55 protein-coding genes (2 of these 55 only partly in view) are annotated in these 57,548 nt (G+C 55.8%); 29 read left to right on the forward strand and 26 right to left on the reverse strand.

All coding sequences use genetic code 11. The features are described 5' to 3' along the window. Positions 1-315, forward strand: the 3' portion of a protein-coding gene (locus ROA7450_RS04765) for a protein-tyrosine phosphatase family protein (RefSeq protein ID WP_085804508.1). It extends 171 nt beyond the left edge of the window; the window shows 315 of its 486 coding nt (coding positions 172-486); the start codon falls outside the window, past its left edge; its stop codon occupies positions 313-315. 38 nt (positions 316-353) lie between these two features. Here ROA7450_RS04765 and ROA7450_RS04770 read toward each other — a convergent pair whose 3' ends face one another. After that, complete coding sequence (locus ROA7450_RS04770) at positions 354-812, reverse strand: hypothetical protein (protein ID WP_085804509.1); 459 nt, start codon at positions 810-812, stop codon at positions 354-356. Positions 813-923: 111 nt separating this feature from the next. Then, positions 924-1,820 (reverse strand): LysR family transcriptional regulator, encoded by an 897-nt coding sequence (locus ROA7450_RS04775; protein WP_085804510.1) that lies wholly within the window; start codon positions 1,818-1,820, stop codon positions 924-926. A gap of 85 nt (positions 1,821-1,905) precedes the next feature. Here ROA7450_RS04775 and ROA7450_RS04780 point away from each other — a divergent pair, with 85 nt between their 5' ends. Beyond that, positions 1,906-2,361: a PACE efflux transporter gene (locus ROA7450_RS04780; protein ID WP_159453999.1), complete on the forward strand. Its 456-nt coding sequence runs from the start codon at positions 1,906-1,908 to the stop codon at positions 2,359-2,361. A gap of 101 nt (positions 2,362-2,462) precedes the next feature. Here the strand turns inward: ROA7450_RS04780 and ROA7450_RS04785 are convergent, their stop codons facing one another. The 3 genes from ROA7450_RS04785 to ROA7450_RS04795 form a co-directional block, all read right to left on the reverse strand. Beyond that, on the reverse strand, positions 2,463-2,657 hold the full coding sequence (locus ROA7450_RS04785) for a putative hemolysin (RefSeq protein ID WP_143534359.1): 195 nt from the start codon (positions 2,655-2,657) through the stop codon (positions 2,463-2,465). A gap of 93 nt (positions 2,658-2,750) precedes the next feature. Further along, positions 2,751-5,522 (reverse strand): [protein-PII] uridylyltransferase, encoded by a 2,772-nt coding sequence (locus tag ROA7450_RS04790; RefSeq protein WP_234999442.1) that lies wholly within the window; start codon positions 5,520-5,522, stop codon positions 2,751-2,753. Positions 5,523-5,540: 18 nt separating this feature from the next. Further along, complete coding sequence (locus ROA7450_RS04795; RefSeq protein ID WP_085804514.1) at positions 5,541-6,719, reverse strand: penicillin-binding protein activator; 1,179 nt, start codon at positions 6,717-6,719, stop codon at positions 5,541-5,543. 90 nt (positions 6,720-6,809) lie between these two features. On the opposite strand from ROA7450_RS04795, the gene rsmI reads away from it, so the two are divergent. The 4 genes from rsmI (at position 6,810) to ROA7450_RS04815 (ending at position 9,993) form a co-directional block, all read left to right on the forward strand. After that, positions 6,810-7,670 (forward strand): 16S rRNA (cytidine(1402)-2'-O)-methyltransferase, encoded by an 861-nt coding sequence (gene rsmI / locus ROA7450_RS04800; protein ID WP_085804515.1) that lies wholly within the window; start codon positions 6,810-6,812, stop codon positions 7,668-7,670. Beyond that, complete coding sequence (locus ROA7450_RS04805) at positions 7,670-8,080, forward strand: YraN family protein (RefSeq protein ID WP_085804516.1); 411 nt, start codon at positions 7,670-7,672, stop codon at positions 8,078-8,080. Before rsmI ends, ROA7450_RS04805 begins: the two co-directional genes overlap by 1 nt. 63 nt (positions 8,081-8,143) lie before the next feature. Next, entirely contained in the window at positions 8,144-9,079 is a 936-nt protein-coding gene (gene gshB, locus ROA7450_RS04810; RefSeq protein WP_085804517.1) for a glutathione synthase, read from the forward strand. A 71-nt stretch (positions 9,080-9,150) separates the two neighbouring features. After that, the gene (locus ROA7450_RS04815) at positions 9,151-9,993 is read left to right on the forward strand and encodes an alpha/beta hydrolase (protein WP_159454000.1); all 843 of its coding nucleotides are present in this window, start codon (positions 9,151-9,153) and stop codon (positions 9,991-9,993) included. Here the strand turns inward: ROA7450_RS04815 and ROA7450_RS04820 are convergent. From ROA7450_RS04820 to panB, 3 genes are all read right to left on the reverse strand, one after another. Further along, positions 9,959-11,473: a YifB family Mg chelatase-like AAA ATPase gene (locus tag ROA7450_RS04820; protein ID WP_085804519.1), complete on the reverse strand. Its 1,515-nt coding sequence runs from the start codon at positions 11,471-11,473 to the stop codon at positions 9,959-9,961. The two genes, ROA7450_RS04815 and ROA7450_RS04820, sit on opposite strands and share 35 nt — an antisense overlap. 77 nt (positions 11,474-11,550) lie before the next feature. Beyond that, positions 11,551-12,393 (reverse strand): pantoate--beta-alanine ligase, encoded by an 843-nt coding sequence (gene panC, locus ROA7450_RS04825; protein WP_085804520.1) that lies wholly within the window; start codon positions 12,391-12,393, stop codon positions 11,551-11,553. After that, positions 12,390-13,217, reverse strand: coding sequence for a 3-methyl-2-oxobutanoate hydroxymethyltransferase (gene panB, locus ROA7450_RS04830; protein ID WP_085804521.1), 828 nt, complete (start codon positions 13,215-13,217; stop codon positions 12,390-12,392). Before panB ends, panC begins: the two co-directional genes overlap by 4 nt. Before the next feature lie 153 nt (positions 13,218-13,370). Here panB and ROA7450_RS04835 point away from each other — a divergent pair, with 153 nt between their 5' ends. From ROA7450_RS04835 to fcl, 5 genes are all read left to right on the forward strand, one after another. Next, complete coding sequence (locus ROA7450_RS04835) at positions 13,371-14,195, forward strand: hypothetical protein (protein WP_143534360.1); 825 nt, start codon at positions 13,371-13,373, stop codon at positions 14,193-14,195. 38 nt (positions 14,196-14,233) lie between these two features. Then, positions 14,234-15,382: a winged helix-turn-helix domain-containing protein gene (locus ROA7450_RS04840; protein WP_306372422.1), complete on the forward strand. Its 1,149-nt coding sequence runs from the start codon at positions 14,234-14,236 to the stop codon at positions 15,380-15,382. Continuing rightward, on the forward strand, positions 15,373-16,113 hold the full coding sequence (locus ROA7450_RS04845) for an SDR family oxidoreductase (protein ID WP_085804524.1): 741 nt from the start codon (positions 15,373-15,375) through the stop codon (positions 16,111-16,113). The genes ROA7450_RS04840 and ROA7450_RS04845 overlap by 10 nt, the downstream gene beginning before the upstream one ends. Before the next feature lie 79 nt (positions 16,114-16,192). After that, positions 16,193-17,233 (forward strand): GDP-mannose 4,6-dehydratase, encoded by a 1,041-nt coding sequence (gene gmd / locus ROA7450_RS04850; RefSeq protein WP_085804525.1) that lies wholly within the window; start codon positions 16,193-16,195, stop codon positions 17,231-17,233. After that, a complete protein-coding gene (gene fcl, locus ROA7450_RS04855) occupies positions 17,226-18,179 on the forward strand; it encodes a GDP-L-fucose synthase (protein ID WP_268808446.1) in 954 nt (317 codons plus the stop codon). The genes gmd and fcl overlap by 8 nt, the downstream gene beginning before the upstream one ends. Positions 18,180-18,237: 58 nt before the next feature. Here the strand turns inward: fcl and meaB are convergent, their stop codons facing one another. Further along, complete coding sequence (gene meaB / locus ROA7450_RS04860; protein WP_085804526.1) at positions 18,238-19,212, reverse strand: methylmalonyl Co-A mutase-associated GTPase MeaB; 975 nt, start codon at positions 19,210-19,212, stop codon at positions 18,238-18,240. A gap of 120 nt (positions 19,213-19,332) precedes the next feature. On the opposite strand from meaB, the gene hrpB reads away from it, so the two are divergent. Next, positions 19,333-21,783, forward strand: a complete 2,451-nt coding sequence (gene hrpB, locus ROA7450_RS04865) for an ATP-dependent helicase HrpB (RefSeq protein ID WP_085804527.1) — start codon at positions 19,333-19,335, stop codon at positions 21,781-21,783. A gap of 163 nt (positions 21,784-21,946) precedes the next feature. Here the strand turns inward: hrpB and ROA7450_RS04870 are convergent, their stop codons facing one another. From ROA7450_RS04870 to gnd, 3 genes are read right to left on the reverse strand one after another with little or no spacing between them, the layout of a single operon-like run. Continuing rightward, complete coding sequence (locus ROA7450_RS04870) at positions 21,947-22,360, reverse strand: hypothetical protein (protein ID WP_085804528.1); 414 nt, start codon at positions 22,358-22,360, stop codon at positions 21,947-21,949. A 2-nt stretch (positions 22,361-22,362) separates the two neighbouring features. After that, entirely contained in the window at positions 22,363-23,124 is a 762-nt protein-coding gene (locus ROA7450_RS04875) for a hypothetical protein (protein ID WP_085804529.1), read from the reverse strand. Between the two features lie 22 nt (positions 23,125-23,146). Further along, on the reverse strand, positions 23,147-24,547 hold the full coding sequence (gene gnd / locus ROA7450_RS04880; RefSeq protein WP_085804530.1) for an NADP-dependent phosphogluconate dehydrogenase: 1,401 nt from the start codon (positions 24,545-24,547) through the stop codon (positions 23,147-23,149). A gap of 239 nt (positions 24,548-24,786) precedes the next feature. Between gnd and dacB the strand changes: the two genes are divergently transcribed. Continuing rightward, positions 24,787-26,280, forward strand: a complete 1,494-nt coding sequence (gene dacB / locus ROA7450_RS04885) for a D-alanyl-D-alanine carboxypeptidase/D-alanyl-D-alanine endopeptidase (RefSeq protein WP_085804531.1) — start codon at positions 24,787-24,789, stop codon at positions 26,278-26,280. A gap of 55 nt (positions 26,281-26,335) precedes the next feature. Here dacB and ROA7450_RS04890 read toward each other — a convergent pair whose 3' ends face one another. The 3 genes from ROA7450_RS04890 to ROA7450_RS04900 all read right to left on the reverse strand — a co-directional run bounded on the left by ROA7450_RS04890 (position 26,336) and on the right by ROA7450_RS04900 (position 28,209). Beyond that, complete coding sequence (locus ROA7450_RS04890; protein ID WP_085804532.1) at positions 26,336-26,533, reverse strand: hypothetical protein; 198 nt, start codon at positions 26,531-26,533, stop codon at positions 26,336-26,338. 154 nt (positions 26,534-26,687) lie between these two features. Then, on the reverse strand, positions 26,688-27,755 hold the full coding sequence (locus tag ROA7450_RS04895; RefSeq protein WP_143534362.1) for a hypothetical protein: 1,068 nt from the start codon (positions 27,753-27,755) through the stop codon (positions 26,688-26,690). A 19-nt stretch (positions 27,756-27,774) separates the two neighbouring features. Further along, on the reverse strand, positions 27,775-28,209 hold the full coding sequence (locus ROA7450_RS04900; protein WP_085804534.1) for an Lrp/AsnC family transcriptional regulator: 435 nt from the start codon (positions 28,207-28,209) through the stop codon (positions 27,775-27,777). A 112-nt stretch (positions 28,210-28,321) separates the two neighbouring features. Between ROA7450_RS04900 and ROA7450_RS04905 the strand changes: the two genes are divergently transcribed. After that, positions 28,322-29,458 (forward strand): type III PLP-dependent enzyme, encoded by a 1,137-nt coding sequence (locus ROA7450_RS04905; protein WP_085804535.1) that lies wholly within the window; start codon positions 28,322-28,324, stop codon positions 29,456-29,458. Between the two features lie 181 nt (positions 29,459-29,639). After that, complete coding sequence (locus tag ROA7450_RS04910; protein WP_085804536.1) at positions 29,640-30,701, forward strand: T6SS phospholipase effector Tle1-like catalytic domain-containing protein; 1,062 nt, start codon at positions 29,640-29,642, stop codon at positions 30,699-30,701. Positions 30,702-30,773: 72 nt separating this feature from the next. On the opposite strand, the gene metF is transcribed toward ROA7450_RS04910, so the two are convergent. Beyond that, positions 30,774-31,640 (reverse strand): methylenetetrahydrofolate reductase [NAD(P)H], encoded by an 867-nt coding sequence (gene metF / locus ROA7450_RS04915; protein WP_085804537.1) that lies wholly within the window; start codon positions 31,638-31,640, stop codon positions 30,774-30,776. A 101-nt stretch (positions 31,641-31,741) separates the two neighbouring features. Here metF and ROA7450_RS04920 point away from each other — a divergent pair, with 101 nt between their 5' ends. From ROA7450_RS04920 to ROA7450_RS04965, 10 genes are all read left to right on the forward strand, one after another. Continuing rightward, positions 31,742-32,647: a LysR family transcriptional regulator gene (locus ROA7450_RS04920; RefSeq protein WP_085804538.1), complete on the forward strand. Its 906-nt coding sequence runs from the start codon at positions 31,742-31,744 to the stop codon at positions 32,645-32,647. A 20-nt stretch (positions 32,648-32,667) separates the two neighbouring features. Continuing rightward, positions 32,668-33,033, forward strand: a complete 366-nt coding sequence (locus ROA7450_RS04925) for a cupin domain-containing protein (protein ID WP_085804539.1) — start codon at positions 32,668-32,670, stop codon at positions 33,031-33,033. 130 nt (positions 33,034-33,163) lie between these two features. Further along, complete coding sequence (glpK, locus tag ROA7450_RS04930; RefSeq protein WP_085804540.1) at positions 33,164-34,648, forward strand: glycerol kinase GlpK; 1,485 nt, start codon at positions 33,164-33,166, stop codon at positions 34,646-34,648. Positions 34,649-34,651: 3 nt separating this feature from the next. Beyond that, a complete protein-coding gene (locus tag ROA7450_RS04935; RefSeq protein WP_085804541.1) occupies positions 34,652-35,773 on the forward strand; it encodes a glycosyltransferase in 1,122 nt (373 codons plus the stop codon). A 243-nt stretch (positions 35,774-36,016) separates the two neighbouring features. Beyond that, complete coding sequence (locus ROA7450_RS04940) at positions 36,017-36,976, forward strand: dihydrodipicolinate synthase family protein (protein ID WP_085804542.1); 960 nt, start codon at positions 36,017-36,019, stop codon at positions 36,974-36,976. Next, a complete protein-coding gene (locus ROA7450_RS04945) occupies positions 36,967-37,899 on the forward strand; it encodes a 4-hydroxyproline epimerase (RefSeq protein ID WP_085804543.1) in 933 nt (310 codons plus the stop codon). The genes ROA7450_RS04940 and ROA7450_RS04945 overlap by 10 nt, the downstream gene beginning before the upstream one ends. 66 nt (positions 37,900-37,965) lie before the next feature. Next, positions 37,966-39,204, forward strand: coding sequence for an NAD(P)/FAD-dependent oxidoreductase (locus ROA7450_RS04950; protein WP_085804544.1), 1,239 nt, complete (start codon positions 37,966-37,968; stop codon positions 39,202-39,204). A gap of 11 nt (positions 39,205-39,215) precedes the next feature. Beyond that, positions 39,216-40,241 carry a trans-3-hydroxy-L-proline dehydratase gene (locus tag ROA7450_RS04955; RefSeq protein ID WP_085804545.1) on the forward strand — a complete coding sequence of 342 codons (1,026 nt, stop codon included), beginning with the start codon at positions 39,216-39,218 and terminating at the stop codon, positions 40,239-40,241. An 84-nt stretch (positions 40,242-40,325) separates the two neighbouring features. Beyond that, a complete protein-coding gene (locus tag ROA7450_RS04960) occupies positions 40,326-41,006 on the forward strand; it encodes a GntR family transcriptional regulator (RefSeq protein WP_085804660.1) in 681 nt (226 codons plus the stop codon). A gap of 91 nt (positions 41,007-41,097) precedes the next feature. Next, a complete protein-coding gene (locus tag ROA7450_RS04965; RefSeq protein WP_085804546.1) occupies positions 41,098-42,612 on the forward strand; it encodes an aldehyde dehydrogenase (NADP(+)) in 1,515 nt (504 codons plus the stop codon). Between the two features lie 30 nt (positions 42,613-42,642). Here ROA7450_RS04965 and ROA7450_RS04970 read toward each other — a convergent pair whose 3' ends face one another. After that, positions 42,643-43,704 (reverse strand): DMT family transporter, encoded by a 1,062-nt coding sequence (locus ROA7450_RS04970; protein WP_085804547.1) that lies wholly within the window; start codon positions 43,702-43,704, stop codon positions 42,643-42,645. A gap of 232 nt (positions 43,705-43,936) precedes the next feature. Here ROA7450_RS04970 and ROA7450_RS04975 point away from each other — a divergent pair, with 232 nt between their 5' ends. Continuing rightward, positions 43,937-44,812 carry a hypothetical protein gene (locus ROA7450_RS04975; protein WP_085804548.1) on the forward strand — a complete coding sequence of 292 codons (876 nt, stop codon included), beginning with the start codon at positions 43,937-43,939 and terminating at the stop codon, positions 44,810-44,812. 6 nt (positions 44,813-44,818) lie between these two features. On the opposite strand, the gene ROA7450_RS04980 is transcribed toward ROA7450_RS04975, so the two are convergent. Beyond that, positions 44,819-45,553: an AraC family transcriptional regulator gene (locus ROA7450_RS04980; RefSeq protein ID WP_159454001.1), complete on the reverse strand. Its 735-nt coding sequence runs from the start codon at positions 45,551-45,553 to the stop codon at positions 44,819-44,821. 91 nt (positions 45,554-45,644) lie between these two features. Here ROA7450_RS04980 and ROA7450_RS04985 point away from each other — a divergent pair, with 91 nt between their 5' ends. After that, positions 45,645-46,832 (forward strand): MFS transporter, encoded by a 1,188-nt coding sequence (locus ROA7450_RS04985; RefSeq protein ID WP_085804550.1) that lies wholly within the window; start codon positions 45,645-45,647, stop codon positions 46,830-46,832. 165 nt (positions 46,833-46,997) lie between these two features. Further along, positions 46,998-47,786 carry a hypothetical protein gene (locus ROA7450_RS04990; protein ID WP_085804551.1) on the forward strand — a complete coding sequence of 263 codons (789 nt, stop codon included), beginning with the start codon at positions 46,998-47,000 and terminating at the stop codon, positions 47,784-47,786. A 61-nt stretch (positions 47,787-47,847) separates the two neighbouring features. Here the strand turns inward: ROA7450_RS04990 and ROA7450_RS04995 are convergent, their stop codons facing one another. The 8 genes from ROA7450_RS04995 to ROA7450_RS05030 form a co-directional block, all read right to left on the reverse strand. Then, the gene (locus tag ROA7450_RS04995) at positions 47,848-48,531 is read right to left on the reverse strand and encodes a dimethylsulfonioproprionate lyase family protein (RefSeq protein WP_085804552.1); all 684 of its coding nucleotides are present in this window, start codon (positions 48,529-48,531) and stop codon (positions 47,848-47,850) included. A gap of 54 nt (positions 48,532-48,585) precedes the next feature. Further along, entirely contained in the window at positions 48,586-50,502 is a 1,917-nt protein-coding gene (mdoH, locus tag ROA7450_RS05000; protein ID WP_234999443.1) for a glucans biosynthesis glucosyltransferase MdoH, read from the reverse strand. Beyond that, the gene (locus tag ROA7450_RS05005) at positions 50,499-52,028 is read right to left on the reverse strand and encodes an OpgD/OpgG family glucan biosynthesis protein (RefSeq protein ID WP_085804553.1); all 1,530 of its coding nucleotides are present in this window, start codon (positions 52,026-52,028) and stop codon (positions 50,499-50,501) included. Before ROA7450_RS05005 ends, mdoH begins: the two co-directional genes overlap by 4 nt. A gap of 3 nt (positions 52,029-52,031) precedes the next feature. Continuing rightward, positions 52,032-53,234, reverse strand: coding sequence for an OpgC family protein (locus tag ROA7450_RS05010; RefSeq protein WP_085804554.1), 1,203 nt, complete (start codon positions 53,232-53,234; stop codon positions 52,032-52,034). 54 nt (positions 53,235-53,288) lie between these two features. Beyond that, entirely contained in the window at positions 53,289-54,662 is a 1,374-nt protein-coding gene (locus ROA7450_RS05015) for a tetratricopeptide repeat protein (RefSeq protein ID WP_085804555.1), read from the reverse strand. Positions 54,663-55,107: 445 nt separating this feature from the next. Beyond that, positions 55,108-55,950 (reverse strand): CE1 family esterase, encoded by an 843-nt coding sequence (locus ROA7450_RS05020; protein WP_085804556.1) that lies wholly within the window; start codon positions 55,948-55,950, stop codon positions 55,108-55,110. Position 55,951: 1 nt separating this feature from the next. Further along, positions 55,952-56,293, reverse strand: a complete 342-nt coding sequence (locus ROA7450_RS05025; RefSeq protein WP_234999444.1) for a rhodanese-like domain-containing protein — start codon at positions 56,291-56,293, stop codon at positions 55,952-55,954. 214 nt (positions 56,294-56,507) lie between these two features. Beyond that, positions 56,508-57,026 (reverse strand): YHS domain-containing (seleno)protein, encoded by a 519-nt coding sequence (locus tag ROA7450_RS05030; protein WP_085804558.1) that lies wholly within the window; start codon positions 57,024-57,026, stop codon positions 56,508-56,510. Between the two features lie 225 nt (positions 57,027-57,251). Between ROA7450_RS05030 and ROA7450_RS05035 the strand changes: the two genes are divergently transcribed. Next, positions 57,252-57,548, forward strand: partial view of a thiamine pyrophosphate-binding protein gene (locus ROA7450_RS05035; RefSeq protein ID WP_085804559.1) — the beginning only. The gene runs 1,320 nt beyond the window's last position; the window shows 297 of its 1,617 coding nt (coding positions 1-297); its start codon is at positions 57,252-57,254; its stop codon lies off the right edge, out of view.

The following is a 57,548-nucleotide window of genomic DNA, read 5'->3' on the forward strand; positions in this document are numbered from 1 at the left end:
TCGAGCTTAGGGCAAGACGCGCAGACCTCGAACTGTCGGTGGGTCCACTTTCCGATCAAGGATTTCGGGACCTTCAGAGACGCGGACAAACGCACATGGGAAGAAGCGCAGCGTCTGGCTCTGGACACACTCGCCTCTGGTGGTCGTGTGCTCGCCCATTGCAGAGGGGGCTGTGGGCGCTCCGGTATGATCGTGCTGCGCTTGATGATCGCGGCGGGTGAAACCCCAAGCAAAGCACTTGCGCGATTGAGACAAGTGCGTCCCTGTGCGGTGGAAACTGAGGCGCAGTTGAATTGGGCTAATCCCGCTCAATAAAATCTGCGAGGCGATGCCGTAAGGCAAGATACTGAAACCTATTTGGTCCAGACACCACTATTACGGGATTCGTCGATTGTGATGGCGATCGAATCCCCAATACTCGGAGGCGTACCTTCCAAATTTTTGGTTCTCAGTTGAAGCGCTCCTTTGTTCCAATTCGCATCTACAATTTCGACTACAGATATTGACTCGGTGTTTTCATTGATCAGCGAGGCATTTGGTGGATCCGTTCGGAAATCTCCATTTTCGGCCCAGCCGTTGTCGACTGCCCGGGCTATGTCAACAATTTGCACTTCTCTGGCGGGCCGGTCTGTAAATGCAATGCCGGTTGGTCCGGTCTCTAGCGTAAAACCCTCCGTAGTTGCTGCGCTGACCGTACCATGGAGAATGATCAGCCAGCTTTCATCTTCTTCTGCAATAGCTGTCTCGGGTGCGGTCGCGATTGAGAGGAATCCTGTAACAATGATGAGTTTGAGAATCCGAATTATAGCCATGAGATGTCTCCAAAAATTTTCAAAATGTATTTGGCCTGCGTCAAACGTTTGCGGATAGGACTGTAACATAAAATATGGGAAACTCGGTATTTCCAGAGGAGGGCATTGGTCTTAGCCCCGCCATTCTTCTTGGGGCACTTTGAGCAGCGCGTCCAAGATCCATTGCCCGGCGCGGCCTAAGGCATGCTGTTCTGTCCACACCACGTCGATGCCTTCAATCTGGTCACTGTGTTGAAAGTCGTAACGCAGTTCGGTCAGTTCTCCAGATGCAATAAGGGAGTGGACAACAGGTAACGGGAGTTCGGCCCAGCCCAAGCCATGCAATAATAGGTCGATGATCATGCGCGGGCTTTCGGCATACCAAGGATCGGCATAGTGCAGCTCTCCTATCAGGCCGATGGTATCGCGAGAGCGGCTGCGCAGCACGATTTGGCGGTACTGGCGCAGGTCTTTGTGCGCAACTGTCGCAAGGCTGGCCAAAGGATGTGTGGCACGACAAACCGAGACCATGACTGAATGCCCAACACCGTGGAAATGAAACCCGGAGGGATAGCCTTCCTGCTCGGTCATCAACCCTAGATCGGCACGGCCCTCCTTCAAAAGAGTTGCCGTGTCATTCGGGCCGGTGGTCAGCATCTCAAGCGAGACATGAGGAAAGGTTTCAACAAACCGACCTAAGACATCGAGCACCGGGCTTTGGTTTAGGCCTTGTTCGATGGCTAATGTCAGGCTGTCTTCGATGTCTTCACTCATAGAGGTTGCCTTTGCCATGAACTCACGATTGCCCAGCAGGATTCCCTTCGCATGGGGGAGAAGGGTTTCCCCTTCTTTGGTGAGGGTGGGCGAACGGCTGCTGCGATCGAATAAGGTCAGGCCGGTGTCAATCTCAAGATTGGCGATGGCCGTGGAAATGGCGGATTGTGCCTTACCCAACTGCCGTGCTGCGGCCGAGAATGAGCCGAGCTCGGCGGAAAGGACAAAGGCTTGCAGGCTATCGTGCGATGGCATACCTTACCTATCTGAAATTTAGATACTTACCAACTATTATTATCCGCTATTCGAGATATAAAGCAATGCAACGATGGAGGAAACCATGTCAGAAACGGTTGCATTGAGAACGGGAAAAGACCGGATGGTCTATGCGGTATCATTCGAAGTGATCCTGATGATGCTTTTGATCCCGGCAGGTGCAATGTTCTTTAACAAGGGCTTTGCTGAAATTGGCCTGCTGGGAGTGATCCTGTCACTCAAGGCCATGCTGATGCATCTGATCTACAACTGGGTGTTTGACCGCATTGATGCCCGTTCGGGCCGCACAGCCAGCGAACGCTCACATCTGGGACGGATCGTGCATGCCATGGGATTCGAGGTGACGTTGATGTTGACCTCACTGCCGATCCTGATGTGGTTTTTGCAGGTTACCGTGTTGCAGGCCTTGGCGACGGATGCCGTGGTGACAACTTTTGTGGTGGGCTACACGTATGTCTTTACCTTAGTTTTTGATCGTCTGTTTCCAGTTATCCCTAAAACTGGGGTGTGCGAGGCTTAGTTCGATCCAGTCCTGATATCGAGAATGGCTCAAGTATAGATGTTGCGAACAAGTACCACGAATAAGCTTGGGCAAATTTACGGGCATTTGGGAAAGGGATTTCAAGTCGGGATATGTGCCCGGTAGAATTCCCGTTGGTCGATCGTACGTCCATCGGGCAGCTGGCCATCGCTGGTCTGCCCATCTGCTGTTTCGCGGCGCACCAACGTTCCACATTGATCGACACAATAGACGGCTGCCGGATTGGCCAATTGGGCACCCTCATTGGCCCCGTGGCATCCTGACAAGGTGAGCATCGGAAATATGCGGTTGTGATTGTTCAAATCGCGGCCCACAAAGATACTGGTGAGCTGTTCATTGAAGCTCGTTTTCTGTCAAGGCGAGAGGTGTCAAGCCTGAGCGCGCTCCGCACCCTGCATGATGGCATCACGTAGCTTCTTCTCAAGTGCTTTTTGCTTGGACTCTGAGTAGAATTTTAACCCAAACATATCCTTGACATAAAACGTATCGACTACCTGCTCGCCGTAGGTCGCGATGACGGCGGAGTTGATGTAGACGTTGTTATTCGCGAGCGTGCGAGTCAGATCATAGAGCAGGCCTGGGCGGTCGCGTGTGTCGACCTCGATCAGCGTGTAGATTTCCGAACCCTCGTTATCAAAAGTGATATGCGTCGGTACGCGGAAGGCGCGTTCGCGTTTTTTGATCTTGTCGCGGCTTTGCATCGCGTCACGAGCGACGACCTCACCTTTGAGGGTCTTGTTGATCATCTGGCTCAGGCGGGGCAGGCGCTCTGCCTCGTAGGGGTGGCCATCGGCGTCCTGTATCCAGAACACTGCCGTGGCATAGCCGTCCTTTGAGGTATAAGTGCGCGCATCAACCACATTAGCCCCAACCAAGGCCAGCGCCCCGGCCAGACGCGAGAAAATGCCGGGGTGATCCGCCAGCGCAAAACAGGCGCGGGTGGCGTCGCGGTCTTCGTCAATGGCGAGATCCATGCCAACCGAATTTGGCTTCAGATCACGCAGTAATCGGGCAAATATGATGTGAGCAGTGACATGCAAACCCTGCCAATAAGGCGGGTAATGACGGGCGGTTTCAACCTTCAGGTTCTTTGCGTCCCAATCCTTTAGCGCTTCGCGGAGGTTGCGCTTGGCATCTGACCCCCGCTGCTCGCGATTGAGCGCTTCCAGCCCACCTTCAAGTGCCCTGCGTGTCTGCGCATAAAGCGAGCGAAGAAGTGTGGCTTTCCAATTGTTCCAAGTGTTTGGGCCAACACCGCGAATGTCACACACGGTCAATACGCACAGCAGATCCAGCCGCTCTTTTGTTTGCACTGCCTTGGCAAAATCCCGCACCGTGCGGGGGTCTGCGATATCGCGTTTTTGCGCCATATCTGACATCAGTAGGTGGTAACGCACCAACCATTCAGCGGTGTCGACTTCGGCGGGTTTTAATCCCAAACGGGGGGCCACCTTGCGGGTGATTTTTGCGCCAAGAATCGAATGGTCTTCCTGTCGCCCTTTGCCGATGTCATGCAATAGTAGCGCGACATACAGAATGCGCCGGTTTACGCCGTCATCTAGAATCGAGGAGGCGATTGGCAATTCCTCGATCAACTCGTGGCGCTCGATCTGGGCCAGATTGCTGATGCACTGGATAGTGTGCTCATCAACGGTATAGTGGTGATACATATTGAATTGCATCATCGCCACGATCAGTTCAAACTCGGGGATAAAGGCCGAAAGCACCCCGAGTTCATTCATCCGGCGCAGGGCCCGTTCGGGGTTGCCATGTTTGAGCAGCAGGTCCAGGAACAGCTTTTGCGCCTGTGCATCATTTCGTAGTTCATCGTCGATCAGATGGAGATTGGCCGTGACCAAACGCATCGCATCTGGATGGATCAGCAGACCCGTGCGCAGCCCTTCCTCAAAAAGGCGCAACAGGTTTAAACGGTCTTGTAAAAACGTGTCCGGATCTGCAATGGCGATGCGGCCATGCACCTCGGCATAACCGGGTTTTAAGCGGCGTTTGCGGGTTAGTAACCGCTGTAGGATGGGTTGTGATTTGGCGTGCGTGGCTTCCAACTTGGTCAGGAAGATGCGTGTCAGATCGCCCACTGATGTGGCGTGGCGGAAATAATCCTGCATGAAATGCTCGACCGCCCGCCGCCCAGCAATATCCAGATACCCCATGCGGTCGGCGACCTCGACTTGGAGGTCAAAGTTGAGCTGTTCGCTTGGCCGGTTGGTGAGCAGATGTAGATGGCAACGTGCTGCCCAGAGGAAGTTCTCAGCGCGCGTAAAGGTATCAAACTCTTCTTCGGTGAAAAGGCCGAGCGCAACCAATTCGGCAATGTCGTCGACGCGATAAAGATACTTGGCGATCCAATAAAGCGACTGCAGATCACGCAACCCACCTTTGCTCTCTTTCACGTTGGGCTCAACCATGTAGCGCTGGCCGCCCTGCTTTTCGTGGCGGGCTTCGCGCTCTTCCAGCTTGGCCTCAATAAACTCGCGCTCAGTGCCGGTAAATAGCTCTTCACGCAAACGCGCACGCATGGTTTCGGCAAGGTCAACATCGCCGAACAGGAAACGTTTTTCTAACAAGGCGGTGCGAATGGTAAAATCACTTTCCGCGAGGCGCAGGCACTCTTTCGTGGAACGGCAGGAATGCCCGACCTTAAGCCGCAAGTCCCACAGGATATAGAGCGTGCTTTCAATCACGCTTTCTACCCAGGGGGTAACTTTGTAGGGCACCAAGAACAACAAATCGACATCCGACTGCGGCGCCATTTCCCCGCGACCATAACCGCCCACAGCGTAAACCGCGATGTGTTCGGCTTCGGTCGGGTTCGGATTTGGATGCAGATGTCTGGTGACGTAATCAAGCGTGGTCAGTAAAATACAATCGGTCAACCAGCAATAGGATCGCACTACCGGGCGTGCGGCAAGCGGGTGCATTTTGAGGGCCTCACTGATCGCCTTGCGCCCAGTTTTGAGCTGGGTCGCGAGTATGCCAGTCAGAGCATTGCGTTGCGCCCCGGCATCGTTCCCTGCAGCCTGCAAGGCTTCTTTGATTTGTGAATGTACGACATCGGCATCGAAAATATCTCCGGCCGGACAAATCAGATCATCCGGTCGGGGCAGGAGCGTTTGCAACAATTGTCAGACCTTCTGTCTTTAGAATCCAGCACCGCTGAAGCTGCGTGGCGCAGGTGAGACGACGACGACTTGGTTATTGCGGACGGTCGCCACTGCAAGGCCGCGCTCGTTGGTGCCATCTTTCAGCAGGCGAAACACGCCTGTGACCCCTTGGAAGCCAGCACCCTGTGTCAAGGCCGAGGTGGTCAACGCATCGCGCTTGCCAGATTTGACCAATGCACCAACTGCGGCAACCCCATCATAGGCAAGGCCACTGATGGCATGAGGTGTGTTGCCGTAGGCGGCTTCAAATCGGCTGCGATATTGTGCGGTGCGAGATGGATCAGGCATCGCAAACCAACCGTTTTGGACCCCGGACAGAGACAGAGTCTGTCGTGGCGTATCCCAGCGGGACAAGCCGATATATTGCATCGCGTCAGGGCCAAGACCGGCTTCGGGCAACATTTCTGAGAACAATGGCAACGCACCAGCGGCATTTGCAGTGGTAAAGATAGCATTCGTCTGGTTGCTCTGGACGGCTTGTTTAATCGCGGGGACTGCCGAAACCACGCCGGATTCAGAGAATTCATACTGAACAGCGCCTGCAGCTGTCGCTCCGTTGCTGGCAATTGCTTGTGCGATTGCATCGCGGCCCAGTTGCCCAGCTAAATTGTTCGCGTAGACTGTCATGATCCGGGATTTGCCTTGGCTTACGGAAAAATCCACCAAGCGATCAGCGGTGTTCTCGAATGTCTGACCCAGAACAAAAAGGTTGCCGCCAGCAATGGTTGGGTTGTTTGAGAACGCCAAAACATTAACGTCTTTATTTGCGACAGCCACCGCAACCGCGTTCGCGGAAGATGCGTGCAGTGGGCCAATGATGATTTTGGCGCCCTCATCAATGGCACGCAACGCGACCTGCTGTGCAAGTCCAGCCTGACCCGCGGTTCCGTAGACGCGCAAGTCTATTTTCACGCCGCTCAGATCTGAAACGGCCAATCGCGCGGCGTTCTCAAGGTCTTTGGCGAGAAAGGCCTCGTTCGACACGGCCGAGCCATGCGGCACCAAAAGGGCGACTGCAACAGGGGCATTCGGGTCAATCGAAGGGCCGTTGTTGCTTCCGACGCCAGCAGTTTGGCAGGCCGCCAATACAAAAGCAGGCAACAGCAGCGCGATTCGGCGCAACATCTTGCGCCCGGTTGTGAAAACAGCAAACATAAGACCCTTGAAACTCCCTCGTGGTGGCAGGCGTACATTTTCCTGCTTATCTGAGGCTAATAATAAACGTCATAGAAGGCGGGTCCAGTGATGAATCCCGAAAGTAGAAAACTGGCGTCAGGTTTGTACCTGATTGCCACGCCGATTGGTACGGCGCGCGACATCACGCTGCGTGCGCTCGATATTCTGACCTCTGCAGACTTGCTTGTGGCGGAGGATACGCGCAGCCTGCGCAAGCTCATGGAGATTCACGGAATACCACTTAGGGACCGCAGAGTTTTGGCCTATCATGACCACAATGGGGATAAGGTGCGGCCACGCCTCATCCAAGCATTGGGACAAGGAAAATCAGTAGTTTACGCCTCCGAGGCGGGGACGCCCATGGTCGCCGACCCGGGGTTTGATCTTGCGCGTTCTGTTGTGGCTGAAGGTCATTCTTTGATCTCTGCACCGGGTCCGTCTGCCGTGATCACGGCGCTGACACTTGCTGGCTTGCCGACGGACCGGTTTTTCTTTGGCGGGTTCCTGCCCACGGCTTCGGGCAAGCGCAAGACTGCGCTGGCAGAACTGGCGCCGGTCACCGCCACACTTGTGTTTTACGAATCACCCAAGCGTGTTGCCGCCATGCTGTCGGACGCGGCTCAGGCGCTGGGCCCAACACGGCGGGCGGTTGTGTGCCGCGAATTGACCAAGAAGTTCGAAGAGGTGATGCGCGGGACTTTGGGTGAGCTTGCCGAGCTTTGCTCTGAGCGACCATTGAAGGGTGAGATCGTGGTCTTGATTGATCGCGGGGATAAAGAAGTTGTTAGTGATTCTGATTTAGAAACAGCCCTGCGTATGGCATTGCAAACCCTGTCGGTTCGTGATGCTGCGAATCAGGTGTCTGCGCAGTACTCTTTGCCGCGCCGGAAGGTGTACCAGCAGGCGCTGGCCATGTCGAAGGAGGCGTAATGCCGAAAAGTCAGCCAAAGCCAAATTGCGCGACCATAGAAGCGCGCGCCCAACGCACCGGCGCGACGGCGTTTCTCGCGGGGTTCACGGCAGAGGATCAGGTTGCCGCAGTCTATCAACGGCGTGGCGCGACAATACAAAAGAGGCGTTGGCAAGGGCAGGGTGGCGAGATTGATCTTATTGTGCAAGAGGGTGACGTTTTTGTATTTGTCGAAGTGAAGAAGGCGCGAAGCTTTCAAGCTGCCGCAGCGCGTTTGCATCCCAGACAGATGCGACGCATTTACGGGGCCGCCTCCGAATATCTTGAGCTTTTACCCAAGGGCGAGCTGACATCCTCACGGTTCGATTGTGCCGTGGTCGATGTTCAGGGACACATCAAAGTGATCGAAAACGCGTTCGGACATTTCTGATTTGCACTCGGGCCGTGGATGCCTCATGTAAAGCGGGCAAGACTTCAAGCCCGGGGGCCGCCTATGAAAATCGCCTTTCAAATGGATCCGATTGAATCGGTCGATATCAATGCCGACAGCAGCTTTCGTCTGGCTGAAGAAGCGCAAGCGCGCGGGCATGAACTGTTTTACTACACGCCTGACAAGTTGTCCTATCAGGCAGGCCGGATCACTGCGCGGGGTTACCCAATGACGGTGCAGCGCGTTCAGGGAGATCACGTTCACTTGGACGGAGAGGCCGAGGTGGATCTGACTGACTTTGACGTGGTCTGGCTGCGTCAGGATCCGCCGTTTGACATGTTCTATATCACGACCACCCACCTGCTGGACCGTATTCACCCCGAAACACTGGTGGTGAATGATCCGTTTTGGGTGCGCAATTACCCTGAAAAACTGCTGGTATTGGATTTTCCGGACCTAACACCGCCGACGACAATCGCGCGTGATCTCGACACAATCAAGGCATTCAAAGAGGAGCATGGAGATGTCATCCTCAAGCCGCTATATGGCAATGGCGGTGCAGGCGTATTCCGTTTGACCCCAGAGGACCGAAATCTGAGTTCTCTGCATGAGCTGTTCACCGGATTCAGCCGAGAGCCATTGATCGTGCAGAAGTTCCTGCCCGATGTCTCGAACGGCGACAAGCGGGTTATTCTGATTGATGGCGAGCCGGTGGGGGCGATCAACCGCGTACCGGCCAAGGGTGAAACCCGCTCGAATATGCACGTTGGTGGCCGCCCGGAAAAGATCGAACTCAGCGCGCGTGACCGTGAAATCTGCGACCGTATTGGTCCGCTGCTGAAGGAGAAAGGTCAGGTCTTTGTCGGCATCGATGTGATCGGCGATTACCTGACCGAGATCAACGTAACTTCCCCCACCGGTATTCAGGAACTGGAGCGCTTTGACGGAATCAATGTCGCCGCACGTATTTGGGAGGCGATTGAGGCCAAGCGTACATGAGCCTGATGCGGCCTATCTTAAATGGTTTGCTCAAGACGTGCGCAAAGCCATACCTGAGATGGGAGCAAAACTTGCATCGCCTCGCGCGCTCATTCGAGTGGCAGGCAAGCTTTTTGTTTCCAACTCCTCGCGGCGTTCAATGCGAAAGCAAGTCACTTCAATACGATGGACGGCAATTGGAGGCGACGCATGTAGGTGTTGACAGAGAGCAATCAGGTCCGCTCATTTTGTATATCCATGGCGGGGCATTCGTTTGCGGATCGGCCATTACACATCAATCTATGGTTTCTCACATTTGCCTAAAAGCTGGTGCGCAGGCTTGTTTGCCCAATTATAGGCTCGCAACCGCCGCCCCATTTCCCGCCGCTGTGGATGATGTGATTTTGGCATATACGGCTGTAATGGCCCATCCCGGAGGTGTTGTTTTAGGTGGCGATAGCGCCGGTGGAAATTTGGCGCTTGTACTCTTAGGAGAGATCCTGAGACAAAAATTACCGAAACCTTTGGGGTGTTTTTGTTTTTCCCCAGTTACTGATTTAGCATTTTCTGGTGAAAGCTTCTCAAGCAATGCGTCTTCGGATTCATTGATTCCAATAACGCGTGCGGAGGATATGCTTAATCTTTACGTCGGGACATTTGATCCGAACTTGCCAACACTGTCGCCTCTTCAGGCCGATTTCAAAGGGGCACCGCCGGTTTGGTTAGCAGTCTCGGATCAAGAAGTTCTGCTAGACGACACGCTTCGAATGGCACAAAAATTGCGAGCTGAAGGTGTGAATGTGACCGAAATTGTCGAACGAGGTCTGCCGCATGTTTGGCCTATTTTCCAAGCTTTTTTACCAGAAGGGCGCGCGACTTTGCAGGTGGTTGCGGATTGGATCAATTCTCTTTCATCGCCGAAATCCGATAGCTAATCGCCTCGGCCACGTGCTGTTTCCGGACATCCACGGATTGATCTAGATCGGCGATGGTGCGCGCCACGCGCAATACACGATGATATCCCCGCGCGGACAGGCCAAATCGCTCTGCAGCCTTGGTTATCAGGTCTCGGCCTTCAGGATCAGGTGTTGCGATTTCATCCAATGCGTTGCCTTCGACGTCGGCATTGAGGCGCGTGCCCTGAAAGCCATCAAAGCGTTCCTCTTGGACCGCTCGCGCTGCGGCCACGCGCGCGGCAATGTCTGTGCTGTGATCGCCCGATGGAGGCAAATCCAGATCCGCAAAGGCCACGGGAGGTACTTCAATGCGTAGATCGAACCGGTCCATCAAGGGCCCGGAAATACGACCCATGTAGTCCTCGCCGCACATTGGAACCCGGGCGCAGGCGCGCGCGGGGTCAGACAGGTAGCCGCATTTGCAGGGATTTGCAGCCGCCACCAACAAGAAACGACAAGGGTATTTCACGTGGGCATTGGCCCGGGCAACGATCACCTCGCCGGTTTCAATCGGCTGTCGCAAGGTTTCGAGCACGGGGCGGGAAAACTCTGGAAATTCATCCATGAACAGCACACCATTGTGAGTTAGGCTGATTTCGCCCGGACCGGCCCGGCGCCCGCCACCGACAATGGCGGCCATCGAGGCCGTGTGGTGCGGCTCGCGAAACGGGCGCGTGCGGTTGATTCCGCCTTCATCAATGAGTCCTGCCAACGAGTGTATCATCGAGGTTTCCAAGGCCTCTGCGGCGTTAAGCGGTGGCAAGATGCCCGGCAGCCGGGCCGCCAGCATGGATTTGCCCGAGCCGGGAGCTCCAACCATCATCAGATGGTGCCGTCCTGCTGCGGCGATTTCGAGCACGCGCTTGGCACGCTCCTGACCTTTAACATCGCGCAGATCCCTGCCCGCATCGTCTTGGACAACTTCACCGGGCGTCGAGGGGGGGAGAGGGGATTGCCCGGTGTAATGCCGGATGACATCCGCCAAATTCATGGCTCCAATCACCTGTGCCGCGTCAACCCAGGCGGCCTCGGCGCCCGACGCTTTGGGGCAAAGCAAAGTCCGGTCTTCCTGTGCCGCGGCAAGGGCGGCGGGCAATGCGCCAATCACGGGGATCAAAGTGCCGTCGAGTGACAGCTCGCCCAGCGAGGTTGTGCTTTCAACCGCATCCATAGGGATGATTTCAAGCGCAGCCAGCAGCGACAGAGCGATGGGAAGGTCAAAGTGGCTGCCCACTTTGGGCAGGTCAGCAGGACTTAGATTGATGGTGATGCGTTTAGAAGGCAGGGCGATGGCCATGGAGTTCAACGCCGTGCGCACCCGATCACGCGCTTCGGATACGGCCTTGTCTGGAAGGCCAACCAATGAAAAGGCGGGCAGGCCGGGGGTGACGGCGCATTGCACCTCGACCTGTCGGGCCTCGACCCCCTCGAAGGCGACTGTATAAGCGCGTGCAACCATCACCCCACCTGCCTCGTTCAACGTGGTTAATGCTAGAACGGTAGGGTTTATGAATGGTTAATATTCGTGCTCAATAACTAGATGGCAATATTGTCTATCAGGCGCACACCTGCCAACCAAGCAGCGGCAAAAAGCCGTGCAGGGTGAGTTGGCGCGGACAGTAAACGCAGGTCATCATTGGCGCGGATTTCAAGGTATTCTACTTTGTTGAACCCGGCGTTCTGCAGTCGGTTGATCGCCCGCTCTTGCAGATCGACAAATTCCTGACCAGCCTGTACGCCCTCAACAATGTTTTCCATTTCTTCAAAAAGAAGCGGCGCTTTGACACGCGCACGGTCCGACAGCAAAAGGTTACGAGACGACATCGCCAACCCGTCAATTTCACGGATGGTCGGGCAGCCATGTACGGTGATCGGAATATCCAGGTCTCGCGCCATACGACGCACGATCTGAAGCTGCTGGAAGTCTTTTTCACCGAAGAAAGTGTCTGTCGCCGAAGTTTGTCGGAACAGCTTGCTGACCACCGTGGCAACACCGTCAAAATGCCCCGGACGCATGACGCCATCCATCACATCAGTCAGGCCAGAAACCGAGACCGTTGTTGAAAACCCTTCGGGATAAATCTGATCCACATCTGGGACATAAACAGCATCAATGTTGAAACGCGCCAGTTTGCGGGCGTCATCCTCTTCGGTCCGCGGATAATTCTTCAGATCATCTGGGTTGTTGAACTGTTTGGGGTTCACAAAAATTGTGGTGATCACCCTATCACAGGTTTCTTTCGCCGCTTTGACCAAAGACAAGTGCCCATCGTGCAATGCGCCCATTGTGGGAACCACACCGATGGTTTCCCCGGCGTTTTGCCATTCCGAAGTGACCGCGCGCAGCGCGGGCAAAGTGCGCAAAATTGGTGGTGTCATTTGCCGGGGGCCTTATCCGCAAAGGTATGTTCGGGAGCGGGGAAGCTGCGCGCGCGCACTTCCGTGGCGTAGGTTTTTATAGCCTCTTCGCCTGCAGTACCAAATTCGGCATAGCGTTTGACGAATTTGGGTTTGAAAGTTGTGAACAGGCCCAGCATGTCATCGACAACCAGAATTTGCCCGTCACAGCCCGCCGAGGCCCCTATGCCGATGGTTGGAATGGCAATCTCGGCGGTGATCTGATCAGCCAGTGCCGCCGGGACCTTCTCTAGAACCACGGAAAACGCGCCAGCCTCAGTTACCGCCCGCGCATCCGCCAACAAAGCCCCAGCTTGGCCATCGCGGCCCTGCACCTTGTAGCCGCCCAAGGTGTTGATCGACTGCGGAGTCAGTCCAATATGCGCCATCACCGGAATGCCGCGTGCCACCAGAAAAGCGATGGTCTCGGCCATGTGCTGACCACCTTCTAGTTTTATCGCGGCCGCCCCGGTTTCACGCATAATGCGCGCAGCGCTCCGAAACGCCTGAGTCGGGCTTTCCTCGTAGCTACCAAATGGCATGTCGATCACTAGCATGGATTTGTCCAATCCACGTGCCACTGCCTGTCCGTGCATAATCATCATTTCAAGGGTCACACCCAACGTAGAGGGCAGCCCATGCAACACCATACCGACACTGTCACCGACCAAGACAAAGTCGCAATGCCCATCCATCATCCGTGCCATGGGTGTGGTATAGGCGGTCAGGCTGACCAAAGGCGTGCCCCCTTTGGCGGCCCGGATGTCCTCGGGCAGGGGGGCAGTTTTGCGGGCCGTGGCGCTCATGTTAAATCACCGTCTGATGCTGCGTTGCAGCGTTAAATAGCAAGTCCTGAACAGGAAATCTATGACGGAGTTGATTTTCCAGCCAGACGTTAATCCAATTTTTAGTGCGTAATTTTTCAGAGGACGTTTTCACTTGCTTGAAGCCGGCTAATCTTGTTGCATCATGTTTTATCAAGGACTTTGTCTCGGGATCTGGAAGGACCTAATTTGAAGACATTAGTAATTGCGCTGCTTTGCTGTCTGGCTGTTCCGCTGTGGGCGCAAACCGTCGAAGTCAAGAAAACCGACGTGGAAAGGCTGCTTTTGGAATGGCAGGCCAACGTGCCGATTCGAGATGAGCTTATTGCGCTAGGATTTTCTGGGGAAAATCTTGATCTTGCCTCTGCTCACATTAAAAATATCAACAGCGACCCTTTGATCATCAGCCATATTGCTGACCTGGTGATCTCAGCTTATCAGAATCCTGAACAAATCGTCGTGCAACCTGATGGGTTTATTCTGCCTCTCGTTGATCAAGGCATGGGGCATCTAACCACGACTGAGTTGGTCTATTTTTATAAAGTTGAGCAGGCGATTCTGAATGCATTGCCTCGTCGCACTTGTGGGCGATTGGTCACCGGTAGACTATCTGCAGAACATTACAATAGATCAGTTGCAACGACTGCGGCGCGTTTGAACACAGCTGCGCTTAGGGAGTATTATCGCTTACAACACAAGGCAGCACGATTGGGCGTGTCGCACAGCCCCGTAATTTTGACGGATCAGCGTCGCGCGCAGATTGAGGGGAATATCAGGCAAGGTGTCGAAACCCGCCTTGTCGGGCGCAAAGACGAGAAAAAATTGAAGCGCGGGCTGAATGACCCGAAAAGTGCGAGCATTTCACAGGCCTGTGTATTGGCGCGCCTCTACATCCAAGAGGCCTTATCGCAGACCGGAAATGATTTGAGGGACGCTATGATGTTTCTGAGTTTGCCATGACTGCTAGGTTACGCATACCAAACAAACAGGCGAGGCACTTGTGGCTTTGGACTAACGGCCTTGCAGGCACACCGGTTGGGCCCTTGGATGTCATGGGCATCGTTCGCGATTTGGGTTTTGTTCAGATTGATACCATCCGGAATATAACGCGCGCGCACAATCATATCATCTGGTCGCGCAATCAGAATTACCGCGAAGGTATGCTATGGGATCTGCTGGCCAAGCGTGAATTGTTTGAACATTTCACCCATGATGCCTCACTCATTCCAATGGATTTCCTGCCGGTCTGGCAGCGGCAGTTTCGTAGGTTGGGCGCGAAGGTGGCGCAGAGCGATTGGTATCAATCAGGCCTAGGGCAGTCAGAAATACAATCCATACGGAAGCGTATCGAAAGGGAAGGTGCCTTATCAACCCACGCCTTTGAAACCAAGGTTGATCGGCGTGAAATGTGGGCCCGCCCGCCGCATAAAAAGGCATTGGATCAGATGTGGTACGCGGGTGAGCTCGCCACTTGCTATCGCGAAAATTTTGTGAAGTTCTATAATCTGGCAGAGCGGGTTTTCGCTCCACTCCCTGAAGACGTGGGATGTGATGCTGATCACATACTTTCCCTTTGTAATCATGCGATTGATAGGCTCAGCATAGCATCAACGGGCGAAGTACAACGCTTTTGGGAGGCGATGTCGGCGCAAGAGGCCAAGGCTTGGGCATTGCAGCAAAGTCTCGTACCTGCATTGGTGCAGGGGGCAGATGGACAGTACCGTGAAACATGGGCTGCACAAGATATCGAAACGCGCCTTGAAAACTTGCCAACCCCAACCATACGCTTGCGTATATTGAATCCATTTGACCCTGCCATACGTGACCGCAATCGTCTTGAACGCCTGTTTGGATTTGCCTATCGCAACGAAATGTTCGTGCCCAAATCTAAACGCCAGTGGGGTTACTACGTATATCCTCTGCTCGAAGGGGGGCGCTTTGTCGGACGGATCGAACTAAAGGCGGACCGTGCGCAAAACTGGATGAGGGTGATCGGCTTCTGGCCCGAGGCGGGGGTGAGTTGGGGTGCAGCCCGGTTGGATAAGCTTGATGCGGAACTGCGTCGTTTCGCGCGCCTCGCAAGTATTTCCGAAATCGATTGGGCGGTCCCCCGCCCCAAACAGAAAGGGCAGGTGTCATGCGCCTGAACGGAAAAACGGCCGTTGTGACTGGCGGTGCCAGTGGCTTTGGCGAGGGTATCGTACGCAAATTTCTGAACGAGGGAGCGGAGGTTGTCATCGCGGATATCAACGGCGATGACGCGAGAGCCAAAGCGGAGGAGCTCAACACCCAGCACTGTCAGGTGGATGTCTCAAACTCCGACAGCATGGCCGCCATGGCTGATTATCTGAGGGAACATTGTGGTGTGCCCGACATTGTGGTGAACAATGCTGGCGTTACCCATCTTCCGCAACCGATGGAAGAAGTCAGCGCAGAAGACTTTGACCGCGTTTTCGCGGTCAACTGCAAATCCGTCTTTTTGGCTGCACAGCTATTTGTTCCGGTAATGAAAGCCCGCAAGAGCGGCGTGTTCCTTAATATGGCTTCCACTGCAGGGGTCAGCCCGCGTCCCAATCTGAACTGGTACAATGCCTCAAAGGGATGGATGATCACCGCCACCCGCGCGATGGCCGTGGAACTGGCGCCCTTTGGCATCCGTGTAAACGCGCTCAATCCGGTTGCCGGGGAAACGCCGCTTTTGGCATCCTTCATGGGGAAAGACACCCCAGAAATGCGCGCGAAGTTCCTGTCGACAATCCCCATTGGGCGGTTTTCCACTCCGAACGACATGGGCAGCGCTGCTGCCTTTCTCTGCAGCGACGAGGCGGATATGATCACGGGCGTCTGTCTTGAGGTGGATGGGGGACGTTGCATTTGATGAAAACGGCCTGTTCATTCATGAGCGAAAGCATTAAGGCGGAATTAGGAACAAATTTGACCGTGTTGAGGGAAAACAAGTGAAAACAGCTCTGATTACTGGTGTTACAGGACAGGACGGGGCGTACCTGTCGGAATTTCTGTTGAATAAAGGCTATCAGGTACATGGCATCAAACGCCGAACCTCTTTGTTCAACACACAACGTATTGATCACCTGTTCGAAGGCGAGCCAGGTAAATCTGGCCAGTTTCAGCTGCATCATGGTGACATGACAGATAGTTCCTCGTTGACCAACGTGATCAACAAGGTTCAACCAGACGAGGTTTATAACCTCGCGGCGCAAAGCCATGTCGCCGTGTCATTTGAAGAGCCTGAATATACTGCTAACTCCGACGCGATCGGCGCATTGCGAATTCTTGAAGCAATCCGCTTCCTCGGCCTGGGTGAGAAGACCAAGTTTTATCAGGCTTCTACATCCGAGCTGTATGGTCTGGTGCAGGAAATTCCACAACGTGAAACCACGCCATTCTATCCGCGCTCTCCCTATGCTGTTGCGAAGCTCTACGCCTACTGGATCACCGTCAACTACCGCGAATCCTACGATCTTTATGCCTGCAACGGCATCTTGTTTAATCACGAAAGTCCGATTCGTGGCGAAACCTTCGTGACCCGTAAAATTACACGCGCTCTGGCCCGTATCAAACTGGGCCTGCAGGAAGAGCTGTTGTTGGGCAACATGGACGCCCTGCGCGACTGGGGACATGCCCGCGATTATGTACAGATGATGTGGCTGATGCTGCAACAAGACACACCAGAGGATTTCGTCATCGCCACCGGCCAACAATATTCCGTTCGCGAATTCGTGACCCGAGCCGCCGAAGCGCTGGACATGAAGTTGACGTTCGAGGGCGAAGGTGTCGATGAAGTTGCGCGCGACGAAAACGGCAAGGTCGTGGTCAAGGTCGATCCGCAATACTTCCGCCCTGCCGAGGTGGAAACCCTGCTGGGTGATGCCACCAAAGCACGGGAAAAGCTGGGTTGGACGCCTGAGACCCCTTTCGAAGAACTGGTGCGAGAAATGGTTGAATCCGATCTGGCAGAGGCAAAACGCTTTGGCTGATCGTCTGTATTCGCTCGAAGGTAAACGGGTTTATGTGGCCGGCCATCGCGGGATGGTCGGCTCTGCCATTGTACGTCGATTGGAGCAGATGAATTGCGAAATTCTGACCGCCACTCGTGCAGATGTTGACCTGATCCGCCAATCAGAGGTTGAAGCCTGGTTTGAAGTTCAAAAACCAGATGCCGTATTTCTGGCAGCGGCCAAAGTTGGCGGCATTCTGGCCAATAACAGTTTTCCTGCTGATTTCCTCTATGACAACCTGATGATTGAGAGCAATATCATCCGTTCCGCGTTCGACAGCGGCGTGGAAAAACTGATGTTCCTTGGGTCCTCCTGTATATATCCTAAGCTGGCTGAACAGCCGATGCGCGAAGATGCGCTTTTGACTGGCCCGCTCGAGCCGACCAATGAATGGTATGCGATTGCCAAAATTGCCGGTATTAAACTGTGTCAAGCGTATCGTAAGCAGCACGGCGTTGATTACATCTCGGCCATGCCAACGAACCTTTATGGCACCGGCGACAACTACAATCTGGAAACCAGCCACGTATTGCCCGCACTTGTGCGCAAGGTGATCGAAGCCCGCGAAGCTGGTGACAAAGAGATTGTCATGTGGGGCACGGGCAGCCCGTTGCGCGAATTCATGCACGCCGATGATCTGGCGGACGCACTGATCTTCCTGATGGAACGCTATTCGGATGCGCCGCACGTCAACGTCGGATCTGGTCAAGAGGTTTCAATCAAGGAACTTGCGGAACTGATTGTTGAGCAGGTTGGCTTCAAAGGCGAGATCGTGCACGACACGACCAAACCCGACGGCACCCCGCGCAAGTTGATGGATAGCGCGCAGCTGCTGGGCATGGGGTGGGAGCCGAAAATCCCGATGGCCGAAGGTCTTGCTAAAACCGTGCGCGAGTATGAAGAGATCGCGAGCCGATCTGAATAAGGCCACATCGGGAATGAAATTCCGGCGCAGGCTTTACAGTTGTCGCCGGAATTTTCGACTAGCCTTGCAACTCTCGAAGCACATCTTGGGCGGCGACCGTTGGCGTTTTTAAACCTTTGGTCACCTTATCCGAGGCGGTTAACAGTATGTCTTTAGCCTCAGGTGTTTGCAGCAACGCAAGTAGGCTGTGGCGAACCTCTTCCTCGAACCAATACCGAGCTTGCTGGGCGCGGCGGCCCCCAAAGTGACCGGTTTCGTGGCGCCAATCGGTGAGCGTGGTCATTTCGTCCCAGACGGTCTTTAGTCCCTGTTCTTCGAGTGCAGACACCATCATTGCTTTGGGGAAATCTTCGGGATCCTGCGGGCGTTTACGCAATAGACGCAAAGCGCCGGCATAGTCCGAACATGTGCGCGTGGCCGCAGGTTTTAGATCGCCATCGGCCTTGTTCACAAGGATAATATCGGCCATTTCCATAATGCCTCGCTTGACGCCCTGCAGTTCATCGCCGCCGGCTGGGGCGAGTAAGAGCACGAAGAGATCGGAGATTTCGGCGACTACAGTTTCAGATTGGCCGACGCCAACGGTTTCGATAAGGATGACATCAAATCCGGCGGCTTCACAGAGGGAAACGGCCTCGCGCGTGCGACGGGCTACACCACCTAGATGCGATTGACTGGGCGAAGGGCGTATATAGGCATTAGGTTCTCGGCTAAGGCGATCCATGCGGGTTTTGTCACCGAGAATCGAGCCTCCCGAGCGCGAGGAACTTGGATCAACGGCCAAAACGGCCACACGCAGATCCAAACTGGTGAGCATCATGCCGAAGCTCTCAATAAAGGTCGACTTGCCCACACCGGGCGTGCCGGATAGGCCAATTCGGATGGCCTGACGACCAGAGTCTTTTAAGGTTTCGATGAGTTCGCCAGCCTGAGCGCGATGATCCGGGCGGGCGCTTTCAACCAGCGTGATCGCACGAGCCAGTGCACGGCGGTCGCCGTTGAGGATTTTGCTGCTCAGCTCGGGAATGTTCATGCCTGCGACCCATCGTCAGAATTGTTCCGTCTTATTGCCTTGGGGCTTGGGTCTTTGTCCAGTGGGATAATTGTCCTGAACCTCTGGTATTGGGGGCATCTATCCCGGATAAGTCGGGGTATGATCGAAACCCTACCCATCCATGATGTCCTTGATCCGTTGATCGATTCGCTGCGCGCCAGTGGGCGTGCCGTTCTGCAAGCCCCACCGGGAGCAGGCAAAACTACTGTTGTGCCGCTTGCCATCTTGCAGGCCAAGGTGTCAGACGGGTTGATCGTTATGCTGGAGCCACGCCGTCTGGCTGCCCGTGCTGCCGCCGAGCGTATGGCACAGACCTTGGGTGAGCAGATCGGAGATACAGTTGGTTACCGGATTCGTGGAGAGGCGAAGGTTTCGAATAAAACACGTATCGTTGTGGTTACTGAGGGAATTCTGACCCGGATGATCCAATCTGATCCCGAACTAAGCAGGGTCGGGACAGTGATCTTTGACGAATTTCACGAACGCTCTTTGAATGCGGATCTGGGACTGGCTCTCTGTCTGGAAATCACTGATGCCCTGAGAGAGGATCTGAAACTGCTGGTCATGTCCGCAACCTTGGATGCTGAACCTGTAGCCCGATTGCTGGGTGATGCACCTGTAATTGCATCGGATGGGCGCAGTTTTCCTGTTCAAACGCAATGGCTTGAACGACCGTCTCGAAAAGAGACGCGGTTTGAAAACGCCGTCGCCGATCTGGTGCATCGGGCTGTGCACGAAACGGAGGGCGGCATTTTGGTATTTCTGCCCGGAGAAGGCGAAATCAGACGGGTTGAAGCGCTGTTGAAAGGCCGGTTGCCAAATGAGGTGGCTTTGCGCCCTCTTTTTGGGGCGATGGATTTCGCCGCTCAGCGCGCTGCGATCACGCCAGCGCAATCCGGTCGCAAGGTGGTCTTGGCGACCTCCATTGCTGAGACGTCGTTGACCATTCAGGATATTCGCGTGGTCGTTGATGGAGGGAAATCCCGAAGGGCGCGGTTCGATCCGGCCTCGGGTATGTCTCGACTGGTGACCGAGTCTGTAACACGCGCGGAAGCGACGCAACGCGCCGGCCGCGCCGGCCGCGTGGTGGAAGGAACGTGTTATCGGTTGTGGAGCAAGGGCGAAGAGGGGGCCTTGCAGGCATTTCCCCCGGCAGAGATCGAAACGGCCGACTTGGCAGGTTTGGCGTTGGAATTGGCGGCTTGGGGAGCAGGACCAGAGGAATTAGCCTTCCTTACCCCACCTAACCCGGGCAGCTATGCCGAAGCGCAGGATTTGTTACGCCATTTGAATGCATTGGATGTGGATGGGCGCATTACGGAGCATGGGAAAGTTCTTTCCGCTTTACCGTTGCACCCGCGTTTGGGGCATATGCTGGTGGTGGCCGGACCTGAGGCGGCGCCGTTGGCGGCGTTGTTGGCGGATCGCGATCCATTGGGTCGGGGGGCACCGGTGGATTTGGCGCTTCGCTTGTTGGCGGTGCGGGATTTCAGAGGGTTTTCAGACCGTCATTCGTATCTTGCCAATCGGGGTGGTGTCGAGCGAATCAAGCAGGAAGCGAAGCGTTTAGTTAAACAGTCTAAATCAGCTGTAAAACAAGAGCTTAGCGATGCGGAAATGGCAGCGCTGGCTTATCCGGATCGCATCGGATTACGCCGCAAGGGTGATGCTCCTCGTTATGTTATGTCAGGTGGAAAAGGCGCGATAATACCGGATGGAGACCCCTTGTGTGGGGCTCGGTTGATCGTGGTGACGGAGCTGGATGGCAATGTGCGTGAGGCGAGGATCAGGCAGGCGATCCAAATTTCTGAATCCGAAGTGCGCAGCCTGTTTGGAGAACAGATCGTCTGGAATGAGGTCTGCGAATGGTCCAAACGGGACCGGCAAGTTATTGCACGTAAACAGGAAGCTCTGGGGGCGGTGGTTCTGGCCGATCAACATTGGCGCGATGTACCCAGTGATGTGATGGCACAGTCGATGCTGGCGGGCGTTAAGGAATTAGGGCTGAGTTGGAGTGCAGCGGCGGAGCGATTTGCCAAGCGGGTCGAGCTTGTGCGTGAGGGCGGTGAAGACCTGCCAGAGATGACCGAGGCGGCCCTGTTGGAGACGCTGGAGGATTGGCTGCTTCCGTACCTTGAGGGCGTGAAAACCGCGCAAGATTGGAAGCGGTTTGATATGCTGGAGGCGCTGCGTGGACGGCTGTCGTGGGAGCAGATGCAACGATTAGATCAAGCGGCCCCGGCGCATTTTACTACACCGTTGGGGCGTAAAATACCGATTGAATACGGTGGGGTAGATCCGGAGATCAGTCTGCGCCTGCAAGAGATGTTTGGCCAGACCACACACCCGGTGGTGGGGAAAACACCCCTGCGGGTAACGCTGTTATCTCCCGCCGGACGGCCGGTGCAGACCACGATGGACATCCCCGGGTTCTGGGCCAGCAGCTATGCGGATGTGCGCAAGGACATGCGCGGGCGATATCCCAAACACCCCTGGCCCGAGGACCCGACACATGCCGATCCGACCCTGCGGGCGAAACGGCGGAGATGATGGGGAAAGTTCGTACGACTTGTACAAGTTGTACGGGGGGTTTGTACAAAACTCCCGTGGCTATGTTGGGAACTGTTAAACTGTGCGCCTGCGGCGCGCAGGTTTTCTCGTTGTCTGCTTTTGGCCTCCGCCTCGGGTTTGCCCCCGGCGGAGGTATTTATGGTCAGATGAAACGGGCGGGATGAGAGGTGTTTATCGGTCGGGGAAAAACCCACCACCTTTGTGCGGAGGGCAGGTGTTGGATGGTGGGTTGAAAACCCACCCTACGGCGTGATGAGTTCATGAACTTGCCAATTTGCACAGGGCGATTGATAATATCAGTCCTGCGGTAAGAGATGACCGTTTCGCCATCAAGCGTGTACCATGAGGCCGAGAACCTGGCGTGCGAGGCGATGGCCAGCTTGTCTTCGGTTTCTTCCATGCGATCCGAAGATTGCTGAAAAATCGCCGTGCCGATTTGGGAATCTATTTCATCAAATCTTTTATCAGAAATCTTGCGTTGATCATCAAATTCATGACGGTTGTATGAATCCAGTGAGAGAAGCGCGTGCAGAACGTCCTGTTTCGTTACACTCATATCTAATAACCTTTCATGTAAAATACACGTTCTGAGAACTTCTGCGGGAAGGCATATTCAAAATCCGGTATGAGACCGTTTTCATCTTTGTTGCTCGGGAAAGCTGTATAAAAACTCTTGTTCGGCGTCAGTGCGACGGGCAGGCGCACGGGTATATGCCGGGTGGGGTCATCTCCTGTAAACTCGAACCACATGCCGACATAGCGCACATCAGCGCCAAAAACCTCGGGGAACGCTTCAGGTTTGACCTGATACATTGTTTCAAGTTTGCTTTCATCTTCAAAGGCTACCATTACCGGCAAGGCTGTTGGCCCCCCCGGATGCGCTTTGACGGTGTAACGCCCTTCGAGCGTCCGCAGCATGGGAAAATCTTCCAACCTGCCATTTGCGTTCATTCCAAACGTTTCAAGAAGTTGGGCAGGCCAAACGCCACCATTTGGGCGCCCATTAGAGCCGATCCAAGCATTCAACACATACACCGTCCCGCGCCCGGGTAGATCTAGAATCACCGCCTCTGCGTTGCTTTTGATGTACATCTGGCCACTGTGTCCGGGTATCCACCGGATCCCCATCACCGCGGAACCTTCAACAATCTCACCGGCCACATCGGCCTGAATGGTCACCCGGATATTGCGGGTGACCGTTTTAGAGAACGGCCAACACCCGGCAAGAAGTGTCGCCATACCGGCGGCTGACCCACCCAGAACCATACGACGAGTCGGTCGCGTCCAGTCACGGCGCACGATGGGTGATTCAGAAGTCATGAAGTCCGAGCATTTGACAATATCAGTCCCACCATGGACCGTGGTGTTGGCCGTCTTCGCCCAAGCGTTCAAAGCCGTGGTAGCCGAAGAAATCGCGCTGGGCCTGGATGATATTGGCGGTGCCAAAGCCTTGGCGCATGGTGTCGAACCAGTTGAGGGCGGATGAGAGCGCCGGGATGGCGTGGCCGCCAGTGACAGCGGCGCTTACCACCGTGCGCAGGGCGGGGATGGTGCGGGCGAGGGTCTCGGTGAATTTGGGCGAGAGGATCAACTGGCTGTGTGGGGGCTGATCGGCAAAGGCCTCGGAAATATCATCGAGCAGGGCCGAGCGGATGATACAGCCTGCGCGCCAGATCTCGGCAATGCGGCCCATGTCGAGCGCCCAGTCGTATTCTTTTGAAGCGGCATCAAGAATGCGAAAGCCTTGCGCATAACACAGGATACGGGCAGCGAGGAAGGCATCTGCGAGCACTCCGGGATCAACGGTGAACCAGTCGCGTGCGCCGCCGAAATGGTTTTGCATCTCTTGTCGGGTCTCTTTTTCCGCAGACCACGCGCGGGCGCCGACGGCAGCCTCGATCATATTTGTGCTCTGACCCATGCGCACCGCCTCGACCACGGTCCAGCGACCAGTGCCTTTTTGCCCGGCGGCGTCTTTGATGACATCGACTACTGCGTGACCGCTGAACGGGTCAGTGTATTGCAGGACCTTGCCGGTGATTTCGACCAAATAGGATTTTAACGGGCCCTTATCCCATTCCTCAAACAACTTGCCGATGTCCGAGGGCGGCCAAGCCGACCCGTAGCGCAGAAGACCGTAGAGCTCGGCGATGACCTGCATGTCAGCGTATTCGACGCCGTTATGCACAGTCTTCACAAAATGACCCGCGCCATCGGGGCCGAGGTGATCGACGCAAGGGTTATCCTGATAGGTGGCGGCGATAGCGCGCAGGATGGGCCGGAGCTGGTGCCAGCTGTGCTCGGTTCCACCCACCATCATTGAAGGGCCGTGGCGCGCACCTTTTTCTCCACCGGAGACGCCCATGCCGACAAAGTGAATGTCTTTGTCTTTCAATGTCTTTGATCTGCGTCGGGTGTCGTGGAAATTGGCGTTGCCGCCGTCGATGATGGTGTCGCCGGATTCAAGCAGGGGCGTGATCTGATCGATCATCATGTCCATTGGTGCGCCTGACGGAATCATGAACAGGATCACGCGCGGGGTTTTGAGGTCAGCGACGAAGTCTGCGAGCTTGTTATGCGGATGCAGGCGCGCGGCAAGATCGCCTGCGTCAGCTATGAACGGCGCGATCCAGTCTATCTCTCGGTTGGTGACGGCCACTTCAAAGCCATGACCCGCCATGTTCAGTGCCAGTGCGCTGCCCATTGTTCCCAATCCGTACACACCGATCTGCGCTTGTGTCATGACCCCTCCGACACTTGATACCGAGATCGCAGGCTACGCGTTGAGGCGGGATTTGCAAGGGCTGTGCGTCAGGTTCACAAGCGGTGTCCATCGGACTATTGGAACAAGCGGATTTTTGAGTATCCGACGTAGAGCGACTTGGAATTCACACAAGCAGCAATAAATTGTGATCGCCTTATAGCGAGGTGTGAGGCGGAAACGGGATTGTCCCGGGCGGTTGACTGAGGTTTACTTAGGGCATGGCAAGAAATCTTTCACGGCGATTTGTTTTGGCCGGACTGCTTGGCAGTGCCGGATCCATGGCGATGGGCGAAGCCCCTGCAACATCCTTACGACCGCAATTGCGGCCAAAAATTCGAGCGCGGCGACCAAAGGCCAGTGCGATCGAAGAGATTATTTCGAGCGCCAAGCTGGGCGGGCAGGTGTCTTGTTCGGTTGTTGATGTGGAAACTGGTTTGGTCCTAGAGGGGCATGACGCCAAACTGGCGCAGCCTCCGGCGAGTGTGACTAAGGCCGTTACAGCGCTCTATGCCTTGGACGTGCTGGGTGCGGGGTATCGGTTTGAAACGCAACTGGTGGCATTAGGCCCGGTTGAGGCGGGCGTGATCAAAGGCGATCTGGTTCTGGCTGGCTCCGGGGATCCGGTGCTTGATACAGATGCATTGGCGCGGATGGCGACCAACCTGAAGGAAGCCGGAGTGCATGCGGTGGAAGGAGATCTGCGTATTTGGGATGCAGGCATCCCGTATAAGGCGATGATCGATCCTGAACAGCCAATAGAGGTGGGTTACAACCCGGCTGTTTCTGGCCTGAACCTTAATTTCAACCGCGTTCATTTTGAGTGGAAGCGTAGCGGCAATGGTTATGCGATCACGATGGATGCGCGATCAGGTAAGTACAGACCGGATGTTTTATCGGCGCGAATGAGTCTTTCGGACCGCAAAGGGCCGATTTATGCCTATTCGGACGGCGGCACCTACGACAGCTGGAGTGTGGCGCGCCGTGCACTGGGAAATGGTGGTGCACGGTGGATCCCGATGCGCAAGCCGAGAATTTACTCGGCTGAGGTGTTTTCACATTTTGCCCGGTCTCATGGGATTGTGCTGAAGATGGGTGCGCCGTTGGAACAGCCGCCTGACGGCACGGTTCTAGTGCGTGAGCGCAGTGAGCAGTTGCTGGAAATCCTACGTGACATGCTGAAGTACTCAACAAATCTGACGGCCGAGATGGTAGGCATGGTCGCTACAGCCAAGCGCGTAGGGCATCCGCTGGACCTGCAGTCCTCGGCACGAGAAATGAGCCTGTGGGCCGAGGAAGAATTAGGAATGGAGGGGACCGATCTGTTGGATCACTCTGGCCTCAATCCGAACTCGCATCTGACGGCGCAAGGGCTGGCGCGTGCGCTTGCACATGTGAAGGAAGAAACTCAACTGGTGCCAATTTTGAAGAAATACACGATGCGGGATGCCAATGGCGCAAAGGTCGCCTCACATCCCATCAAAGTGGTGGCTAAAACCGGGACGTTGTATTTTGTAAGCTCTTTGGCTGGCTACATGACGGCGCCGGATGGGCGGGAGATGAGTTTTGCGATTTTCACCGCGAACGAAGAGAAACGCAGCCAGTTCGACCTGTCGGTCGGCACACGCCCGCCGGGAGCGTCAAGCTGGAACGGGCGTTCAAAACGATTGCAGCAGAAGTTGATCAACCGCTGGGGTGCGGTTTATGGGAGTTAAAGGGCTGGCTTAAAGCGTCGAGAATGGAGGAGTTAAGCCAGAGGTTTTTGTCGGTTCAGTTGGGTTTGACAGCCACCAGAACGACATCGAGCTCGTCTTCCAGAGCTTGCAGTTTTTCGAGCTTGTCTTTGGAGAGAGACACGGAATCTGCGTCAACACTTGCCAGTGCCACGACCGGGCTGCCGATTTCCTTTTCAAGGCTTTGAATGGCATCGAGTTTATCGGCTTCGAGCGAGGCGATAGGGTAGAGCATGGCGTTCTCCTTTTTGCAGATGTCTTAGAGTATAAACAACTTTTCAGTCGTTTGTCACATTTGACCCTGCCATAGCTATGTGAATGGCAGATGTCATCTGAACGTAGGCTGAGTTCGTGTTTTTGAAATGCGTAAAATTAGTCGTTGTGTTGGGTTAATCAGCAGCGTGTAAATAGTTGGCAAAACACAAGCTCAACGGACGACTTTCTTCGGGAGATCGATTGGAGCGCAGGAGCCGGTGACGCATGTCTTTGGTATAGCGCGCACTGGCGCGATAGTCGGATGTGCTGATGAAGGCTTCAATCGGGCTGTGGGTTTCGTGCCAGAATTGGGTGTATCCGATGACATATGCTTTGAGGGCGATGGTGCAGGGTATCGGCTCTTCGGGGCACACTCTTTCGCAAAGGTCGCGGACCGGGGCCAATCTGACGTCAGTTTGCGCGAGGTGCATGAGCCTTTGGTGAAGAGGCGCATCTTGCAAGATAGAAGCCGGATAGGTTGGATGTTTGCCGTTTTTGTGGCCGCTGAGGAAATTCGACGGCCTTCCCCAATCGACAAATTCCTGTTCGGTTTCTGAGAAAATCGGGGCGTCGATCAAGGCATATTCTTGAGCAAGTGGCCCATTTGCCCCGCCGGGAATGATATCGTCTGTTGATTGGTGTTGTTGAAGTAACGCGCTGGAGCGCAAGTACATGGCGACCCACGGTTTCAGTGCTGCGTTGACCTGCCCCTTCTCCGCGAAATGGAAGATTGTGGCCCAGTCGCTCTTGTTCAACAGTTTGATATACCCGTGGCCCTGCATGTAAGTTTCGCCATGGTTCATAAAGTATGTCAGCGCTTCGCGGTAGTTTTCTTCGTGGTAGGTATTGGACAATGCCCAGGCTAGCGGGTGGCGATCTTGTGCGACGGAGAGCCAGCTTTTGCCAAGCTTTCTCCCTTTCTTTGGGGCCCGCAAAGCAAGGCGTTCCTCCCTGCTCAGATCGAAAAGCGTATGGGGCGCGTAACCTGACAATTGACCAAGAAAGATCTGCGCCGCGAGGTGACCATTTTGAGCAAGGTCTGCGAGGTCCCTGAGGGCTGGTTTTTCATCACCGTTAAGCCAGTCTTTGAGAAGTGATCGAAATGTTGGGTCATTCGCACCATCGATTTTGATCTCTTGAGCTTGGATCGAAGGGCTGAGTGTGAAGATCAGGACGCAGAAAATCACAAGTATTTGTTTCATAAAATTCATTGGGAGCGTCTTATCTGTGGCGATTAATTCGCGTTGACAGGTGGATCAGGCTCTCAGAACTTTTCACGCCTTTGGTTTCGCCGATCTGATCGAGGGTTTTATCCAGATCTTCAGTGGTTTGGGCCTCGAGCTCGACAATCATGTCGAAGCGGCCTGAGGTGGTGTAAACGGCCATCACGTTCGAGTGGGTATCGAGTTTGGCCAGAACGGCGGGGGCGCTGCGGGGCTCGATCGCCAGAAGGACGGTGGCGCGCAGAGGGGCGCGCATGTTCTGGTTCAAGCGCACGGCGTAGCCCTGAATGATGCCGCTTTGCTCTAGCCGGTCCAATCGCGCCTGCACCGTGGTACGGGCCAGATCCAGACGTTTGGCCAGTTTGGTCACGGGCATGCGTGCGTTTTCCTGCAGCAGCGCGATGAGGGTGCGATCAGTTTCGTCTATTTGCATGTTTGCGCCTTCATTATGCCGATGTTGCGCATCATATTATGCAGCCTGCCGGGAGAAATCGACCCCAAATTTCCCGACACTGGGAGTGAGGCAAGCAAAAAGGTTGTTAACGATGCGCGATATTCCCCATTGGCCGGACCCGATTTCCCATTTGAAACGGCAGCAGCCGGATGAGGTTGCATTGTATTTCAGCCCGGCGCAGTTGCAGGCGACAGCGCAGAGATTTTTACAAGGCTTTGACGGCTTGGTGACCTATGCGGTCAAGGCCAATCCGGGGGAAGAAGTGCTGGCCAATCTGGTGGCGGCCGGGGTGAAGGCCTTTGATGTGGCGAGCCCCGAAGAAATGCGTGCAGTGCGTCGGGTCAATCCGACTGCGATTTTGCATTATAACAACCCGGTCAGATCACCAAAAGAAGTGGCTTTGGCCGCTGAATTGGAGGTGGCGTCATATTCAGTGGATTGTGAACGCGAATTAGACAAGATTGCTGCGGTTGCGCCGGGTGTAGAAATTTCGGTTCGTTTGGCGTTGCCGATCAAGGGTGCTGTTTATGATTTCGGTGAGAAATTTGGTGTCGGGCCTGAGCGGGCTGCTGCCTTGCTAAGCCGTGTGGTGGAGTTAGGCTTTGTTCCCGCGGTGACTTTTCATCCGGGGACACAATGCGCCAACCCGGAGGCCTGGGGGCAATATATTTCGGTTGTGGCAAAAGTGGCTGCGCAGGCAGGGGTGAAATTGGCAAGGCTGAATGTCGGTGGTGGATTTGCGGCGCACCGTGTTGGCGATGCACCTGATCTGGAGGCCATCTTTGACCATGTTAGCGCTGAAGTGGACCGCTGTTTCGGTGCGGATGCGCCAATGCTGGTCTGCGAGCCGGGGCGGGCGATGGTGGCCGAGGCCTTTACGCTGGCAACGCGGGTGAAAGCCATTCGGGACGGCGGAGCCGTGTTCATCAACGACGGCATTTATGGCGGCTTGAGTGAAGGGCGTGACATGATGATGGTGGACCGCATTCGTGTGGTGAGACCTGACGGTGCTTTGCGCAAGGGTTCGCGTGAGGGCCGCGTCGTCTATGGGCCAACCTGTGACAGCATTGACCGATTGCCGGATCCGGTGCTGTTGCCCGAAGACATTGCCGAAGAGGATTACATCCTGTTTGACGGCATGGGGGCCTATTCCAAGGCGATTGGCACAAGCTTCAACGGCTATGGCCTAAGCGAGCCGGTGACGGTGGTAAATTTGCAAAGGCACTGACAAACGCGCGTACGCGGCGATCACATTCTGTAAAGTTCTGTCATATATCGTGCATCTATGAGGCCTTGAAACGATTGCTCACGGCAAGTTTCATAGTGCGTGTAGTGCATAGGCCCTCTTTCGTCCTTATTTCTATGGTAGGATGAATTTTGCGATTGAATGAACATGAAAGGTGCTGCGTATGACCTGGCGCCAGTGGTCAAAAACCATACTGGATGTATTCCGCCCCGGACGGCGGCGGGGGCAGAGCGCTTATGCGCGCTCACGCGGACAGGTCAGCCATGTCATTATTCTTGATGGGACGATGTCCAGTCTGAGCACAGGCTGCGAAAGCAATGCGGGGCTGGCGTATAAGCTGCTGAGTACAGTCGCTGGAGCAGAGTTGTCGCTATACTATGAAGCCGGCATTCAGTGGTGCGATTGGCGTCGCGCCCCGGATGTGATCACCGGCAAGGGCATCAACCGGCAGATCCGGCGTGCCTATGGCTATCTGGCCAGCCGCTACCGTCCGGGGGACAAGATTTATCTGATGGGGTATTCGCGCGGGGCCTTTGCCGTGCGGTCCTTGGCCGGGGTGATTGACCGGGTCGGGCTGCTGCGCGCAGAAGAGGCGACAGAGCGGAATATTCGAACCGCTTACCGCCATTACCAGGCGGGGGCGGGCAGCGCGGTGACGGCGGAGTTTGCCGAGGCGCATTGTCATGAGGCAATTGAGATCGAGATGATTGGTGTGTGGGACACGGTCAAGGCGCTGGGCTTTCGGATGCCAATAGCCTGGCGCTGGATGGCCGAGGCGCATGCCTTCCATGACCACCGGTTGGGGGCCTCGGTCCGGCATGGCTATCATGCGCTGGCGTTGGATGAGACACGACGGGCGTTCGAGCCAGTCTTGTGGGAAACCGCGCCGGGATTCGAAGGCAAGGTTGAGCAGGTCTGGTTTCGGGGCACGCATGGTGATGTCGGCGGCCAGCTCGGTGGGTTTGATCGGGCGCGACCTTTGTCGAATATCTCTTTCGTCTGGATGATGGAACGTGCTGAAAGTTGTGGGGTGGCTTTACCCGAGGGTTGGAAGGCGTATTACGAGATCGATGCGCAGGCCCCTTCGGTGGGCACATGGCGCGGCTGGGGCAAGATCTTCTGGTTTAGAAAAGCGCGTGATATTGGGGGGGATTCCTCGGAATCTGTGCACCCAAGTGCAAGCCAATATGACGAGAGATTGTTTAACGCCGAGATTGCCAGTTGACCGGGCTAAAACCCCAACCGCAGTGCGTGGATGCATCGCGGTTGAGGTCTTTGTTCCACTGGGAAGCTTAGCTTAAGCGACGTGGCGGAGAGCTTGCTGTGTTTTCAGGCCCAATGCGAGACAGATATTGCGCGTCAGTTCTGGGCGATTGAGGGTATAGAAGTGCAGTTGCTCCACACCGCCTTCGATCAGATCAGTGCATAGCTCGGTTGCGACCGAAGTGGCCAGAAGCTGTTCGCGATCATCACGCAACGCCTTGTCGAACGCTTGATCCAGCCAGTCCGGGATTGACGCGCCGCATCTTTGCGAAAAGGCACGGGCGTTTTTCCAGTTCTCAATCGGCAGAATGCCCGGAAGGATTGGCACAGTGATCCCGGCTTTGTCGCAAGCATCACGGAAGCGAAAGAACACGTCTGCTTCAAAGAAAAACTGGGTAATGATTTCCGATGCCCCGGCATCGATTTTGCGTTTGAGCCAGTCAATGTCGGCAGCCTGATTGGCGGCTTCAGGGTGCACCTCGGGGTAGGCGCCGACGCGGATCTTGAAGTTGCCGGTGCGGGCCAGCGCGTCAACCAACTCGCAACTGTTGGCAAAGCCATCTTTGCGCGCCTGGAACGGGCCAGTGCCCGCGGGTGGATCGCCACGCAGAGCTGTGATTTCTGTCACTCCTTCGCGGGCAAACTGCTTGGCAATCTCAAGTGTTTCTTCGCGGGAGGCATCGACACAAGTGAGATGTGCAGCAACGTTCAGGTCTGTGGTGTTGTGCAAAGCGCTGACGGTTTCCTGCGTCAATTTGCGGGTGGTTCCGCCGGCGCCATAGGTGACCGACACGAAGTCGGGTGAGAATGGAGCCAGAGCCATCGCCGTATCCCACAAGCGAAAAGAAGCCTCGAGCGAGCGAGGCGGGAAAAATTCGAACGAGATCTTAGGGGTCGTCATTTGTCTTATCCTGCTTGAGATTGGCGATGTGCCTCTTGTTGCAGGCGATGAAGTGTGAGACAACTTCATAATATTCACAATCTAAATGAAGATATCTAATAATGCATATCGAGTTTCGGCATCTCAAAACCATTCGTGCCATCCATCAGGCCGGTGGGTTGGCGCGTGCGGCTGATCAGATGCACATCACCCAGTCCGCCTTGAGCCACCAGATTAAAGGCCTGGAGGATCAGGCCGGGGTGGAATTATTTGTGCGCCGGTCCAAACCGCTTAAGTTATCAGCCGCAGGTCTGCGCCTGCTGCGTCTTGCTGAAAAGATCCTGCCCGAAGTGGAAGCGATGGAGGCGGAGTTTTCGGGCTTACGCGAGGGCAGCACCGGGCGGATGCACATTGCGATTGAATGTCATGCATGTTTCGAGTGGCTGTTTCCGGTGTTGGAAGAGTTCCGCAAGTCCTGGGGTGATGTGGATGTAGATATCCGCCCCGGTTTGGCGTTTGATGCGTTGCCTGCCTTGCAAAAGGAAGAGGTGGATCTGGTGGTCTCCTCTGATCCCGAAGATCTGCCGGGGGTAATTTTCAAGCCTTTGTTTGATTACGAGCCGGTGTTCGTGGCGGCGGGACAGCATCCGCTGGCGCAAAAGGAATTCGTGGTCGCTGAGGATTTTCGCAACGAGACGCTGATCACCTATCCGGTGGACCGGGCGCGGCTGGATGTGTTTACACAATTGTTGAGTCCGGCCAAAGTGGAGCCGCGCGCAGTGCGGCAGGTGGAACTGACGGCGGTCATTTTGCTACTGGTGGCGTCCAATCGCGGGGTGGCGGTTCTGCCGGATTGGGTGGTGCGAGAGCTGCGCAAGAGCGATGACTATGTCACCCGGCCGATTACGGAGAAGGGGGTGACGCGTCGATTGTATGCGGCCATCCGCGAAGAAGACGCGCACAAGCCATTTATGGCGCACCTGCTGAAACTGGCACGAGACATTCCGGTGAAGATGCAAAGAGGATGACGTAAAGTTCAGGGGGAGCTATGCAGTTTTACAAGTTGTATTCCGACGTCGATGGGGAAAGCCACTGGGAGGATGTTGCTGTTTATTTGGAAGAAAAAACCTTTGCGCCACCGGCCAATGCGATTGAGGTCTCAGAATCCGAGCCGGTCAAGCAGTTCTTGTTTCTCAGGTTAAAAGCTGGATGGGATGAGCCTATCCATCCAACGCCGGTTGCCCAGAAATTGATCTGCTTGGCGGGTGCCGTTCGCGTCACGGCCAGTGATGGCGAATACCGGGATATCAAAAAGGGCGATGTTTGGCATATGGAAGACAAGACCGGAAAAGGACATCACACCAAAGTCACGAGTGACGATGATTTTGAGGCTGTTATCATTCAATATGAGTGAGGGATGACTTTGGGCGCCGCGAACTTCTGCTCATTTTCAGAATATCGAGACATGCTTGGATGCTGACAGGCCTTGCGCTTGGGAGCTGTAGGTATTGTTATGACGAACCAAACCACAGGGGAAGTGCGCAATGACTTATGTGCTGGCAATCGATCAGGGAACAACCTCGAGCCGGGCGATTGTGTTTGATCAGGCGTTGAAGCCTGTTGCCAGTGCGCAGGAGGAGTTTGCGCAGCATTTCCCGCAATCGGGCTGGGTAGAACATGACCCGGCAGACATCTGGGCGACGGTTTGCCGGACCTGTCAGGCTGCAGTGGAAAAGGCCGGCATTGCGGGGTCCGAGATTGCCGGGGTCGGGATCACCAACCAACGTGAAACCACGGTGTTGTGGGATCGGGACACCGGCGAGCCGGTGCACAATGCGATTGTCTGGCAGGATCGGCGCACAGCGGACCTATGTCATGCTTTGCGTGAGGCTGGACACGAGGAGATGATCAGCCGTGCCACGGGCTTGTTGCTGGATCCGTATTTCTCGGGCACAAAGATCAAGTGGATTTTGGACAATCTCGAGGGCGCGCGGGCCAAGGCCGAGGCGGGACAGCTGCTGTTTGGCACCATCGATTGTTATCTGATCTGGAAGCTGACCGGTGGGGCGGTGCACGCCACCGACGCCACCAATGCAGCGCGCACGTTGGTTTATGACATTCGCAAAGGGGAGTGGAGCGCAGAGATCTGCGCTTTGCTGGATATCCCGATGACGATGTTGCCAGATGTGCGGGATTGCGCGGGTGATTTTGGCGCGGTTCAGGCCGATCTGCTGGGCGCGGAAGTACCAATTCTTGGTGTTGCAGGCGACCAACAGGCGGCAACGATCGGGCAGGCCTGTTTCCAGCCGGGCATGATGAAGTCGACCTATGGCACTGGGTGTTTCGCGTTGTTGAACACAGGTGATGTACCCGTGGCCTCCAAAAATCGGTTGCTCACCACAATCGCCTATCAATTGGACGGCAAGCCGACCTATGCGCTGGAAGGATCGATTTTCATTGCCGGTGCTGTGGTGCAATGGCTGCGCGATGGGCTGCAGATCATAGAAAGTGCCGGAGAAACACAAGCGTTGGCTGAGATAGCGGACCCGCATCAAAACGTGGTCATTGTGCCAGCATTTACCGGATTAGGCGCACCTTATTGGAATGCACACTGCCGGGGGGCGGTGTTTGGCCTGACGCGCAGTTCTGGCCCCGCCGAGGTGTCGCGCGCGGCGCTGGAAAGCGTTGGTTATCAGACACGCGACCTGCTGGAAGCGATGCGTGCGGATTGGGGCGGCGAAAGTGAATCCGTGCTTAGGGTTGATGGCGGTATGACTGCCTCTGATTGGGCAATGCAGTTTCTGGCTGACATCAACGGTGTGCCGGTGGACCGCCCGCCGGTTCTGGAAACCACGGCGCTGGGGGCGGCGTGGCTGGCAGGGATGCAGGCCGGGGTTTACCCCGAGCGGGAAGAGTTCGCTGCAAGCTGGGCCAAGGAACGGACGTTCACACCTGCGATGGACCAAGACACCCGCGATGCACGCTATGCGCAGTGGCAAAAGGCGGTGACAGCTGCGCAGGGGTTTTAAGGTATGAGCGATCTGATCTCGGTCATTGTTCCGGCGCGTAACGAAGCCGCGACCATCGTGCGTGTTGTGGAAACGCTGCATGACATGCTCTGGGTTGATGAGATTGTTGTCATCGACAACGGCTCCGACGATGGCACCGGGGATCTGGCCCTGCAAGCCGGGGCGACAGTGGTGTTTGAACCAACGCCGGGCATGGGCGAGGCGGTGCGTGCGGGGCTGAAAGCGGCGCGCAATGATTGGGTGATGAAACTGGACGCTGATCTGGACAAGTTCCAGACCGCGCTTTTTGCCCGCATGGCCAAGGCGCGGGCACCGGGCATTGGGCTGGTCAAAGGCGCGTGGAATGACCCGCGTGACAATATGCCGATGACGCGCCTGCTGGTGGGCCCGGCGATCCGGCAGTTGTTTCCGCAGATGCCGGATCTGCGTGCGCCCAACACGGGCATCTATCTGGCCAATCGCAGCCTGATCGCGCATCAGGAAATCGTCGGCAATTACGCCGCCGATCTGGATGTAATGGTGCGGGTGCATGCGGCAGGGGCCGGGATTGCTGAGGTCGATATCGGACGGCTTGAAAACAACCCGCGTGATGTCGGGCATTACAACACGATGGCCGAGACGATTTTGGCGTTTTTTCTGCAGCTGCAAGAGCGCAATATCGGGGAGGAGTTGGCAGTGTTTGCTGATACCGGGCTTCAGGTAGCAAATTATTGCCTCAGCTGGGTCGCGGCTCATGCCCGCGCCGGAGGGAGGGTGAACCTCTACCTTGGGGTCGAGGATCGGGCTGTAGGCGTTATGCGGAATCTGTTGAGGGAATATCCGACCGTACGGTTTCATTCGTTGAGCAAAGGTGCAAAGGCGCAAGATCCCGGGGTAGGGTCAATGCAGCGCATCATTGCACCCTATGGAGAAAGCCCTGCGTCTAAACTGGCTGTGGCCTATGCCCGTGATCAGCACGCTGATGTGTTGAGCATGCCCTGTCAGCAGCAAGGCTTTGCCGCGAATTTCGGGGTGGCCCGCGTAGAGGGGCAAAGAATCAAAGCCCGTGCGTTAGACGAATTGGGGTTGAAGGCGGCTGAACAACAAGCAGCAGAGCGCGAGGTCTTTCAGATCCTCGCGCAATGAGGTGCTGTGTTTGAGAAGGCGTAATTCGTATTAAAAACAGTATCTAAGTTAAATTTGGTGAAAGAAAACCTGCTTGCGAGGCAAATGCAGCGCGGGTCGCAGCTTTGTGAGTAAAAAATTAGTTGGATATTGGATACAAAATAACGTAACAACGTTTTAAGAGCATTTCGTCTGGTCATTTGCGACCTTTTTCTGGCGAAGGCTAGCATCATAAAGTTAAACTCTGGACCGAAGAGAGATACCATGACTGACAACGTTTTCACCGGTACGATGCCGGCCCTGATGACCCCCTGTAAAGCAGACCGGACACCGGATTTTGACGCGCTTGTGAAAAAGGGCAAAGAGATGATCGCCGCGGGCATGTCCGCCGTGGTTTATTGCGGCTCGATGGGTGACTGGCCGCTGCTAAGCGATGCCGAGCGTATGGAAGGTGTGGAGCGTTTGGTTGATGCGGGCCTGCCTGTGGTTGTTGGCACCGGTGCGATCAACTCCAAATCTGCCGTGGCACTGGCAGCGCATGCGCAAAAGGTGGGTGCAGTGGGCCTGATGGTGATCCCGCGCGTCCTGTCGCGTGGTACGTCGATGGCCGCGCAAAAGAATCACTTCAAGGCGATCTTGTCTGCCGCACCTGATGTGCCCGCGATTATCTACAACAGTCCGGTCTACGGTTTTGCGACAAAGGCTGACTTGTTCTTTGCCCTGCGCGCCGAGCATCCGAATCTAATTGGTTTTAAAGAGTTCGGCGGCAAGGATGACCTGCGCTATGCGGCTGAGCAGATCACTAGCCAGGATGACGATGTCACGCTGATGGTTGGTGTCGATACCGAGGTGTACCACGGCTTTGTTAACTGTGGTGCAACCGGCTCGATCACCGGTATTGGCACTGCCCTGCCAACAGAGGCGCTGCTGCTGGCGGCTCTTTCCAAGAAAGCTGCTGAAGGTAATGCTGAGGCCCGCAAACGCGCGCTGGAACTGGAAGAGGCGTTTGGCGTTCTGGCCAGCTTTGATGAGGGCACCGATCTGGTTCTCTACTACAAGCATCTGTTGGTTCTGAACGGCGAGGAAGAGTACCGCCTGCAATTTAATGAGACCGACGAGTTGAGCGCTGCGCAACGCAACTATTGCGAACAGCAATATGCGCTGTTTAATGCGTGGTTCGCTGATTGGTCCAAACAAGGCGGGATCATCGCTGAATGCATGTGATCAACAGCCATACCGGCGGGATGCCCACGCGGGTGATCCTTGACGGCAGCCCGGATCTTGGATCCGGGCCTTTGGCCGAACGGGCAAGGTGTTTGGCCGCGGACCACAAGGTGTTCTATAAATCGATCCTGCTGGAGCCACGCGGCCAACCCGGAATGGTCGGGGCCTTGCTGGTAGAGCCAGTTGACCCGGACTGTGTGACCGGGGTGATCTATTTTGACGCCGATGCGGTGTTGGGCATGTGCGGGCATGGCACCATCGGGTTGGCGGTGACGCTGGCCGAATTGGGGCTCATCGATGTGGGCACGCATAAGATCGAAACACCGGCAGGTGAGGTGACGATTGCCCTGCAGGATGCCAATACGGTTACAGTGACGAATATCGAAAGCCGCCGGGTGGCCCCCGCGGTCTCGGTTGAAGTTGAGGGCTATGGCACCGTGACCGGGGATGTGGCCTATGGTGGCAACTGGTTCTTTATCGTCGATCCCAGTCCGATCCCGGTGACCACGGGCAATATCGCCAAGATGACTGCCATGACCATTGCGATCCGCGAAGCCTGCATTGCGCAGGGTGTGGGCGGTGAGCAGGGTGAACCGATCGATCACGTGATTTTTCAGGGGGCGGCGGGAGCGGGCGGCGTGCATAGCCGCAACTTTGTTCTGTGCCCTGATGACACCTATGATCGTTCGCCCTGTGGGACCGGCAGTTCGGCACGACTGGCCTGTTTGGCGGCGGCGGGAACACTGGCCCCCGGTGTGGAAATTATCCAGAAAAGCGTGATCGGCAGCCCGTATCGCCTGTCCTATCAGCCGGGGCCAAATGGCGGGGTCATCCCCTCGCTGACCGGTCAGGCCCATATTATGGGCGAAAGCACATTGCGCTTCGCCGAGGGTGATCCGTTTAAGGGCGGGATTTACCTCTGATATTCTCGGACGGGCGCGGTGGTGCCCGCCTGAAACACGATTCAGTTCTATTTGAGCGAGGCCGAAATGGCGCAAGATGTCATTGTGATCGGAGCCGGGGTGGTTGGCGTCAGCGTCGCGCTGGAGCTGATCCGGCAAGGCCTTTCTGTCCGGGTGATTGACCGCGAGGGTGTGGCGGCGCAGGCCTCAATGGGTAATGCAGGGGCCTTTGCCTTTACCGATATCGTGCCGCTGGCCACGCCGGGCATCATGCGCAAGGCTCCCAGGTGGTTGCTGGACCCCTTGGGGCCGTTGTCGGTGCCTCCCCGCTATGCGCTCAAGATCGCACCGTGGATGCTGCAGTTCTGGCGGGCGAGCTGGCGGGATCGGTACGAGCATTCATTGAAGGCTCAAACCACGCTGAATGGACTGGCGCGGGAAGCGTTGGGACGGCAGATTGCGGCGACTGATGGCGAACGTCTCATCCGGCGCGAGGGGCAGATGCAGCTCTTTGAAGGCGAACGCGAGTTTCAGGCCAGTCAAGAGGCTTGGGATCTGCGCCGCGCGCATGGCATCGAGTTTGAGCTGCTCGAAAATGCAGGAGCCATTGCGGAGATCCAGCCGGGCATCGATCCGCGTTTTACCCATGCCGGATATACGCCGCAGTGGATGAATACAGTGGACCCGAAAACCTGGGTCGAACACTTAGCGCAGGCCTTTGTGACGCAGGGTGGGGTGATTGAGACAGGCGATGTGTACGCGCTGGAGAACACTGCCGATGGTGTGAGTCTGAAGATCACTGATGGAGAGATCAACGCTCGCAAGGTCGTCGTGGCTTGCGGGGCGTGGTCTCACCATCTGGCGCGCACTGTGGGCGATCGTATCCCGTTGGAGACCGAGCGTGGCTATAACACCACATTGCCAGCCGGGGCTTTTGATCTGCGCACGCATCTGACCTTTGGCGGCCATGGGTTTGTGGTCAGCAAAATCAATGACGGCGTCCGGGTTGGTGGCGCGGTGGAGTTGGGTGGGCTCAAGTTGGCGCCCAATTACAAGCGTGCGGATATCCTGTTGAACAAGGCGGCGCAGTTCCTACCCGGGCTCAAGACCGAAGGCGGCAAACAATGGATGGGTTTCCGCCCGTCGATGCCGGACAGCCTGCCGGTGATCGGGGCATCGGAACGCGCAGGCAATGTGATTTACGCCTTTGGTCATGGTCATTTGGGCTTGACCCAATCAGCGGCAACGGCAGAACTGGTGGCATCGATTGTGAAAGATAAAGTGGCGTCAATTTCGATGACGCCGTATGCTCCAACCCGTTTCTGAAGGGATAGCCCATGCGCAGTAGCAAGGTCGTTCATGTCATCTCGGCCCATGCCGAGGGTGAAGTGGGGGATGTCATCGTTGGTGGGGTCACACCGCCACCGGGAGAGACCCTGTGGGAGCAGCGTAGTTTCATTGCCAAGGATGAGACCTTGCGCAATTTTGTTCTGAATGAACCGCGTGGCGGGGTGTTTCGCCATGTGAACCTGCTGGTGCCGCCCAAGCATCCCGAGGCTGATGCCGCTTTTATCATCATGGAGCCGGAAGATACGCCGCCGATGTCGGGGTCTAACTCAATCTGCGTCTCAACCGTGGTGCTGGATGCCGGTCTGGTTGAAATGCAAGAGCCGGTGACCGAGATGCTGCTCGAGGCCCCCGGTGGGCTGGTCAAAGTGCGAGCCGAGTGCAAGGGCGGCAAGGCCGAGCGGATTTTTGTACAGAACCTGCCCAGCTTTGCCGACAAGATCGGCGTGCCACTGGAGGTACCGGGGCTTGGAACAATCACCGTTGATACCGCCTATGGCGGAGATAGTTTTGTGGTGGTGGATGCGGCATCTCTGGGCTTCGAGATCGTTGAATCCGAGGCCAAAGACATTGCCCGCCTGGGTGTGAACATCACCAATGCCGCGAATGAGCAGCTTGGCTTTACCCATCCGGAAAACCCGGATTGGGATCATATTTCATTCTGTGCTTTTTGTGGCCCGTTGAGCGAAACCGAGACCGGCCTGACCGGCAAATCGGCTGTGGCCATTCAACCGGGCAAGGTGGATCGCTCGCCGACTGGCACGGCGGTGTCAGCACGGATGGCGCTGATGGCGGCCAAGAGACAGATGCAGCAAGGCCAGACATTCGAGGCGGTGTCGATCATCGGGTCGCGTTTCACCGGACGGATCGTGGAAGAAGTACAGGTTGGAGGCTTTCCGGCCATCGTGCCTGAAATCAGCGGGCGTGGTTGGATCACTGGCACGCATCAACATATGCTGGACCCGTCTGACCCCTGGCCCGAGGGGTATCGCCTGAGCGACACTTGGGGCGCGTGAGGTGGAAATGCTGCCCCACTCAATGGCTTCCAATGTTTGGAGGCTTATTGTATCCCCAGCATCAACTTAGGCATGGGGTATGATATGGCAGGTAAACGTGCGGTGGCGAAGCAAAGCTTGCCAGAAATCATTGCGAATGACCTGCGCGAACGTATCTTGAGCGGAGAAATGGCTGAGGGGGAAACCATCCGTCAGGAGGCATTAGCGGAAGAATACGACGTATCGCGCATGCCTGTCCGTGAAGCGCTGAAACGCCTGAATGCCGAAGGGTTGGTGCAATGGGCCAACAATCGCGGTGGGTCGGTCACCAAGCATTCGCTACACGAAATCGGAGAAATCTTTGATCTGCGGACTTTGATCGAGGTCGATATGTTTCGACGTTCCATTCCGAATATGACGGATACTGACTTTAAGCAGTGCAGAGACATTTTGGAGCGGATGGAAACCTCTTATGATCAGGATGATGTGTCTGAGTGGGGTGCGTTGAATGACGATTATCATTCGGCGTTGTGTGCGGCGTCGGGGTTGAAGATGACCGCCGAGATTCTGAACCGCCTGAGTGTGCAATCTGACCGCTATGTTCGTATGCACCTGAGCGTGATGCAGCAGCGGGATCAGGCAAAGGAAGAGCATGGTGAACTGCTGCGGTTGGCCATGGCTGGCAAGGTCGAGGAGGCCTGCTCCTTGTTGACCCGCCATGTTCAACGGACAAAAGATGAGCTGCTTGAACTGATTGCCGCGAAGCGGGCCGCAGAAGAAAGCTGATTGCAAGGCAGTGAATTTCGAAAAGCTTGCATGTCGATTTAAATTGGATACAATATCCATAAATTGAAATTCGCATAGAATCGAGACTGCAATGACATTTGTCCCTCATGGAAAACACCTGATTGCTGGCGAATGGTTGGCAAGTGACAACACCTTTGTCTCAGCGCCAGCGCATGGACCAGAGCATCACTATTCAGTGGGGCGTGTCTCGGACGTTGATTCTGCCACATCAGATGCTGAAGAGGCATTTTGGAGTTATGGCTATTCGTCACGTGAAGAGCGCGCCGCTTTCCTGAATGCGGTTGCGGATGAGATCGAGGCGCGTGCAGTTGCAATCACGCTAATCGGGATGCAGGAAACCGGTTTGCCAGAGGCGCGCCTGCAGGGCGAGCGGGGCCGTACCACTGGACAGATCCGCCTGTTTGCAGATCACATACTGGCAGGAAAATATCTGGACATGCGCCACGATGTGGCCCTGCCTGATCGCCAGCCGCTGCCGCGCCCTGACCTGAAAATGGTCCAACGCCCCATCGGCCCTGTCGCTGTATTCGGAGCATCGAACTTTCCGTTGGCCTTTTCGACGGCAGGCGGTGACACCGCCGCGGCATTGGCCGCCGGTTGTCCGGTTGTCGTCAAAGGCCACAGCGCCCATCCCGGAACCAGCGAGATCGTGGCCGAAGCTATTTATGCTGCGATTAAGAAATGCGACATTCATCCCGGCGTGTTTAGCCTGATTCAAGGGGGTGATCGTCGGGTCGGGGCCGCTTTGGTGCAGCACCCGTTGATCAAGGCTGTTGGCTTTACTGGTTCTCTTGCGGGTGGTCGGGCGTTATTTGACCTGTGCGCGGCGCGCCCTGAACCTATCCCATTCTTTGGCGAGCTGGGTTCTGTTAACCCAATGTTCATTCTCGATGGGGCTTTGAACAGCAGGGGTGACGACATTGCCACAGGTTGGGCCGGATCACTGACCATGGGCGCGGGGCAGTTTTGCACCAATCCCGGTATCGCAATTGTTCAGGCGGGTGAGGCAGGAGATCAGTTCGCAAAAACCGCGCAGGACGCCCTTGCCAGTGTTCCGGCGCAAACCATGCTGACAGATGGCATTGCAGCGGCCTATCGCGATGGCAAACGTCGAATTGCGGAAACAGACGGCGTGCAGGAACTGTTAAACACGTCATGTGATCAGCGCAAGGCCACGCCCTATCTGTATCGCACCACGGCGCAGAACTGGCTGGCGAATGAATCCTTGGCCGAAGAGGTCTTTGGCCCACTTGGGGTGATCATCACTGCGGAAACCACAGATGAAATGCTCGAGATCGCTCTGGCATTGCAGGGTCAGCTGACCTGTACCCTGCATATGGATGATGGCGATATTGATGCAGCCCGTGCCCTGATGCCGATTATTGAGCGCAAGGCAGGCCGGGTCTTGGCCAACGGGTTCCCCACCGGGGTCGAAGTGTCAGACGCCATGGTTCATGGCGGGCCCTATCCGGCCTCAACCAACTTTGGCGCTACGTCGGTGGGCACTCTGTCGATCCGCCGCTTCCTGCGCCCGGTTTGCTATCAGAACTTGCCCGATGCGTTGTTACCAGCACAGTTCAGCTAATCTGAATTGAATACGGAAATTGCAGGGGCCTCAAGCCCCTTTGAAATTCATTCTGCCTTCTTGTTCCAGCGCGCGGTCCAATTTGGATTTGGCGCGCTGTTCTTCTTCTTCACGCTGCTTTTTCAGACGCGTGCCCCTGATCCGGCCAAACTGTCCCACACCAATGGCGGCCAGAATGATCAACCCACCGGGGATCAACCCGGGACCAGGGTCTTCGCCCAGCAGCACCATGGCAATGATCAAGGCTGCAACCGGTGAAAACGAGGTGGCCAGTGAAACATCTCCCGCACGCGCATTCTTGAGCCCGATATTCCATGCAAACTGCCCGATGATGATGACGATGATGGCGTAGACCCAAACCCATTTCCACAGAACAGCGGTGAAAAGATCCTGAAAATGGTTGGGCCCATAGAGGTAAAGCGCCAGAAAATAATAGATGATGGTGCCCAGCACCGTGCGGTAAATCGAAAAGATCCCTAGGGGCACGTTCTTCAACCCCACCCGAGTCACGATGGTCGAGGCGATGAACGATAGAGTCGCAAAGACTGTGGCTATCTCACCCTTGCCAAAGGTAAAGGCTGCGTCTGAGCCATTCATTGCGATCATGACCATTGCGCCTAGCAGCGCAATCACACCCGCGCCAAAGGCCCAAGGGTCCAGTGGCTCCTTTAGAACAAAGAAGGTGGCGAGCAGGAACAAGGGCGGCTCGATCCGACCGATCAAGACCACATTGGTGACGGTGGTGTAATCCAAGGCAATGAAAAACAGCGCAGGTGTGAGCGCCGAGGAGAGCACGGCAGATAGTGTCAGAACCGCCCAATCCTTACGGCTCAGCTTGCGCAGGTTTTCGCGGGTCCAGTCCTTGTGGAACATGAACACCATTGGCACCAATGAGATCAGGGACCCCAGAAACAACAAGTTGCACAGTGACACCGCATTACGCCCCATCACCGGATGTTGCCGGCCAATGTCAGCCAGCAGGGAGACGATGGAGTTTGACGAAGCGTAGATAAAGACCGCCAACCAAACCAGCCCGATACCCAAAAGGGCCTTGGAGGGCGCAGAAGCGATGTTTGTATCAGTCTTGGCCATGGGGTGAATCCTTGCCTGTGGCTAACTATGCGTTATTTCGCAGGTTTCTAGACGTTCTGGCAAGGGGGATGGCTGTAATCCCGGTCACGTTGCGGTCAGTCGGCGAAACATTGTTTCAGGAATTGCAGATATTTAGCATCTTCTTCACGTGATGGTTCCCAAGTGAAACATAAGGTTCCTAAATGACACATCCTATGCCAAGTAGGGAACAGTGAAGACAGCGGAGCATGCCATGATTGAAGAGCAGGATGGACAAGGTCGCAAACTGGTGACCATCTATGATGACATTTACAATCTTGCCGACAGCCGCGCTTACTTTCAGGCGATGCATCATGCCGGGTTTCGCACGGCGCATCATGCTGTGGCTGGCTTCAAGGCCGTTCTAGCGGAGTTGCGCCATTTGCGCGGGCTGCACCGGGCCAACATTGTTGACTTTGCCAGCGGGTATGGCATTGCTGCCGAATTGCTGCGCCATAATCTGACACTCGATGATGTGTTGGCGCGCTATCAGGAAGGTTGGTGCGACACCGCCACTGTAGCCGAGACCATTGCCAACGATCGCGACTGGCTGACGGGCAATCGCGCGCCAGACAATATTAATCGGTTCATTGGCATTGATGTGGCCGACAAGGCATTGGCCTATGGACGGGATGTTGGCGTTTTTGATGCGATCTATGCCGAGAATCTTGAGGACAATTTGCCCAGTGAGGCGCTGGCGCAGGATCTATCCACCTGTGACCTGATCGTGGAATGCGGTAGTATCGCCCATATGTTGCCTCGCGCGCTGGACCGTGTCTTGAGCGCCGCCAAGGCCCGCCGCCCGTGGATCGCCACTGCCCCCATTCGCGGAAATGATACCGCAGAAGCCATCGAGGTGATGCGTGATCATGGTTATGTGGTTGAATCAATTGCAGTACCGCCCTTCCGCCATCGCCGCTTTGCTGATCCCGAGGAACAGGAACGCGCCATCGCCAATGCCAAGGGCCGCGGGCATGACACCGACGGGGTGGAGACAACGGGATTCTTTCACGCTCAGATCTTTTTGGCGCGCCCGCCTGAGGAACTGACACCAGTTGCGGATTGGCCAATTTCACCTGAGGCCGCGTAGCGCGGCCTACACCCCGGCCATGAACTGTCGGGGTGTTTGTCCGATAATGGTGCGGAAGGCGTGAATAAAGGCGCTTGGGGTTTCAAATCCCACATCATACGCCACCTGCGTGACAGATTGCCCTGCGGAAAGCCTATCCAACGCCACCAGAACCCGGGTCAGGCGCCTGAGTTCTCGAAACGTCATGCCTGTCTCTGATCGGATGTGACGGATCAGGTTGCGCTCAGAATACCCCAGATGTTTTGCCCAAGCGGGAAGGGGCGTCTGATCTGCGGGATTGGCTTGCAGTTGATTGGATAGCTTCGCGATACGTGAATCCGCTGGGATGGGTAGGCTCAAGGGCTCCAACACGCCGTCTGAGATTTCCGCAAGCAAAACCTCTGCCAGTGCTAGATTCAAACCAGCTTCGTCGCATGTAGCGAGCCGGACCAGTATCTCGCGCATCAGTCCAGAGACAGCGATAACAAGCACACCAGAGTGCGGTGCTGCGTAGGCCTCGCTCAGATAGGCGGTACGCATTTCGACGAGACCAATACAGCGGATTGCATGCTCGGTTTGGGCTGGCACCCATAGGGCACGCCCAGGCGGTACAAACCATATCCGATCCAGCACCATCACCCGCATCGTGCCCGAAATGGCATGCACGATCTGATGCGCCTTATGGGCATGCGGTTCAATCAGCGTGCCCGCTTCATAGGAGGAGGCCAGTCCGGTGAGATCCGGCTTGGTGGGGTTTGGCATATTTGGCGTATTAATTGGCATTATGTCGACAGATGCTAATGCAGTTCTCTGCTAGAGATCAAGCCAAAGCCTGTTCATTTAGGAAAAGCATATGACACGCACTGAGGCCCTACATTTCATTAATGTCGCCCACTTCATGGATCATTTCTTTTTGTTGATTTTTCCAACTGCCGCGATTGCCATTGCGCCCACCTGGGGGATGAACTTTGCTGACGTGCTGCTGTTTGGCAGCCCGCTTTATATAATGTTTGCACTGGGGACCTTGCCGTCTGGATGGTTGGGGGATCGATATGACCGGCTGATGCTAATCACAGTGTTCTTTATCGGTTGCGGGGCTTCCAGCCTGTGGATTGCTCTGGCATCGGGGCCTGTCGCCTTGATGATTGGCCTTGGGGCACTTGGGGCGTTTGCGTCGATCTATCACCCTGTCGGGCTGGCGCATGTTACGCAGATTGGATTGCGGTCGGGCCGGGCGTTAGCCATCAACGGGGTGTTTGGCAACATGGGGCTTGCGGCGGCCACGATCACCACGGGTGTGCTGGCGCAGACGATGGGATGGCAAAGCGCCTTCGCCGTGCCGGGTGCTTTGTCGATTGCCATCGGTGCCGCCTTGTTTTTGCGGAGTCGCGATGCCCGTGCGCTATCTGCCCCAATGCAAACCAGAGATGTCAAACCTTCGCCCTCCTATGACCAACGCACGCAGTGGGTGGTCTTTGCTGTGATCTGCATCGCTGCTCTTTTTGGGGGGATGGTGTTCAACATGGTCACAATATCACTGCCGAAATTCCTTGAGGAACGCTTGATCAGCGGGAATGCCGATCTGTTGTGGATTGGGGCGTCAGCCGGGGTAATCTTTGCCATCGCCGCCTTTGCGCAACTACCGGTGGGGGAACTGCTCGACCGAATGGGTGCCCGTCCGATCCTGCTATCCCTAATGATGGGCGAGGCGGTCTTGTTCTTGATCCTGACACAGGCCGCTGGCTGGCTCGCCTTTGGTGCGACGCTGGCCGCTGTCACGTTGGTTTTTGCAGGCATCCCCATTACCACATGGCTGGTTGGGCATTACCTGAATGCGGGTATCCGATCACGCGCGGTGTCGGTGGAATACGTCCTGTCGCTAGGGGTGGGGTCAGCGGCGGTGCCGCTGATCGCAATGCTGCAAAGACTTGGGCTGGGATTTGAGGTCCAGTTTGCAGGGTTGGCGATGGCATCGGTCGCCATATTTACCGCGGCGTGGTTCTTGCCAAAAACGTCCACCAAGCAGGAAGTGACGATATGACATTGGGTTTCAAAACGGCTCAAAGAGATGTTGGCGTATTGGCCCTCTCAACATTTTTGCGCTGATCTGCTCGACTCGCCTTGAAGGCGACTTATTTTGCGGGTTTCATTCGAGTTGTTTCACAGTGCAGATTCTGCATGCCATATCAACAATACAGAGAGTAACATGGCCGTAAATTCCGTTTCATCGCTTGGCGAACCATTGGGTGTCGGCAGCATTATCGGTGAAAGCTTCACCATTTTTTTTCGAAAGTTCTTCACCGTTTTGATTTTGGCCTTCGTGCCGACCTTGATCGGTTTGGTGGTAACCGGTCAGTTGGTCGGCTGGGGCCTGGCTATGGGGGACGATACAAATATATCTCTGGAGGCTTTTTCTGGCATGGGGTTTGCCTTGTCGATGGTGATTCAGTTCGCCGTATATGGCCTGTCAACAGCGCTTCTGGTTCAGATGGCATATGATTCAAAGCTGGGCCGTCCCGCAAACGTTGCCGCGTATTTTTCGCGAGCAGTTCAATCCATCGTCCCAATTACCCTTCTGTCCATCGTGGCCGGGATCCTGATTGGTTTGGCTTCGCTTGCATTGGTCGTGCCAGGTTTGTGGCTTTATGCTGTGTTCTCAGTTCTGGTTCCAGCTGTCGTGATTGACCGCGCTGGATTTGGAGCGTTGGGGCGCAGCACCAGCCTGACCAAGGAATATCGGTGGCCGGTCTTGGGGTCACTTATCTTGATTGGAATTTGTTCGTGGGCGTTGAGTTTTGCCCTGACGTTCGTTCTGGGCTTGGTCGGCATCGGTTTCGGGGGCGCCGCAGTGGGTGCCGTTTCCATCGTCCTATTTGCGGCGATCACGGGGGTCTCCTATGGCCTTTCGGCAGTTGCTATCTCGTTGATCTATGCCCGCCTGCGCGAGATCAAAGAGGGGACCAGCATGAATGATCTCGCCTCGGTATTCGAGTAGTTCTTCTCAAAGACAGTCAGCTCAGGATGACCTGAGCTGACGATAAAAACAGTGCCGGATTTCACGGCTTATCCGGTAATTGCAACTCTGCCTCAACCGCATCCCAATCCTGCGCAAAGACAACGCTGCAAGGCTGGGCGATGTTCCGCGTCCAAGCAAAAAGTGACAAGAACGGAATATCGTAGACCCGCGTCGCATGCACGATATTGGGCGCGTTGTAAATAATCTCGCCCGCATCGTGATCACGCCAATCGCCCGCTCCAAATCGCCACCCGTTCGGCCCGGTCAGTGGCATGTATACCTCTGGCGCAAGATGCTTGTGATCCCGGTAAAGCGTCCTTGGAGCCAGCAGGAAGAAACCGAGCAAGAAATCATTGGCATGAAACAGACTGTTTTGTGGCCCGACCAAAAGTGCATGCATGTTGCCTGTTCGATACCCTTCGCCAACATCAGCCCCATTTGCGTAATATTCGCCGTCATCCACGCGCCAATGCAGGTGATGATGTGCATGCGTTAATGCGAGTTTCAGTTTGCTGAGTGGCCCGTCAGGAATTTGCGAAATGGTGTCGCACAGCAGATCCGCATGCGCGGGGATCGTGCCGGACAGACAATCATTGGCCGTCTCTGACCGGCCAATGGTGTTCAGGTCGTGTAGCATATCCTTGGTGTCAGGATTGCAGCCGCAAGCCCGTTCGAGACAGGCCCGTGCCTCTTCAAAAATACTGATCTGGTGCGCATAGGACATCCAAGAACCGCCGACATGTTGCCCACCTACATTCGATAGGAATAGGGTCTGTCGTCAAGCGGCTTGCGGTTTGGTAGCGATTTTTGTCTTGGGCCGCTCGGTCGTGGCAGTGACATGCGCAGTTCCCCCCATCAGCGTCCGCCAATGACGGCTGGCCTTCATGATCTGGGGTGGGGTGATGTCATCCGGCGTGCTCATGATCCAGCGCGGTAGCAGCCCGCCCCTCGGGCGCAATCCGCTAAGGGCGGAGAGTGGCACCGAGAGCAGCAGGCTCAAACCAATAGGCAACAGCCAGATTGAGACAATGCCCAAGCCCATCCCGGCGATGATCAACGTGCCAAACAGTGTTTCCAGCGCATGGAATTTGAACAGAGTCAGAACCGAATACTGCCCGCCCTGCCGCTGTTGCGGGGCCCATTTGGCGGGGATGCCGATGAAGGCGCGAATAACGGCGATGCTTTGCTGGATCATCAGGATCGGTGCATAGGCGATCGAACAGGCGACTTCTGTCAGGAAAGACAGGCCCAACCGCATTGGCCCACCGAAGCCACTTACGGCGCCCGGGGTCAGTGCGCAGGTGATGATTCCCAGCAACTTGGGCAGCAGCAGCATCGAATACATGAACAGCAGCAACCCGAAGGAGTTGACCATGCTATTTTCCGGCCACATTGGATAGAGCGGGTTTTGCGCGCTGAAATAAGTGATCGGGTTGGCCTCGGGCGTACGGCCCAACAGAACCCAGATGATCAGCAGCAGAAACCAGACGGGAGACATCAAATAACCCATAGCACCGTGTAACAGATGAAAGCGCGACACCCAGTGCAGGCCCTTGCTGCCAAGGATGCGCATGTGTTGCATGTTGCCATAGCACCAGCGGCGGTCGCGAATGGCGAAGTCCACCAGATTTGCAGGTGCTTCTTCATAACTGCCCTTAATCTCCGGCAGGAAGCGCACCGACCAGCCTCCGCGACGCAGCAGGGCGGCCTCAACAATATCATGGCTCAGGATCAGGGTTTCGCGGCTGCGCAGGCCCCGGATCTTGGGCAGACCTGCGGTTTCAGCAAAGGCGCGGGTGCGGATAATCGCGTTATGACCCCAGAAATTGCCCTCTTTCCCAGACCACAGCGATAGGCCCTTGGCGAGGATGAAACCGTAAGCTGCCCCGGCAAACTGCTGCGTGCGTGCAAACAGGCTTTGCCCGGCATAAAGCTGCGGTTGCGATTGCACCAGTCCGGCACGCGGATCCGACGCCATGGCATCCGTTAATCGGGTCACGGCGCTGGCCGACATCAGGCTGTCTGCATCCAGCACCAGCATGGCGTCATAGGCACCACCCCAATTGGTCAGCCAATCGGCGATATTACCACTTTTCTTATCTTTGTTGACCTCGCGGCGGCGGTAGTAGGCGTTGATGCCATGGGGCAGGAAGCTGCAGAACCGATCAAATACGACACGTTCCTGCTTGCCTGACTCGGCATCCTGCGTATCGCTGAGGAAAAAGATGTCATAGCTGTGAGATGTCTGGGCCGCAGCCAGATCTTGCGCCATAGCGGCAAGATTACCGAACACATCACCCGGCGCCTCGTGATACATCGGCACCAAAAGTGCGACACTCATCGCATCGCCATCCTGCTGTGGCAGGGCGGCGCGTTTCAAAAGGCTGAAGTGGGCCAGAAACCCAAGGCTGGCAGAACTCACATAAAGCGAGATCCACATAAAGGTCAGACCAACCAGGCAGATCAACAACATCTCAACCGCGTTCAGCCCGCCGTTTGACATCCAGTCCACAAAGGCCCCGATCAACAGGCCGGTGGTTATGAGAGCAGGTACAAAGACGGCCAAACGATACAGCAGCGTTTTCCAAGAGGTTGGCGCGGTCACCACAGGTGTGTGGCGGCGCAGGTCTTGCTTTGGCATCTCAAGAGGTGCGCGCGGCGGCATGCGCTGGTCTATGATGACCGGGCGGTTCACGACGCCGTCCACCGATAGAGCCAGACCTCGCTCACGTTGGCCTTGTTGTGGCGCAGCTGGGCGCGCAGCTCGACCGCCTGCGCCCCTTCTGGGTCAAAGGTAAAGGCCAGGCGTAGCCCACCGGTTTCGGGGTTGCGCTGGACGATGCCCTCGCTGTGGGTGCCGGTGTTGGAGCCGATGAACAGCGTCAGCTCCTCAAGGTCCTTGAGTAGAACCGGGATGCTTTCAAAATCGATGGTGACGATATAGCCACCTTCGAACCGCTTGCCCAAACGGGTGTTTAACACCTTGGCCACCGGCGCAGTGGATGGCGCACCATTGCCCCAGTACATGCGGTAATTCAGCGTGGTTTCCTGCCCTTTGGGCAGCCCATCGGCAGGACGCCAGTAGGCGACGATATTGTCGTAAATTTCGCGGTCTGCAGGGATTTCCACCAGTGTCACTGCGCCTTTGCCCCAGTCTTCGGCAGGCTCAATCCACAGGCTGGGTCGCTTGTGATAATGCGCCTCAAGATCGGCAAAATCCGAAAACTGATTGGCGCGCTGCATCAGGCCAAAGCCCTTGGGCGCAGTATCGACAAAGCTGCTCACCTGTAGCTCAATCGGGTTGGCCAGCGGGCGCCACAGCGTTTCACCCGCACCGTTCTGGATCATCAGCCCGTCGTTGTCATGAACAGCCGGGCGGAAATCATCAAACCGGTTGCGGTTGGTTTCATCGAACAGGAACATGCTGGTCAGCGGGGCAATGCCCGCGTGACTTATGTCGTCGCGCGGGAACAGGCGGGCGGTGACATCCACCTTGGTCGCATCCCCGGGCATGACCGTAAAGCTGTAGACACCTGTGACCGAAGGGCTGTCCATGAAAGCATGGATCAACACGTGGTCCTGTCCCGGCTCCGGACGTTCGATCCAAAATTCGGTGAAATCCGGGAATTCTTCGCCGCTGGCCTCGCCGGTATCAATCGCCAACCCTCGCGCCGACAGCCCGTAAGCATTGTCACGCCCGACGGCACGGAAGTAGCTGGCGCCTTGCATGACAAAGAACTCGTCATAGCGACCGGGTTTCTTGATCTCGGTGCGCAGGCGGAAGCCGGAAAAACCCAGATCCTCGGCTATTGGCAGATCCGGGGCCGGGTTGGATTTGTCAAACAGCTCAAAATCAAAGGCAACACGGTGGGATTGTGCATCCTCAACCACATTGATCTGAACCGTACGATGGAAATACAGACCCGGCGCAAAGAAATCGACCTGAAACGGGGTTTGCGTGTCCCGCCACAGCGCGCTGCCGCTGCGATAACGGATCGCGCGATATTCGTCATAGCTGAGGTCTTTCCACGCCTGTGGAACCTCGGCGCGCGGCTCATAAGGGGCCTCGGCCATTTGCTTGGCGCGTGCAATCAGGCCCGCCAGATCAAAGGGGGTGCTGTCCATGAAATGCGGCCGCACCGTACCATCTGCCGCATGGGCGGGCAGGGTGGCCATACCGGCAAACGCAGACACAAATCCGAGAAAGTCGCGACGATCCATCAATTATCCCCGTTTTTTGCGCCAAGGGTTGGATTTGAACCACCCCGCGATATAGGCAACAGCAATCAAAATTGCGAAGCCGATCAAGTTTCCAGTCCAGACGACCCAGATATCGCGCCCGAAGGTGTCAAAGCCAACGCCGATCAAACGCGCGATCACCATCGACACGACAAACACCGCCAATGACTGCTGGCCGACCTTCAGGATCAACGTCAGAATTTGCTGCCAGATACGGGCGGCCAGGCTGGTGCCACGCGCCACTAGATTTCGCCCCTGTTCGCCAGCCACGAACCAGCCCAGATAGGCAAGCGCGAGGAAATGGATATAGCGAAATAGGCCGAAATCACTTTTTTCTATGAAGAAGTTTATTTCTGCGCGCAAAGGCTTGAGCTCAGGAAATGCGTTCAAAACGCGGAAATAGGCCAAAGGGATGCTGAGCAGAACAATCGCGATGCATAGCCACATCAGGCGCTTGTCGCGAGGCGGAGCAGGGATCCAGCCACGCATGAGTGCAAAGCCGGTGAAGAACACCAATTGCCAGCCAAAGGGATTGAAAAACCAGTTGCGATCTGACCATGGCTCTGCAGGCAGATCCAGGTATTCAAATTGCGCGCCCAGCCAGATGGTGAGCGAGGCCCCGATCATCAGCCAGACATTGACCTGCGCCAGTGCCACCATGAAGGGCATCATTGCCAGAATGACCAGATACATCGGCAGAATATCAAAGTAATTCGGCACGTAAGTCAGCGTCATTAACCCGATCAACTGCTGCTCAGGGTTTTTGAAAAAATGCCCCAAGTTGAGCGAGTTGATGTAGTTTTTGTCAAAGAGCTCGGTTGCATTCAGTGCGGCCATCAGCATCGCGATGGTAAAGAACAACCCGATATGCGCCCAGTACACTTGCCAGACACGGAATGTGACCCGCGCGGAGCCCAGCCACCAGCTCCGCTCGGCAAACACCTTGCCAAAGGCAATGGCCGAAGCCATGCCGGAGCAGAACACAAAAATCTCTGTCGCATCAGAAAATCCGAAGCGCGCAGGAATCCACAGCGTCAGGAAATTACCGGGGACATGTGCAATCAGGATAATGAACATCGCCAGACCGCGATAGAAATCCAGCCGCGGGTCGCGCACGCCGGACACTGCGGCAGCAGGGGGCTGCACGGCGCTTGTCATAACAGGAACTGTGGTACTGATCGCTGACATAAGTGATGTCGCTCCAAAATCGTGATCGTTCTGTAAATCGCGGGTTTCCCTTACTTATTCGGCGGGCAGGCGCAAGCCTTGTTCTGCATTGTGCTGAAAATCGGCAATCATTTGATAACGCGCTGCAGCATATCCGTCTTCATGACCGTCCCGGCGCGTCTTGCGGTCGTCCAGAATATCCCTGGCGTCATCAAAGAGCCCGGCGCGAATGCCTGCATCAATGGTCATACGTTCAAACACGTCGCGCTGGGCATGGCTGCCGCCCGCGCCCTGCATGTGCCGTCGTGCCTGTGCCAGATTGAGGAAGGCTGATTTGTAATCCCCTTCACCAAAGGCCTCGAGCCCGTCAGCCGCCGCCATGCCCGGGTTGGCCATGCGCATCTGGGCCTCGGTTTGGCTGGCTTTGGCGTCTTCATGAATGCGCCCGACCAGACGACCCAGAGCCGCGTCGCGGTTCCCGCCCATAAGTGCCAGCAGATAGTGCAGGTCAGCAAAAATTAAGCAGCCGTCTTCGGTGCGCGCTTCGGAGATGCTGGCCATTTCTTCCCAGCGGTGGCCGACATCGACGCCGTCCAGCTCCAATCGCATCAATAGCGATGCCCCGTTTGAGATATCGCGATAGTCATCGGTGTGATCTTTACGGATTTCGGTGTCATACAGCGCCAGCACTTCGTCTACCTGACCCGCGTCCAGATGCATCAGCGCCTTGTGCCACCAGACGTGATAACGGAAGTTGTTGCAATGCGCCCAGGCTGCTTCGCGTCCGGTCAGCCAATTCAGGCCAGCCGCAGAATTAGCGGTCATGTCATAGACATGCGCCACCGCATGCAAACCCCAGGCATCATTCGGCGTGTGTTCTACCGCTTCGCGGCCGATTTTTTCAGCCAGCGCATAGTCGCCAGTTTCTTCCAGCGCAAAGGCATAACAGCCCTTGAGATAACCCAGCCCAGCGTGATCCGCGCCATAGCTTGGCAGCACCCGTTCGATTGATTGGCGCATGCCTGCCGCGTCGCCCAGAATAAACCGGATCGCGTGGCTGATTTTCATCGCGGCGCTGTCTTGCGGATTGTGCTTCAGGACTTCTTCCATTGCATTGATTGCCAGAACCGGCTGGCCTGCCAGCCAATGATCAAGGGCATCCACGAACAGCCGTTCGCGCGGTGTAGCGAGTCCTGTGGCCATCGCCTTATGCGCCGCCGCTTGTGCCTCTCGTGCGGTAGCGGTCATCTCGGTGCGTCCCAACATGACGCAAAACAAACCCTTGAGCGCATGCGCCATGGCAAAATCCGGCGCACCTTCCAGCACAGCCCCCAGATGAGTTGGTGCACTGGCCCCATGCGCCAGAAACGCCAGCTGCAACGCATCCCAAGAGGCCACGTGGGCATCCGAGGTCAGGCTGACATCATTTCCAAACAGGTCGCTTTTCATAGGGCTGTCCTTTACAAGGCAAATACATTTGGCGCTAACATACTGGTGTTATTGGCGTCGCTACAGCGTCCGAGGCCTCAGGTCACGCCGTTTTGACCAAAAGAGAGAGTGTTGGGCGAATTATTGCAAAGAATCCGTGCTGTTAAGGCAGAGCGCTTGTATCGAAATGGCAGTTTTTCGCCAGTTGAGAGGCCTTGTATGCAAAGATGTGAAACTGGTTTGATTAGAGATCAATCTTTGTAAGGTATAGATATTTAATAATAAAATTTGGATATTCGCTGATGGCCTTGTCGAGGCAGCAATCGCTTCCAGTTGACGCAAAACAACAAGAGCAAAAAGTCGCTCAAAGTTGTGCTGATCTGAGTTGCTTTCGCTCAAAGGGCGCAGCTCCTCATATTGAAACATTTCAATTCCGAGAAGGGCGGCCGGGCACAAGAATCAGATATTATTGACTAACTTCGCTTGTCGAAAGTCTTTCGAACCAATCCAATGCAAAATCCGACCACCCCTCCGGCAACGCATGACCTCCCTCGTGCAAAGCGAACTGCAATGCACTTCCGGGGGCGCAGTGCGTCCATGTTCTAAGCCAAAATGGTCCGTCGGTTGTACGCTCATCGGCGCGCATCTGATCGCAGGAATTGGCGTCGCGCCATATTTGAAGTGTCTGGAATATGTCCCCTTGCAGGAACTTTCCACCGGCAAGCGGTCGGCCTTCAATTGGCACGGTTCCATCAGACCAGCCATGGGTTTGCAATAGGCGCACTGGTCCAGCGCAATTGTCTGGATGTGGCCGCCAGAATCCACCGGCTAAAGGTGCGTATGCTGCGAACTCTTCTGGCGTTTCGCAAGCAATGTAGCTGGTTTGAAACGCCCCTTCGGAAAAGCCTGCCAACAGGACGCGCGACCGATCAAAAGGGGCCTTGGCCTGCACGTCTTCCAACACAGCATTGATAAATGCCAGTTCATTGCGACGATCATCTTCGGGTAAAAATGACCAGCGCGACCCCGGACCATTTTCTCGGGGCAGGCCGGTTGGGGCGATCACCACATAACCGCGTACCAGCATTGGCTCGATCAGAGCCACATTGTTGATGGTGTTGCCGCCGTGGTTGCCGTAGCCGTGCAGGAACACGACCGCAGGTCGGGTGTCATCGGCGGGTCCTTCCGGTGCCAGAACGTGATACTCACCCAATTCGATCTCGCAGGCCGCGTCACGATCCAGACATTTCGCCATCGCTGGGCTGGTGAACATCGCCGATGCGATCAATGCAGCAAAGAGATTGCGCATATTACTGTGCCTCTTCCACTGGCAGCCCACGCGCCAACCAACCGGGGCCAGAGGCAGAGCCGCCAATGCCCTCAGGGATATCCTGAATATTGGTCAGACCAGCCTCGGTCAGATTCGTGCGCATTCGTCCAGACCGGACCCCACCGGCGCAGATCAGAACGACGGGCTTATCGCGTGCATTGGCTGTAATCTTGGACAGCTCGGCGATGAAATCTTCGCGCCGCATGTCCAGCGGTTTAGCGCCAGCAGGGATGCCTGTTGCTGCCCACTCATCAGGGCGACGGATGTCGACCAGAGTGATCTCTCCGGCTTTCGCCAGTTCATATGCTTTGTCCGCGTCCATGCCTACCTCCGAAATCTCGCCAGATTGAGCGTGCCAAACACCCCAACCTGCCGCAATGCTCACTGCTGCGGATGACAATAAGAGGTTTCGTCGGGTGATCAATCTGTTCTGCATCAGGCCTGCTGTCGGCTGTAGAATTGGCGCATTCTGCCTACAATGGATTTATAAATCAAAACAGGGCCGCCCGAGCAGCCCTGCAACATTATCTAATTTCTTAGTCCGCCTGTGGTGCATCCGAAGTGTATTTCGGGATCGTGCTGGTTGAGGCATCGCTGCCCTCGATACCTGGCCAATTGCTGCCAGCCAGCGAAATGTTTCCCGGGATGTCTTCCTCCCAGAAGCCAACAACAACAGGGGTGATGTTCAGATACAGTTTGTCATCTACGATCCGCCACAGGTTCGGGTTCGCCGGAACCTTGCCGCCTTTCGATACACCGTAGGCGCAATGGCCATCAAACTGCGGGGCATAGTGCGCTGGATCGGCAGTGAATTTGTCGCGGTTTTCTTCGGACGAGAAGGCAAAGGTTGCGCCGTTATAGTCAGCTGTAATCGATTTTTTACCGGGCACTGGTGCTGTCTGTTTTTCGCCTACAGCGTTTTGCTCAAGATCGAAGTAGGCCACGACATCAAAACCGGACACGGCGAAGCCGGTTTCATCAACATATTGAGGGCCGGCAAACGCGGCCATCGGGGCAAGCAGTGCGGCGAAAGCGACAGAGGCGAAACGTTTCATCTTCAGATCCTTTTCTGAATGGCATGGTGTTCTTGTCCTGAAGATAGCCGGGAGGCGGCAAGTGCACATCCCCCCTCGCAAAACTGTGAAGCTCCGTGGGAATTGCACCCGAGATTGAAATATTTGGCACAAGGGCGCGAGATGTCGAAAAAACGAAACTGTGTCCTGTAACTTATGCCAAATCTGTGCCAAGCAATCCCTGTTGCACAAACGTGGGTGTATGAGATGACACAGAAACGAGCCGCTGATCTGCTCGCCGAACGCCTGTATCAGGCCGGATGCCGCCATGCATTTGGCATGCCGGGTGGCGAGGTGCTGACGCTGGTGGATGCGCTGGAACAGGCTGGGATCAAGTTCACATTGGTTAAGCATGAAAACGCTGCCGGTTTCATGGCCGAGGCCGTTTGGCAGCGCACCGGCGCACCCGGCATTGTGGTGGCCACCATCGGCCCCGGTGCGATGAATGCGGTAAATGCGGTGGCCAACGCCATGCAGGAGCGTGTGCCCCTGATCATGCTGTCG

This window comes from Roseovarius albus (assembly GCF_900172335.1).
GTDB classification, from domain to species: Bacteria; Pseudomonadota; Alphaproteobacteria; order Rhodobacterales; family Rhodobacteraceae; genus Roseovarius; species Roseovarius albus.

Coding starts and splice junctions, on each gene's coding strand:
- ROA7450_RS04770 (WP_085804509.1), bottom strand. CDS start 812: ATGGCTATAATTCGGATTCTCAAACTCATCATTGTTACAGGATTCCTC.
- ROA7450_RS04775 (WP_085804510.1), bottom strand. CDS start 1,820: ATGCCATCGCACGATAGCCTGCAAGCCTTTGTCCTTTCCGCCGAGCTC.
- ROA7450_RS04780 (WP_159453999.1), top strand. CDS start 1,906: ATGTCAGAAACGGTTGCATTGAGAACGGGAAAAGACCGGATGGTCTAT.
- ROA7450_RS04785 (WP_143534359.1), bottom strand. CDS start 2,657: ATGCTCACCTTGTCAGGATGCCACGGGGCCAATGAGGGTGCCCAATTG.
- ROA7450_RS04795 (WP_085804514.1), bottom strand. CDS start 6,719: ATGTTTGCTGTTTTCACAACCGGGCGCAAGATGTTGCGCCGAATCGCG.
- rsmI (WP_085804515.1), top strand. CDS start 6,810: ATGAATCCCGAAAGTAGAAAACTGGCGTCAGGTTTGTACCTGATTGCC.
- ROA7450_RS04805 (WP_085804516.1), top strand. CDS start 7,670: ATGCCGAAAAGTCAGCCAAAGCCAAATTGCGCGACCATAGAAGCGCGC.
- gshB (WP_085804517.1), top strand. CDS start 8,144: ATGAAAATCGCCTTTCAAATGGATCCGATTGAATCGGTCGATATCAAT.
- ROA7450_RS04820 (WP_085804519.1), bottom strand. CDS start 11,473: ATGGTTGCACGCGCTTATACAGTCGCCTTCGAGGGGGTCGAGGCCCGA.
- panC (WP_085804520.1), bottom strand. CDS start 12,393: ATGACACCACCAATTTTGCGCACTTTGCCCGCGCTGCGCGCGGTCACT.
- panB (WP_085804521.1), bottom strand. CDS start 13,217: ATGAGCGCCACGGCCCGCAAAACTGCCCCCCTGCCCGAGGACATCCGG.
- ROA7450_RS04845 (WP_085804524.1), top strand. CDS start 15,373: ATGCGCCTGAACGGAAAAACGGCCGTTGTGACTGGCGGTGCCAGTGGC.
- meaB (WP_085804526.1), bottom strand. CDS start 19,212: ATGAACATTCCCGAGCTGAGCAGCAAAATCCTCAACGGCGACCGCCGT.
- hrpB (WP_085804527.1), top strand. CDS start 19,333: ATGATCGAAACCCTACCCATCCATGATGTCCTTGATCCGTTGATCGAT.
- ROA7450_RS04870 (WP_085804528.1), bottom strand. CDS start 22,360: ATGAGTGTAACGAAACAGGACGTTCTGCACGCGCTTCTCTCACTGGAT.
- ROA7450_RS04875 (WP_085804529.1), bottom strand. CDS start 23,124: ATGACTTCTGAATCACCCATCGTGCGCCGTGACTGGACGCGACCGACT.
- gnd (WP_085804530.1), bottom strand. CDS start 24,547: ATGACACAAGCGCAGATCGGTGTGTACGGATTGGGAACAATGGGCAGC.
- dacB (WP_085804531.1), top strand. CDS start 24,787: ATGGCAAGAAATCTTTCACGGCGATTTGTTTTGGCCGGACTGCTTGGC.
- ROA7450_RS04890 (WP_085804532.1), bottom strand. CDS start 26,533: ATGCTCTACCCTATCGCCTCGCTCGAAGCCGATAAACTCGATGCCATT.
- ROA7450_RS04895 (WP_143534362.1), bottom strand. CDS start 27,755: ATGAAACAAATACTTGTGATTTTCTGCGTCCTGATCTTCACACTCAGC.
- ROA7450_RS04900 (WP_085804534.1), bottom strand. CDS start 28,209: ATGCAAATAGACGAAACTGATCGCACCCTCATCGCGCTGCTGCAGGAA.
- ROA7450_RS04905 (WP_085804535.1), top strand. CDS start 28,322: ATGCGCGATATTCCCCATTGGCCGGACCCGATTTCCCATTTGAAACGG.
- ROA7450_RS04910 (WP_085804536.1), top strand. CDS start 29,640: ATGACCTGGCGCCAGTGGTCAAAAACCATACTGGATGTATTCCGCCCC.
- metF (WP_085804537.1), bottom strand. CDS start 31,640: ATGACGACCCCTAAGATCTCGTTCGAATTTTTCCCGCCTCGCTCGCTC.
- ROA7450_RS04920 (WP_085804538.1), top strand. CDS start 31,742: ATGCATATCGAGTTTCGGCATCTCAAAACCATTCGTGCCATCCATCAG.
- ROA7450_RS04925 (WP_085804539.1), top strand. CDS start 32,668: ATGCAGTTTTACAAGTTGTATTCCGACGTCGATGGGGAAAGCCACTGG.
- glpK (WP_085804540.1), top strand. CDS start 33,164: ATGACTTATGTGCTGGCAATCGATCAGGGAACAACCTCGAGCCGGGCG.
- ROA7450_RS04935 (WP_085804541.1), top strand. CDS start 34,652: ATGAGCGATCTGATCTCGGTCATTGTTCCGGCGCGTAACGAAGCCGCG.
- ROA7450_RS04940 (WP_085804542.1), top strand. CDS start 36,017: ATGACTGACAACGTTTTCACCGGTACGATGCCGGCCCTGATGACCCCC.
- ROA7450_RS04945 (WP_085804543.1), top strand. CDS start 36,967: ATGCATGTGATCAACAGCCATACCGGCGGGATGCCCACGCGGGTGATC.
- ROA7450_RS04950 (WP_085804544.1), top strand. CDS start 37,966: ATGGCGCAAGATGTCATTGTGATCGGAGCCGGGGTGGTTGGCGTCAGC.
- ROA7450_RS04955 (WP_085804545.1), top strand. CDS start 39,216: ATGCGCAGTAGCAAGGTCGTTCATGTCATCTCGGCCCATGCCGAGGGT.
- ROA7450_RS04960 (WP_085804660.1), top strand. CDS start 40,326: ATGGCAGGTAAACGTGCGGTGGCGAAGCAAAGCTTGCCAGAAATCATT.
- ROA7450_RS04965 (WP_085804546.1), top strand. CDS start 41,098: ATGACATTTGTCCCTCATGGAAAACACCTGATTGCTGGCGAATGGTTG.
- ROA7450_RS04970 (WP_085804547.1), bottom strand. CDS start 43,704: ATGGCCAAGACTGATACAAACATCGCTTCTGCGCCCTCCAAGGCCCTT.
- ROA7450_RS04975 (WP_085804548.1), top strand. CDS start 43,937: ATGATTGAAGAGCAGGATGGACAAGGTCGCAAACTGGTGACCATCTAT.
- ROA7450_RS04980 (WP_159454001.1), bottom strand. CDS start 45,553: ATGCCAAACCCCACCAAGCCGGATCTCACCGGACTGGCCTCCTCCTAT.
- ROA7450_RS04985 (WP_085804550.1), top strand. CDS start 45,645: ATGACACGCACTGAGGCCCTACATTTCATTAATGTCGCCCACTTCATG.
- ROA7450_RS04990 (WP_085804551.1), top strand. CDS start 46,998: ATGGCCGTAAATTCCGTTTCATCGCTTGGCGAACCATTGGGTGTCGGC.
- ROA7450_RS04995 (WP_085804552.1), bottom strand. CDS start 48,531: ATGTCCTATGCGCACCAGATCAGTATTTTTGAAGAGGCACGGGCCTGT.
- ROA7450_RS05005 (WP_085804553.1), bottom strand. CDS start 52,028: ATGGATCGTCGCGACTTTCTCGGATTTGTGTCTGCGTTTGCCGGTATG.
- ROA7450_RS05010 (WP_085804554.1), bottom strand. CDS start 53,234: ATGTCAGCGATCAGTACCACAGTTCCTGTTATGACAAGCGCCGTGCAG.
- ROA7450_RS05015 (WP_085804555.1), bottom strand. CDS start 54,662: ATGAAAAGCGACCTGTTTGGAAATGATGTCAGCCTGACCTCGGATGCC.
- ROA7450_RS05020 (WP_085804556.1), bottom strand. CDS start 55,950: ATGCGCAATCTCTTTGCTGCATTGATCGCATCGGCGATGTTCACCAGC.
- ROA7450_RS05025 (WP_234999444.1), bottom strand. CDS start 56,293: ATGGACGCGGACAAAGCATATGAACTGGCGAAAGCCGGAGAGATCACT.
- ROA7450_RS05030 (WP_085804558.1), bottom strand. CDS start 57,026: ATGAAACGTTTCGCCTCTGTCGCTTTCGCCGCACTGCTTGCCCCGATG.